Raw genomic sequence first — 56,698 nt, 5'->3', positions numbered from 1 at the left:
AGTGCCGGTGGACTATGCCAAGCCGGACGGCGGCAGCATCTCCATCGCCGCCATCCGACTCCAGAGCCAAGGCACGAAGAAAGGCTCACTGCTGGTCAACCCAGGCGGTCCCGGCGCCTCAGGCTATGACTTCGTCAGGGATGCGGCCAAGACGCATTTCACCAGCAAATTGCGGTCCGGCTTCGATCTTGTGGGCTTCGATCCCCGCGGCGTCAAGCGTTCGGCACCGGTGACGTGCCTCAGCGATGCCGAGCGCGATGCATCCCGCGAAAAGGTCTACAACTACGACACGGACCAAGGAATCGCCGCAGCACTGGCAGACACCAAAGCCATCAATGCCAAGTGCGTGGACCAGTCCGGTCCCGCCCTGGCCCACATTGACACCGTCAGCTCCGCCAAGGACATGGATATCCTCCGCGCGGTGCTGAACGACGCAAAGCTCAACTACTTGGGCTTCTCGTACGGAACGTTGCTCGGCTCCACCTACGCGTCCCTGTTCCCGGACAACGTCGGCAAGCTCGTGCTGGATGGTGCGGTGGATCCGGCCCTCAACAACGAGGACCTCACCGCCGGCCAAGCGGAAGCGTTCGAAAAGGCACTGCACACCTATGTGGCGGATTGCCAAGCGAAGGCCGGATGCCCGCTGCCAGGGGGCGTCGACAATGGCGTGCAGCAGATCCAGGGCCTCATTGCCGACGTGGAACAGAATCCCCAGCGGGCAAAGGACGGCCGGCTGGTGACGGGGGCGACGCTTGTCAGCGCCATTTTCACCCCGCTCTACGACAACGAATCGTGGCCCGTTCTGACCCAGGCGTTGGTGGCCGCATTCAAGGGCGATGTGTCCCTCATGCTTCGGATTGCCGACTTTGGCGCGGACCGGGAGCCGAACGGCACTTACAGTTCCAACACCACGTTCGCGTTCAACGCCATCAACTGCCTGGACTACCCCATGGTCACGGACACGGCGGGAATGCGTGCCGAGGAAGCCCGATTGAAGCAGCTCTCCCCCACCTTCGGCTACTACTTCGCCTACGGCGGCATCAATTGCAAGGACTGGCCGTACAAGCCAGTGCACACGCCGGCCCCCGTCAAGTACACCGGCAAGGCCCCGGTTGTAGTCGTCGGTACCACCGGCGACCCAGCCACACCTGTGGCATGGGCAGGTTCATTGCGGAAACAGCTCGGCAACGCTTCCCTCGTGACGTGGCAGGGCCAAGGCCACACCGCCTACGGCCGCTCCAACAGCTGCGTGTCCAACGCTGTCGACGACTACTTCGTGGACGGGAAGGTGCCGTCAGACGGGACCATGTGCTGACTGGCTTTTGGCTGGGCCGCGCTGGGCCCACCACAAGCGACCACAATTGGGGCTGGGCTGAGCTGGCAATCCCTGGCGCGGCGCGGACGCGTGGTGCTTGCGGCCCTCAAAGCTGGTCATTTGTTGAGGCGTAGCCCTGAACGGTGAGCCCGGATTGCCGCCTTCACCTCAGCGACCATTGCTTCCGGATGGTACACAACGTCCTCGTAGAAGTACCTCAACACGGTGAAGCCACCGGCAACGGAAGTGTTGTTCCGCCGTCGATCCCTCTTGATGGCACGGGGCTCAAAGTGTGTTTTGCCGTCCAGCTCAACGATCAAGAAGCGCTCGACGACGAAATCGACTTCCCCGACTCCAGGCAATTCCACGTGCTGCACGAAGACGATCCCAGCTTGCTTGAAGTGCATGGCCGCCAGGGGTTCGAGCAAAGAATCTGCTTTCGGGCACACGAAATCCAGGACGTCCCGCGCCCTGCCGTTCCGGTTGCCTGGTAGCCTTTTGCGCAGGAAATCCACAGTTGTATCGCCGCGAATAACCGCACATTGCACCATGACCAGCGATTCCTCGGCTGGCCGGCATCGCAAGGCATGCACCAGCACATCGGCAAGAGCTGCCACCGGTCGGCCCGGCATGGGTGGCAACGAAGCGCTCCGGTGCAGCACTACGCCGTCGCGAGGTAGCCCGTTACCGCAGACTAAATGGAGCTCATTGGCTGGGTGCAGTTGCCAAAGTCCATAGTGTGGGGCGGCCGAGATGCATGTGAGGACACCTCCGTGCTTGTATGCCGCACCAAATTCACGGGGCGCATCGGCCAGGGCCACCACGCCGCGGTAAGGGACCACCACGCGGTCCCGCCGTGCCGCGGTGCGGAGCTGCCAGGCCCCGACGCCGGCTTTGAGGAGGTCCCTGCGCAGGGCCACTCCCCCTCGTGCACGAAGAGCAGCCATGAGATCCATACTCCACAACGTCCACAGGCAGCGTTCCTACGGAGACGGCACCATGCCTATGTGGATAACCCGGGGAATTTTAACCCCGCCACGTCTTACCGCTTTTGCCCACCACCCTGAAACGTCGACGGCGGGCTGGCGGCTCGCGCGGTGCGGAGCACACGGGAAAGTTGGTCGATCGTTGAGACCTGGTCCTAGAGCCGGGCTGCGCGCGGTTCCAGCAGCGCGGGAAGGTTCTTGACTGAGGGCACGACGGCGGTGGCGCCGGCCGCGCGCAAGGCCGCCTCGGAGTGGAAGCCGGTGAGCACGCCCACCACGGCGGAAGCCCCGGAGCGAACGCCGGACAACATATCCGAGCTCGTGTCCCCCACAACGACGACCTCGCGTACATCATCCAGGTCAAGGGCCAACACTGCCGTGAGAATCATGTCCGGGTAAGGGCGACCGCGGCCGGCGTCGGCGGGGCACAGGCTCAGATCGGCCTTCCCCATCCAGCCCAAGGACTCAAGGACCATGTTCTGAGTGTGGCGTCCGAAGCCTGTAGCCAAGCAGACGTTCATGCCGGAGTCTCGCATCCAGTCAATGGTTTCCTCGGCTCCAGGAATCGGCCGGACGCCGCCGTCGGCAATCAGATCGTCGTAGGCGCGCTCAAAGGTCTTGTTGGCGCTCTCGGCCCGTTCCAAGTCTTCGAAAAGGTGGCTGAAGACGGTCAGCTTCGAAAAGCCCATGGTGTCCCGGGCGTAGCCGAGCATGCTTTCGAAGCGGGAGGAACCGGGCTCGACGCCGGTCTCTTGCAGCGCCCGGGACATGGCGCGTTCCGTGCGCCCATCGTCCGTGATGGTGGTGCCCACCATGTCCAGTACAGCAAGCCGGAGCGGCTGTGCACGATGTGCCCCGGCGTCGTCCGCGTTGATCCTGGTGCTGCTGTCCATGCTCATGGCGCCCCTTCGCTGGTCGATGGCCGGAATCGCGCGGCCACGTTATTCCGCCCAGCTTGCCCCTGGTCCGCGACGACGGCCTGAACCGGGCGCAACGTGTGGGTGAATTCCGCACCAACGCCGCCGCGGGAGCTACGTCCGCCGCTGTTTTGACCCGGGCGAGGTGACTCTATTACAGTTGTATCTTGCGTGATTCAGCCGTACTCCGGACGATCACGCGGTGCTTCCTTAGCTCAGTCGGTAGAGCGTTTCACTCGTAATGAAAAGGTCATCAGTTCGATTCTGATAGGAAGCTCGAAACAGAGTAGGCCCGCATCCCGGTATTCACAGGGGATGCGGGCCTACTTATTGTCCGGCGTGCTTGCCCTGAAACGCCTCAGATGTACCCGATACCACTCTCCCGGCATGTCTCGGCACGGGAGCGCATACGGTGTTTTGCCCAGGTTAGCCAAGGCATCAGGTGTCGGATCGGGCTGACGCTCTCGATTAGGCATCGCACGATTACGCGCCCCACGCGGACGCTTGATGACGGACGGCGACACATGGTGCCTGAGTTACAAATCTTCCAGCAACGAAGACGGCCATGGCTGCGATAGAAGCGCTGCCGGCAGCCGGATCGTCATGACGAGGACCACCCCTTAGGCGCTTGAGTACCTGTCGAGCGCTCCTCTTGGCGATCTTATGGGAATCTTGATCCTTTCTTTAGGCGATCTTGACCTTCGCCGCGTAAGGCAAATTTTCTCTTGAGGGATATCCCAAGCTACGATCAGCAGGTTGTCCGACTGAAAGGCGCCGTTGCTGTGGATCCACACCGATATTTCAGCGGCCTAATGGTCTTCGCTGGCCTCTCACTCGTACTGATGTTTTCCGTCCATCTGCTCCTATTGTGGTGGCGCAAGCGGTCGGGCTCGGCATCGTCGCGCCCCGAGAAGTAGCAGCGGCCATGCCCTATATCGATATCAACCCTCATCGACAGCGACCGAAATGGATCAGCCATGTCGGGCTGGGCGTCTTGGCGGTGCTCGCCGTCGTGGTCGTCGTTGTTGCTTTGGCCGGCACATAATCGAATGACCAAGACCAGCATCGAGGCCTGACAGCCTACGTCGACCGGAGCTCCGGGGAAGGCGAACCGGTGACAAGGAAGCCTGTAACGGCTCGCTGGGGACCGGTGCCGTCGTGAGCGAAGGGTCCCGAAGGGCGGCGCGCGACTTATCAACGCCCGGATGGAAACCGTCACCGAGAAACCGTCGTTCCGGAAAGCGGCCTCGGCGCGACGCGTGTCGCTTGCTGCCGATGGGTGCTACGAGTGGGAGAAGCTCCCGAGTGGCGGGAGCTTGACTCCATGCCCGAACCTCGCCGTGTGCCCCGGGTCGTGATTGAAAAGGTCAACTATGTGCGGAACAACGGACCCGAACTCAACCAGCCGGCCGCCTGAACCCGCTACCTTTGCTCGCTGCCTCAGGTGTCTCATTTTCCTGCTTGGCACTCACGCAGATCGCTTCAACGTTCGAGAGTCATCGCGAGTTCCGACACGCCGCCGGAATTTCATCTGCAGGACAACTTGGCCGATGGCTTGGACCCCTACGATGAAGCGTCATCACTCGTCTATTTAGGAGATCCATTTGTCCTACCAACAGCAACAGACCACCCAGTTTGGCAGCGCCGTCCCGCTTTGGGCCCCGTACTACGGTGCTCCTATCGGCGAAGCAGCACGCCGGTTCTTCAAGAAGTACGCGACCTTCACCGGCCGGGCCAGCCGTAGCGAATACTGGTGGTGGACCCTCATCTCCGGCGTCGTGAGCATTGTGCTGAACATCATCATGTCCGTGGCCGGCTCCGCGGGCGCGACCGTCAGTGACTCCGGGGCCATGGTTCCGGGGCCCGGCATGATTGTTGGCGTCATCCTCTTAGTCATCTGGGGTCTGGCAGTCATCGTCCCGTCCTTGGCCCTGGTCGTCCGGCGCCTGCACGACGCGAACTTCAGCGGCTGGCTGATCCTCATCGGACTCGTTCCGTTCCTCGGTGGCCTGGCGCTGCTGATCTTCATGTTCCTTCCGCCCAAGCCCGAAGGCCAGCGGTTCGACGTCCCGGCCTAGTCTTTACCAGAGGACGCATTGAGGGGCCGCCAACGTCATACCGGCGGCCCTTCCCTGTCTGTCGTGGAGAGCAGCGCCCCGGCCACTGTCAGCTTCGAGTTCTCCGAGGCCGGCATGGGCCGGTTCTCTTGTCGGAGGGCCAGGGTGTTTCAATCTGGTCAGGCAGCCCGAGGCCAGTCGCGATGATGCTATGAGCCCGTCTACTACGCCGGGCGCGACGTGGCCGGCTATCAGCCCAAGACCATCCTTGCCCTTCTCGACGGGGTATGGCACACCGGGGTCGACGGCGCCACCTCCACGCACATCATCAACCCGGTGGTCACAGGAAACGGACACGCCCTGCACGCCGAGGCCTACTGCCTGGACCTGTACCGGATCCGCGTCGTGGCGAGCAGGCCGGACCGCTCCATCTCCGATCACCTGTACGGGATCGCGCACACCGGGCCCCGCGGGGCTTGTGACAACTCCTATAACCTCGTCCCGGTGAAGGTCTACTGACCCGGGCGGCCGGGAGCGATCGGCGAACCGGGGTCTCCCGGAGGTCAGGTCCGGCCGAGGAGCTGCTGGTAGAGCGCACGGGTCGTCGGGCTGGGCGAGACGCCGAGCTGTTCGCGGAGAAGGTCGGACAGCTGCACGTATACGGCCAGCGCCTCGGCCAGGTTGTCCTGGGCGGCGAGAGCCTGCATCAGATAGCGATAGCCGCTTTCGCGCAGGGGGTCCAAGGCGATGAGTCGGCGGCCGGCGCGGACGGCGCCAGCCACTTCGGCGCCGCCGACGCCGAGTTCGGCGGCGGCGTAGCATTCCAGGGCTCGCAGCCGGATCTCGGCGAGCTGCTTACGGGTCTGGTCGATCCAGTCAGCATCCTCGCCGGGCAGGAATCCGCGTTCGGCGACGAACAGCGCCACCAGAACAGGCCCCCAGGCACGGGTCCAATCATGCTGAGCGACGGCGGACTCGGCCCGGTGAATTGCTTCCACTGCGGCTTCGAGGTCGATCCACGCGCCGGGAAGATGGAGCTGGACGGTGACGCGTCCATCCACCGCATCCGAACCGAAGACGTGGCGAAGCTTCGAAATCAACGGGTTGAGGCGCGCGTCGATCCCGGCGGGATCGGGAGAGCGCCAGAGCGCCTCGACCAGCTCGTCGCGAGGCACCAGACGGTGCCGGTTAATGACGAGGTACGTGAACAGCAGGCGTCCCTGACGACCGGGCAGTCCGTGGTCGAGCCTGAGCCCGTCCCGCTCCACCACCAGCGGTCCGCAGATCTGGATATGCAGCGCTGACTGCACGGTCATGACACCATGATCGCATGTGCCCTCATCACTCCGAGGGCTCGACCAGGTTTGGGAGGTCGTTATGGCGAAGCTCATCCGATGCGAATGTGGGTTCGTCGTCCGCGGCGACACCGACGAGGAAGTGATCGGAGCGATCCGCGGCCATATTGCCAGCGACCACCCGGCGCTCCTCCGCGCAGTCAGTCGCGAAGACTTACTGGGGTGGATCCAAGTGGAATAGCAGGCACACCCCGACGCCAAGGTATCGCCAACCTTGAGCCAACTCTGGCCCAAGGACGAGCGGGCAGACTATGGACATGCTCATCGAACCCATCTGGCTGGCACATCACCTGTACGATCCTGCGGTCCGCGTCGTCGAAGTGGACGTTTCCGCGGCCGCCTACAATCAATGGCACATCGACGGCGCCGTCCTGTGGAACGTCTACGCCGACCTCAAAGACGAGCGGTATCGCCCGGTCGGCAGACAAGCGATCGAACGACTATTGGCTCGCTCCGGCATCGGCCCGGCCTCGACGGTCGTGTGTTATGGCTACGCCCCGGCGCTCGGCTATTGGCTGCTCAAGCTGTACGGGCACGCCGACGTCCGCATCCTGAACTGCTCCCGAGACGCCTGGCGCGCCGAAGGACACCCCTGCGGCACCGCGCCGTCACGCTTGGAAGCGGCTCCGTACCAGCTCACCGAACGGGACCACGGGCTGTTCGCCGACATGCCGGCCGTGCGGCAGGCCATAGGGCGCGTAGGAACAACGATTCTGGATGTCCGCTCCGAGCCCGAGTACGCCGGTGATCGGTTCTGGCCGTCCGGCGGAATGGAACCGGGAGGGCGCGCGGGCCACATCCCGACGGCGGTCCACCGGCCGTTCGGCGATCTCTACGATCAGAATGGCGCATTCCGCCCGGGCAACGAGCTACGCCAGGCGATGCCCGTACCTGAGCTCGAGGGAGAGGACGAGCTGATCATGTACTGCACCGTAGGCGGCCGCGCGGCCACCGCATGGTACGTGCTCACCGAACTTCTCGGACGAGAGCGTGTCCGGATCTATGACGGATCCTGGGCCGAATGGGGACTTAGCCCAGACGCTCCGGTCGAGACACCGCGCACCCCAACCCTGGAGCGCTCCGTCAATGAAGGGTAGACCTTTATGAACGGCCGGCAGTGTGTCCCGGTTGACGTATGGGCCGCGGGACACCTGCTGGGTCGGCGCGAGCGCTAACCGTCCTTGAGCAGTATCGGCACCGCCGCCTCGGTCGCGAGCATGCCCAGCACTCCTGGGATGCACCAATCTTACCCGCGCTCTTGCTCCTGAATTGGTTGAATGTGGGGAGAGTGTCACGTTAGATGGGCCGTGTGAGCGAGTCCCGAATCCGGTGCCAAGTGAACCGCATCAGAACGGCCTCGCCTTGGCAGGAGGCCGAGCCATGACACGGGAATTCACGCTTTCCCTAGCTGATCCGCGCGCGACGCTGGAGAACGTCGGCGGCAAGGGTGCATCGCTCGCGCGACTTGCCGGCTGGGGCTTGCCGGTACCAGACGGCTTCCATCTCACCTGCGAAGCGTATAGAGACTTCGTGGCTGACAACGGACTCGAACCTGCCATCCTTGATGCGCTTGACGCCGCGGACCCTTCGCAGCCCTCATCGTTCGAGACGGCGTCAAGCGCCATATCCGGCCTGTTCGCCGGCGCTCCCATGTCGTCTGAGATCGCTCGCGCCATCGCGGGCGCCTACGCACGGTTGCCCGGAGGAGCTGCGGTCGCGGTGCGCTCATCTGCCACGGCGGAAGACCTGCCCGGAATGTCGTTCGCGGGTCAACAGGAGACCTATCTTAACGTGCGCGGCGAGGAGGAGCTGTTGGGGGCGGTGGTGCGCTGCTGGGCCTCCCTGTGGACGGCTCGTGCGATTGCCTACCGGCTGCGGATGGGGGTCGACCAGCGATCGGTGTCCATGGGGGTGGTGGTCCAGATCATGGTGCCCTCGGAGGTTTCGGGGGTGCTGTTCACGGCCGATCCCACCACGGGGGAGCAAGGAGAGATGGTCATCAACGCCAGTTACGGCCTCGGGGAGGCTGTGGTGTCGGGCCGGGTTACACCGGACACCCTCGTGGTGGACAAGACCAGCCTGATAGTCAAGAAGGCGACCCTCGGGATGAAGGACGTCTCGATCCGGGCCACCGGGGAACAGGGAACGGTCACTGAAGGCATTCCAGAAGGACGCCGCGGGCAGCCGGCCCTCTCAGAGCGAAGTGTGAAGGAGTTGGGGAAACTGGCTCTCCAGGTGGAGAGGGAGTCTGGCGGCGTGCCCCAGGACCTCGAGTGGGCGGTCGCCGACGGGCGCTACTGGATCCTCCAGGCCCGGCCGATGACGGGCCTGCCGCCCGCCCCGCTCAAGGACGTGCGGTGGGATCCCCCCATCCCGGGAACGAAATGGATCCGTCGCCAGGTGGCCGAGAACATGCCCGAGCCCCTGTCTCCGCTCTTCGAAGAGCTTTACCTCAGCGACGGGATGGAGCTCGCCATGCAGATGGACATGGAGATGCTGGGATACCCGGGTGTCGTCGCCAACACTGGCCTCCCCTCCTACGCGACGGTCAACGGGTACGCCTACATGTGCGCAAGCTTCACCATCAATGCGCGGGGCCTGCTGAAACTCCTGGCATCCCTTCTCGGCGGCAAGACAATGCGCGCGACCTTCGTCCAGGCGATACCGTACTGGCGAGACGAGGTGCTGCCGGGCCACCTGAAGACCGTGGAACGATGGAAGGAATTAGACCTGGCCTTTGCACGGGACGAGCAGCTCCTCGACGGGATCCGCGAGCTCGCCCTCTCCGAGGCCCGCTACTGGGGCAGCACCACCCTCGCCTTGGCTGCCGCGAAGGGCAGCGATATGCTCCTCGGCCGCTTCCTGGCCATCGCCATGCCAAGAAGCGGACTGAGTAGCTCACTTTTCCTGCGCGGGTTCCCCTCGAAAGCCCTCGAAGCCCAAGCCCGGCTCGAGGCCATTGCCGAGCACATCCGTGCCTCCGGGGATCTACGGCAGATCGCCCTTTCTATCCCCGTTCAGCGGCTGCTCGATGCCCTGAGCGCCGGGGGCGGCGACGTGGCCGAGCAACTCCAGGATTACCTCGGCCGCTACGGCCACCAGGTCTATAACCTGGACTTCGCGGATCCGACCCAGGACGAGGACCCGACACCAGTCCTGCTGAGCCTGAAGGCTGAGGTGCATCACCCGGGCGTGGAGGTAAGGGTACGGCAAGCGGAGATGGTCCGCGACCGTGAAAGCCTGGTGGAACAGACTGCCCGCCACCTCGATCCATTGCGCCGGCGCCTCTTCCTGAAGATTCTCCACTGGGCACAGGGCTTCGCCCCCTACAGGGAAGAGACCCTCTTCTACATCGGTTCGGCCTGGCCTGCTCTCCGCCGTCTGGCGCTGGAGCTGGGGCGGCGCTTGGCCGAGGCGGGTTCCCTCGATGCCCCAGGCGACGTGTTCTACCTTCAGACCCAAGAGTTGCTGACAGCCAGTGAGGGGCGAAGAGCAGGGCGGAACTGCCCGGATCTGGCCCGGATCGCCATGGAGCGCCGCGGGCTTCGAGAGGCCCGGAAGCGGCTGCATCCGCCCGCGGCCGTGCCCCCTGCCGCCAGATGGAAATTCGGACGCATCGATCTATCCGGCTTCGAGACCCAGAAGAGGAATGCCGACGAGGGGCCGACCCTGCAGGGCTTCCCCGTGAGCCCCGGACGGGTCACCGCCCCGGCAAGCGTGATCCTCTCACCCGCGGACTTTGACAAGATGATGCCCGGCACCATCCTCGTGTGCCCCACGACCATTCCCGCCTGGACGCCTCTCTTCGCCCAAGCGAAGGGTCTGGTCACGGACATCGGCGGAGTGGCAGCCCACGGCTCCATCGTCGCCAGGGAGTATGGCATCCCTGCGGTCATGGGCACTGGCAACGGGACACAGCGGATAGTCAGCGGGCAACAGGTGACTGTAGACGGAGACGCCGGCACAGTGACCTTGGCGGTCTAGATCAGCAGTGACACAAACGGCAAAGGGACACTACGGCAAAGGCCCCGCACCTGGCGGTGCGAGGCCTTTGCCGTCAAGAAAGTCGAGAAATCAGGCAAAGTCGGAAACTGCCGGATCCGGCCCGATGCGACCTTCGGCGCCTCGGTCCAGGCCGTTAATGGCCTCGACGTCGGCTTCGTCCAGAGTGACGCCAAGCGCTGCGAAGTTCTCCTGAATCCGGGACTCGGTCACGGACTTGGGGATCACCACGTTGCCGATCGCCAAGTGCCAGGCGATAACAACCTGCGCCGGGGTGGCGCCGTGCTTGGCGGCGAGTTGCGCGATGGTGGCGTTCTCGAGAAGCTCGCCGCCCTGGCCCAGAGGCGACCAAGCCTGGGTCAGGATGCCCTGGGAGGCATCGAATGCCCGGAGTTCGGCCTGGTTAAAGAACGGGTGGAGCTCGATCTGGTGGATCGCCGGAACTACGCCGGTTTCCTCGATCAGGCGCTGGAGACCCTCTTTGCTGAAGTTGGAGACGCCGATGGAATTGATGCGTCCGCGCTTCTGGAGCTCAATGAGCGCCTTCCAGGTATCCACGAACTTGTCCTGCTTGGGCTGCATCCAGTGGATCAGGTACAGGTCAAGGGTTGCCAGCCCGAGGCGATCCATCGATTCTTCGAAAGCGGCGAGGGTGGACTCGTAACCCTGGTCCGCGTTCCACAGCTTGGTGGTGATGAAGATTTCCTCGGGTTTGAGGCCGGAGGAAGCTATGGCACGTCCCACCCCTGCCTCGTTGCCGTAGATCTTGGCGGTATCGATGTGGCGGTAGCCGGCGTCGAAGGCCTGACGCACCACCTTTTCGGCTACATCGTCCTCAACCTGCCACACCCCGTAGCCGAGCTGGGGAATAGTATTGCCGTCGTTAAAAGTAAGGTTCGGTGACGAAGTCATGGCCTCCATCCTGCCAGCCGCGCACACCGGGTGACTACGGATTCCGGCCCCTCTAAGCTAGGCGCTTAATAGTTGCCATGTGGGAATAGACGCGTCTGCACCTAAATCGGCCGAACTCCTACGAGCCGACGTATCCCCTCAATAACCGTTCTGCTTCTTCTACATTCTCGTAAACGGCTTCGGCGCGCCGTCGCACCGAAATCGCTCCCACAGGGACGGGCCCGACGGCGAGACGCAGCATCGCGGCTGCCTCCGCCGTCGTCGCGAGGGAGTTCCCCGCTTTGGACAGCGCGCGGTGGACCCCGGCGAGCGGCCCGGGGATATCCAGCCCGTCACTGGGCGCCCGGAGCTGCGCCTCGACGCAGATGGCCCGCACCCTGGAGGACAAGTCGGCCAATTCGTTGGCAATGGCCACGAGTTCGACATAGAGCTGTTCGTCTTCGACGCCCTCAAGGACCTGGTGGTACCGGTCAAGGCCACGATGGAAGCGGTCGTGGGCGCGCCTCCACAATCCTTTGCCTAGCTCAGCATCATCCTTCCGTCCCTGCCGGACGCCCCCAAAGAATCCCAACGTGGCGCTCAGAGGTATTGGCCCGGACCGTGGTCCGGATCTTCAACGCGAGCTGGTTTGCCGGGTTCGGTTTCCTTGCCTGGAAGGTGGGCACGCTGCGGCTCACCATTCTCGCCAATAACCACGCCCGGGGCGATCATGGTCCCGGGCGGCAGCTGGCGAAGCTGCAGTTGGGCAACCGCGTGCTCCCGTGCTGCCTGCTGCGCTGCGATGGCGGTCTGGATTCCGTGGAACAACCCTTCGAGCCAACCGACCAGCTGGGCTTGGGCAATCCGGAGCTCGGCGTCGGACGGAGTGGAGTTTTCGGGGAATGGGAGGCTGAGGCGTTCCAGCTCCTCCACCAATTCCGGAGCGAGGCCCTCTTCCAGCTCTTTGATGGAGCGTTCGTGGATCTCGGCAAGGCGCCCGCGCGCAGCCTCGTCCAAGGGAGCACTCTTCACTTCTTCAAGCAATTGGCGGATCATGGTGCCGATCCGCATGACTTTGGCAGGCTCGTCGACGAGGTCCTGCAGCGTGCTGCCTTTCTTGGCATCAGACTTGGCCTCGGGCTTCGAGCCCGCTTCAGTTGTGCTCTCCGCCGTACCAGCGTCCAAGGTTGTGCCCTCCACCGGGATGTCGTCAAAGCTCTCGCCACTGGTTTGAGTGTCGTCCTGATCGCTCATGCGTTCATACTCTCACGGGCCGCAACTCAGCCCAGAGCCTTGACGAGTATTTCGCCTTCGTCCTTAGCGAAACCACATTTTTCCCAGAAGCCCGTGGCATAGTTCATGCGGCGGGTGCTCCCGGGCCACGGACCATTCCGGCTGTGCCGTTGCTGGCGCCGTTGGCCTGCTGGACCAGCCTCGCCTCACAGAGATCCAGCCAGCGGGCCTCAGCCTCGGCATGGAAGATCAGGGAGTCCAGGACGAGCAACCGCGCAGTGTCCGTCAACCGCTGGTTGGCGGCCAGGTCCTTGCGGGTCTGGGTAAGTTCCTGCAGTTCCTTCAGCGAAATCTCACGTTGGGCCTGGATGAGCGCGGTGACGTCGGTACCCGCAGTCGTGACGGCAAGCGCAAGTTTGATGGCCAGTTCGTTCCTTGGAGGGACTCCACGCTCCACCGCCGCGGTAAACCATCGGCTGATCTCTACCGTTCCGGCGTCGGTGATGCTGTAGAGCACGTGGCCGCGGCCGTCGTCGCCCTCTTTGCGGACCAAAGCGTCGCGCTCCAGCCGGTTCAGGGTGGTGTACACCTGGCCGATGTTCAGAGGCCAGACCGACCCCGTGCGTTCTTCGAATGCCGCCCGCAACTGGTACCCGTAACGTGGCTGCTCCTGGAGCAATGCCAGGATGCTGTACCGGATGGACATCGCTCTCCTTCGTGAAGTCGGGGCGTTCTAGAACACCAGCAGGACTTTGCCCATGTGCTCGCCGGAATCGAAGTACTCGTGGGCTTCACGGACCTGCGCCAAGGGAAACGACTTGGCCACGAAGGGCTTGATCCGGCCATCGGCGAGCATTGGCCAGACAGATTCACGGACAGCGTTCATGATCACGCCTTTTTCGGCGACCGGCCGTGGACGCAGCGCTGTGCCGATGATCGCTGCGCGTTTGCTCAGCAGCTGGCCGAGGTCGAGTTCGCCTTTAGTGCCACCCTGCAGCCCGATCACCACCAACCGGCCGTAGTCCGCAAGCGCTTCCACGTTCTGCCGCAGATATTTGGCGCCCACGACGTCGAGAATCACGTCCGCGCCTTTGCCTCCGTTTTGTGCCTTGAGACTTGCGGGAAAATCTTCCTCCGCATAGTTGATGGCGATATCTGCCCCGAGGAAGGCTTTGGCAGTGCTGACCTTTTCAGCCGTTCCGGCGGTCGCCGCGACTGTGGCACCGTAGGCTTTGGCGAGCTGGATGGCCATGGTGCCAATACCACCCGTGGCGCCGTGGATCAGCACCGTCTCGCCGGGTTGCAGCTGGGCAGTCATGATGAGGTTTGAGTACACGGTGGCGGCCACCTCGGGCAAGGCAGCAGCGGTCACGAGGTCCACGCCGTCGGGCAATCTCAGGACCTGTTCGGCCGGGACAGCAACCTGTTGTGCGTAACCACCGCCGGCAAGCAGGGCGACCACCTTGTCGCCGACGGAAAACGGTTTGCTCACCTTGGGGCCGAAAGCGGCAATCCGGCCCGAGACCTCAAGGCCGGGAACCTCGGATGCACCTGGGGGCGGCGGGTAGAAACCGCGGCGCTGCTGGACATCGGCCCTGTTGAGGCCGGCGGCGACGACGTCGATGAGAACCTCGCCGGGGCCGGGAACCGGAGCTGGGACGTCGCGGATTTCCAGAACCTCGGGTCCGCCCGGTTCGGAGATGTAGACGGCTTTCATGAAGTGCTCCCGATTCCTTGCTCAATGCAGTTAGCCTTTGGGACACCTTAACCGTGTTTATCGCAGCGGCAGGTTTTTGGCGCAGCCAACTCCCTATGAAACACTACTAGGCAGGGAAGGTTGTCCGAGCGGCCTAAGGAGCTGGTCTTGAAAACCAGTGTGCGGTAACCCCGCACCAAGGGTTCAAATCCCTTACCTTCCGCGTGGCGCATCGTTTGCGCAGCTGAGAGGCCGGTTCGTGCGAATCTTTGGATTCCACGAACCGGCCTCTCTCCTTAACCGCCGGGTCCTAAGGGCCGGGGTGGGGACCCGCCAAGAAAACGCGAATGGCCGGTTCCGCGAGCGGAACCGGCCATGATCGGCGTCGAGCGCTGGCAGCTTAGACGGCTACCTCAATGTATCCGTCCACCAGACGTGTGGCGTAGATTGCGAGCCGCAGTTCGGGGTTGGTGAAGCATTCGCCGGTTTCGAGGTCGTAGACCTCTTTATGAAGCGGCGAGGCGATGGTGGGTCGGCTGCCCCGGGAACCGACGATTCCCCGCGCCATGACGTTGGACAACGTTGACGGGTCCTGCTGGGACACCGCGAGGACTTCATCCTGCATGGTGCGGAATAGTGCTACTTGCTTGCCTCCGAGCAGGGCAGCTTCGCCCCAGGCCGGTTCCAGCTCGTCGATTGCGCAGACGCGGTGCCAGCCGGACGCGATCGGCGCGTTCGTCAGTTGTTCTTCCCGATCCAGAATGACGGTCATTTCAGCCCCTATCGTTTAGCCTGCCTGTCGGGCGGATCCAATTCCGCCGTCAGGCACGGGCCGTTTGCGGCCACTCCTTCACCGTAGGCCCGCCGTGTTTCGCCGGAATGCAATCGATGTGTCCTGCTCGTAAAGGAGACCTCACATCACCGCAATCCTCACCGTGATGCGGAAGTTAAGCCCCGGAAACACAAGGGAAACTGACGCGAAACTGCCCGTCTTTAGTCTGAAGTGACAAGTCGCGGATGACGGTTCCGCGGCACATGCGAAAGGCCGCCCGTGACCGGATATTCTTCCCCTTCAGATGACCTGCGCCGTGTTGTTGTTGCAGGCGGAGGCCCTGCGGCCCACCGTTTTGCCGATGCCATGCACACGCGCGGTCTTGAGGGCTGGCACGTCACGGTCCTCACCGAAGAAGCGCATCTTCCCTATGACCGGGTCACGCTGAGCAAGGCCCTCATCGAGGTGGATTACGACCTCACCCTGGGGGACATGTCCATGTGGGAGCACGACGCCCTGGACCTGCGCACGGGCGAGCGGGTGGTGAAGATCAACGCCGCAGCCAAGTCCGTGAAAACCGCGGCCGGCAACAGCTACGAATACGACGCCCTCGTGGTCGCGACGGGTTCGACTGCCGCCCGCCTGCCCATCCCGGGCGCCGAGCACACGCATGTCTACCGCACGCTCGACGACGTGTGGGCCATTAATGAGGCCATCACGCAGCTCACGGAGAAACTGGGCCGCAAGGTCAAGACCGTCACCATCGGCGGCGGTCTCCTCGGCCTCGAATCGGCCGCAGGCACGGAACGGTTGGGCGCCAACCCCATCGTCATCGACGGCGCATCATGGCTGATGGCCACGCAGCTCGACGAAGGCGCCGGTCAAGCACTGGGCCGCCTCATCAAAGACAAGGGCTTCGAAATCCACGGCGGCGTGTTCCCCTCCGAAGTCTTGTCCGACGACGACGGCCAGGTCACCGGTGTCCTCATGGCCGACGGCCGGATCATCGACGCCGACATCGTGATCGTCGCGATCGGAGTGAGGCCGCGCGATGAACTCTTCCGTGCCGCGGAAGGCGAGGAGCAGGTCTTCACGCTCGGCCAGCGCGGCGGTGTTGTCATTTCCGATAGTTGCGAGACCGAAGTCCCCGGTATCTTCGCCATTGGTGAAGTCGCGAACTTCGGCGGGATGTGCCTGGGGCTCGTGGCGCCGGCGAACACGATGGCCGAGATCGTCGCCGACCGCCTGCACGGCGGACACGCGACCTTCCCCGGTTTCGACACCGCCACCAAACTCAAACTCTCCGGCGTGGACGTCGCCAGCTTCGGCGACGCCTTCGCCACCACCAAACACGCCCTGGAAATCGTCTACGCCGACCCCGCCCGCGGCGTCTACCAGAAAATCGTCACCACCGACGACGCCAAAACCCTCCTCGGCGGGATCTTCGTCGGCGACGCCACCCCCTACATGAGCCTGCGCCCCCTGCTCGGCCGCGAACTCCCCGCCGAACCCGGCGCCTACCTCACCGCCGCAGGAAACACGGACGCCCCCGACACCGAACTGCCCGACGACGCGATCCTGTGCTCCTGCAACAACATCCCCGCCGGGACCATCCGCGAGGCCATCAACGCCTGCGGCGCCTGCGACGGCAACACCCCCGTCCAGGAACTGGGCGAACTCAAAACCTGCACCCGCGCCGGCACCCAATGCGGCTCCTGCGTGCCCATGCTCAAAAAACTCCTCGAAACCGAACTGAACAAATCCGGCATCGAAATCTCCAAAGCCCTCTGCGAACACTTCAACCTCTCCCGCCAAGAACTCTTCGACGCCATCCGCGTCCTGGAACTGGACTCCTTCGAAGACATCCTGGCCAAATACGGCACCGGCGCCGGCTGCGACATCTGCAAACCCACCATCGCCTCCATCCTCGCCTCCCAACACTCCGCGTACGTGCTCGACGCCGGCCGCGGCACCCTGCAAGACACCAACGACCGCGCCCTGGCCAACATGCAAAAAGACGGCACCTACTCCGTAGTCCCCCGCATCCCCGGCGGCGAAATCACCCCCCACGGCCTGGGCATCATCGCCGCCGTCGCCCAGAAATACCGCCTCTACACAAAAATCACCGGCGGCCAACGCATCGACATGTTCGGCGCCCGCCTCGAACAACTCCCCGACATCTGGAAAGAACTCGTCGACGCCGGCTTCGAATCCGGCCAGGCCTACGGCAAAAGCCTGCGCACCGTGAAATCCTGCGTCGGCTCCACCTGGTGCCGCTACGGCGTCCAAGACTCCGTCGCCATGGCCATCAACCTCGAACTGCGATACCGCGGACTACGCAGCCCCCACAAATTCAAAATGGGCGTCTCCGGCTGCGCCCGCGAATGCGCCGAAGCCCGCGGCAAAGACGTCGGCATCATCGCCACTTCGGAAGGCTGGAACCTCTACGTCGGCGGCAACGGCGGAGCAAACCCCGCCCACGCGCAACTCCTCGCCGGCGGCTTGAACGACGAAACCCTCATCAAATACATCGACCGCTACCTCATGTACTACATCCGCACCGCCGACCGCCTCCAACGCACCGCCCACTGGCAAGAAGAACTCGACGGCGGCCTCCAACACATACGCCAAGTCATCATCCACGACTCACTCGGCATCGCCAACGACCTCGAAACCGCCATGGCCCGGCACATCGACACGTACCAGGACGAATGGGCCCAAACCCTCAAAGACCCCGAACGCCTCCGCCGCTTCCGCTCCTTCGTCAACGCCCCCGACCAAAAAGACGAGGACATCGTCTTCGTCCCCGAACGCGGCCAAATCCGACCCGCCACCAACAAAGAAAAAAACGCCGTCCTGATCTCTTCCGCGAGCATCCCAGTCCGCGGAAGCGAGGACTAAGAACCCACCTTTGGCGGGCTACGGCGACGGCGAGTGGTCGCCGCTGGCTCCGGGAACGCCGCCCTGTAGCCCGCCGTCGGCGTTTTCCAAGAGGGCACTCAACCGCTCGACCTGCTCGGCCAGCCGGCGAATCTCCTGCCTCATGGGCTCCTCGGCGACTGTCGCGGCAGCCGCAGCTCCCGAGGAGACCTGTTCCACCAGCCACGAGGCAACCGAGGCGGTCACGACGCCCAAGACAGCGATTCCACAGACCATCAATCCCGCGGCAACGCAGCGACCCACCACGGTCACCGGGTAATGGTCCCCATAGCCCACGGTGGTGATCGTGACCATGGCCCACCAGATGGCATCGCCAAAGCTGGTGATGTTGGCGCCCGGGGCGTTCTCTTCAGCATCGAGCACGGCGAGCGCACCGCAGTACGTCAGGAGGGCCGCGGACCCGAGGACAAAAGTGAGAATGCGGCCCCGCATGGCGTTTCCGGCAGTGCGATGAAGCAGCTTCAGTAGTGTTACGAGCCGCAACAGCCTCAGCGGTCGCAGGACCGGGAGAGCCAGTATCAGCAACTCATGGAGATTTCGCACAAACCACCGAGCGCGACGCCGCGCCAAGAGGAGGCACATGGCGTAGTCGAGGGCAAACACCAGCCATGTGACCCAGATGATGGTCTCAACGACGGTGGACTGGGCCTCACTGAGATTGGCGATCACCTGGAACGAGTAGGCCGCCAGGAACAGCACTGCTGCCGCCACCATAGGCCACTCGGAAACCTGCCGCCATCGCTCTTGGGTCATTCGTCGATACTAGCCACCTGCCCTATTAGCCGCGTTCACCTGCCGGCACACGGCTGCCTCCCAGCAAACGTTCATCTCCCAGTAACCGCTATTGGCTAGGATCGAGCCCATGATTAATATGATCCAGGCCATCGTCATGGGCCTGCTGCAGGGAATCACCGAGCTCTTCCCGATTTCCAGCCTCGGCCACAGCGTCATCTTGCCCAAGCTCTTCGGTTGGGGCCTGGACCAGACGGCACCAGGATTCCTGAACTTCCTCATAGCCACACATCTAGCGACAGCAGTCGTACTGTTCTTCTTCTTCCTCCGGGACTGGATTGAAATCGCCAAGGGTCTCGGACGCTCCATCCGGGACAGGAAGATCGCGCCCTCAGACACCTACGCAAAGCTCGGCTGGTTGCTTGTCGTCGGCACCGTACCGGCCGGAATCATCGGCCTGGTTTTGGAAAAGCCCATTCGTAACCTCTTTGGATCCCCGCTGATCGCTGCCGCCTTCCTTGTGGTCAACGGCCTTGTCCTTTTTGGGGCCGAACGTCTGCGGACAAGGGACAGCCGCCGCGCCGCGGCGCAACCGGTGACCGCCACAGCTTCCGACGCCGAAATCGCCACCTTGTCGTGGAAGCGTGCCTTGGGAATCGGAACGGCCCAAGCGGCCGCCCTGATCCCGGGAATCTCCCGCTCCGGCTCGTCCATGGCCGGCGGCTTGCTTTCGGGGCTGAACAACGAGAACGCCGCGAGGTTCAGCTTCCTGCTCGCGACGCCGATCATCGGTGCGGCCGCCCTGCTCAAGCTTCCCGAACTCTTCGCCCCGGCCATGGCCGACGAGCGCGGCGTGTTCCTGGTGGGTGCGCTGTGCGCCGGTGTCGCCGCATGGTTCGCCACGAAGTTCCTCCTCCGTTTCTTTGAGACGCGCACCCTGACGCCATTCGCCATTTACTCGGTGGTCGGCGGCGCGATCTACTTCGTCTTGATGCTCGTGATGGGATAGCCCCCGCCGAAAGCATTGAAACTGTCAGGGGCCCCGCATAGGGTTTTGTCTGTCTCCACCACCCACTCATGAAACCGCAGCAACAGCATCGGTAACTACCCAGGAGCAAACATGCCCACGCCTGACATCACCCCCGGATCACCTTGCTGGATCGACCTGATGACCTCGGACCCGGAGAAAGCAAAGTCCTTCTACAACACCCTCTTCGGCTGGACCTATGAGACCGGGGACCAAGAAAAGTACGGCGGCTACATCACGGCCTCCAAGGACGGCAAGTTGGTAGCCGGGATCATGCAGAAGCAAGAAAACATGGCGCAGATGCCCGACGTCTGGTCCACGTACCTGCGCACTGACGACATTAAGGCCACCACTGCAGCAGCCGTCGCCAACGGCGGCCAGGTGTATATGGAACCCATGGAAGTGCCGGAGCAGGGAACCATGGCAATGTATGGAGATTCCTCCGGGGCGGCCATCGGTGCCTGGCAGTTCGGCGAGATGAAGGGTTACCAGGTGGCTGCCGAAACAGGTGCACCCGCCTGGCACGAGCTGTTCGCCAAGGAGTACGATTCGGCAGTTTCCTTCTACCAGAACGTCTTCGGCTGGGAAACCACCGTCATGGGTGACTCACCGGAGTTCCGTTACACCACGCTCGGGGCGGGGGACCAAGCCAAGGCAGGCATCATGGATGCCTCCGGTTTCCTGCCCGCCGAGGTGCCGTCCTACTGGGGCGTCTATTTCGCTGTGGACAAGGTCGATGCCTCCATCGAGAAGGCCGTCTCCCTGGGCGCCACCATCGTCCAGGCGGCTGAGGACACTCCCTACGGCCGGATGGCCACCCTGACCGACCCGACGGGTGCGATCTTCAAACTCATCGAAAACCAGCCCGCATAAGCCCACACCAGCCAGGCGCAGCCCGCCACCTACCAGAGAGCATGCTCCCCCCACGACGCGGGGAGTGGACATATTGGGATTATGTCCACTCCCCGCGTCAAATGGAGGGCATGCTCTCTATTGTTTGTGCCGTCACCACATGGCAACCCGGTATTCACCCACGCCTGATGTGATGCCGAGCGTGATATCCCCACCGGAGTAAAGCCCGGTTCACCGCCCGACAACACACGCGACGGGCGTCTTCCAGTGCGCCCACACGGCCAATTGAAAGTTTGAGCTAATGCAATTTAAAAATGGGAAACTCGTCGGTTTGGTGGTGTCAGCGGGATTGCTAGCAGCCCCGCTCGCGACCGTACCGGCGATGGCAGCCGATACACCCCCTGCAACAGGCGCGTCGGTGGTGATCAACGAGGCCTATCTGAGTGGCGGCAGCGCCGGAGCCGCCTTCCGGAACAAGTTCGTGGAGCTGTACAACAGCTCCGACTCCGCCGTAAGCCTGAGCGGATGGTCCCTCCAATACCGTGCGGCGAGCAACGTCAATCCGCCCACCTTCATCACTCCCCTCAGCGGCAGCATCCCGGCCAAGGGATACTTCCTCGTCAAGGGCGCCAGCAACAACGCGGCCTCGACGGCGGCAGAATTGCCAGCCGCCGACGTCGACGGCTCCGGCACGCTCAACCCCAGCGGGAGTGCCGGCACGATCGTCCTCGCGAAACAAGGCACCGCAGTGAACCCGCTCCCCACGGGTTCCGTAGTGGGCAACCCCGCCGTAGCCGATCTGCTCGGCTACGGCACCACGAACACCTTCGAGACCGCAACAGCCCTCGCACCGGCAAGCAACACCGATGTCAGGAGCCTCAACCGGAACAACGGAGCGGACACCAACAACAATGCCGCCGACCTAAGCCTTAGCGCCGCGATCACTCCGACAGCGGCAGGGGCCACAACCCCTCCGCCGACAGGCCCGGAGACCAAGACCATCGCGGAGATCCAAGGCACCGGAGCAGCCAGCCCGTTCACCGGTGCCACGGTGACCACCCGGGGCAAAGTCACGGCCGTCTACGCCACGGGCGGTTTCAACGGCTACTACGTTCAGACCCCCGGAACCGGCGGCGACAACGATCCGGCGGCCAGGACGGCGTCGGACGCGATTTTCGTCTACTCGCCGTCGACCGTGGAAAGCACCCGGATCGGCGACTACCTCGAGCTCACCGGCGTGGTGAGCGAGTTCGCCAACCAGACGCAGCTCAGCACAGACGCAGCCGGAGTCAAAAAGCTCAGCGACGCCGCGCCTGAGGTCAAGCCCAGCAACTTCACGCTGCCGGCTGACGAAGCCACCCGCGAGCGCTACGAAGGCATGCTCGTCGCCCCACAGGGTCCCTTTACGGTGACGGACAACTATTCGCTCAACCAGTACGGCGAAATCACTTTGGCGGGCGGGACCTCCCCTTTGGTCCAGCCCACAGCAGTGGCAAGCTACGGCTCGCCGGAATACAACGCCGTGGTGGCGGACAACGCCCTGCGGGGCATCAAGCTCGACGACGGCGCGTCCACGAACTTCCTCAAGGACGCCTCCACGAAGGCGGAGGCGCTCCCCTACCTGAGCCCGAGTGATCCCGTCCGGGTTGGATCGGCGGCGAGCTTCCGTACCAACGTGATCCTCGGCTACGGGAACAACGTCTGGAAATTCCAGCCGCTCTCCCAGCTGACCCCGGCCACCGCGGATTCCGTGCAGCCGGTCAGCTTCGCCGGAAGCCGGCCCCAGGCCCCGGCCAACGTGGGAGGCAACCTGAAGATCGCCTCCTTCAATGTGTTGAACTACTTCCCCACCACCGGTGACCAGCTCAGCGGCTGCACCTACTACACTGACCGCGACGGCAACCCGATCACGGTCAAGGACGGTTGCAACGCCCGCGGCGCGGCGAATGCCGAGAACCTCCAGCGCCAGCAGGCAAAGATCGTCGCCGCCATCACGAAGTCCGGCGCCGACGTCGTCTCCCTCGAAGAGATCGAGAACTCGGCACAGTTCGGCAAGAACCGCGACGACGCCCTCGCGAAGCTCGTGGATTCCCTCAACATTGAAACCCCGGGAATCTGGGACTACGTCCGCACGCCTGCCAACGCTCCTCCACTGAGCGACGAAGACATGATCCGTACGGCTTTCATTTTCAAGAAGGCCACAGCCGAACCACTGGGTGAGTCGATCATCCACAACGACACCGTTGCCTTCGCCAGCGCACGCAAGCCCCTCGCCCAGGTTTTCAAGCCGGTGGGAGCAAGCGATGACAAGAAGTTCATCGCGATCGTGAACCACTTCAAGTCCAAGGGCTCCGCAGTCACGCCGGACGACACCGACAAGGGCCAAGGCGCCTCCAACATTGCCCGCACCAAGCAGGCCCAGTCGCTCCTAACCTTCGCCGATGGGTTGAAGTCCTCCATGGGCACCGACAAAGTGTTCCTGATCGGCGATTTCAACGCCTATTCCAAAGAGGACCCGATCAACGTCCTGACGGGGGCCGGCTACGCGGATCTGGAAACCACCACGGGCAAGCACTCGTACTTGTTCGGCGGAATGGTCGGCTCCCTCGACCATATCCTGGCTTCTCCCGCCGCCCATGAGGTGGTCACGGGAACCGACATCTGGAACATCAACTCCGTGGAGTCGGTGGCATTCGAGTACAGCAGGTACAACAACAACGTGGTGGACTACTACGCCGCGGACCAGTTCCGGGCCAGTGACCACGACCCCGTCGTGGTTGGCTTGAACCTTCCCGCCACCCCGGCCAGCGTCGACCTGCAGTTCTTGGGGATCAACGACTTCCACGGACGCATCGACAGCAACACCGTCCTGTTTGCCAGCACCATCGAACAGCTCCGTGCGGGGGCCGCACCCGGTTCCACTGCGTTCATCTCCGCGGGAGACAACATCGGGGCATCCCTTTTCGCCTCCGCGGTGGCCAAGGACCAGCCAACTATCGATGTGCTGAACGCCCTTGAGCTCAAGGCCTCCGCCGTGGGCAACCACGAGTTCGACGGCGGATGGGCGGACTTGCGCGACCGCGTCATCGCTGGCGGAAACAACGCGAAGTTCCCCCTCCTGGGTGCCAACGTCTACCAGAAGGGCAGCACCACCCCGGTGTTGCCGGAGTACACCGTCCTGGACATGAACGGCGTCAAGGTGGCTGTCATCGGCACCGTGACACAGGAGACCCCGTCCTTGGTCAGCCCGGCCGGAATCGCGGACCTCGAGTTCGGTGACCCCGTGGACGCCGTCAACCGCGTTGCTGCCAAGATCAAGGCCGGCAAGCTGGCCGATGTGATCGTCGCGGAAATCCACGACGGCGCCGGAGCCGGTACGCCGGAAGGCGCCACCATCGATCAGGAAATCGCCGCGGGCGGCCCGTTCGCCAAGCTTGTCAAGGAAACCACCCCCGATGTGGCGGCCATCTTCACCGGCCACACGCACAAGGAATACGCCTGGGACGCCCCGATCCTCGACGCCAAGGGCCAGCCGACGGGCAAGACCCGCCCGATCGTCCAGACCGGTAACTACGGCGAAAACATCGGGCGTATCACCTTGACCTTGGACACCAAGACCATGGCCGTGACCGCCTACACAGCCGGGAACGTCAAGCGCTCAACAACGGACATGTCCGGAACCTACCCCCGTGTTGCACAGGTCAAGGCGATCGTCGACAAGGCGCTTGCCGACGCCGCCGCCGTCGGCAACCACCCCATTGGCGCAGTGACTGGGGATATCACGACGGCGTTCACGCCTGACCCCGCCGGCGGGACTCCCAAGCGTGATGACCGCGCGAGCGAATCCACCCTGGGCAACCTGGTGGCCGACTCCCTGGTGGATACGCTCAAGGCACCCGAACTTGGCGGGGCTGAGATCGGCGTCGTGAACCCCGGCGGTTTGCGCAACGAGCTCTACTACGCGCCCGACGGCACCATCACCTATGCGGAGGCCAACGCAGTACTTCCCTTCGTAAACAATCTGTGGACCACCTCCCTGACGGGTGCCAAGTTCAAGGCGCTTCTTGAGCAACAGTGGCAGACCAACGCCGATGGTTCTGTGCCGAGCCGGCCGTACCTGCAGCTCGGCGTATCCAAGAACGTGAACTACACGTACGACGCCGGCCGTGCGGCAGGCGACCGGGTCACCTCCGTTTGGGTGAATGGCGCGCTGATCGACCCCACGAAGCTGTACCGAATCGGTACCTTCAGCTTCTTGGCGGCAGGTGGCGACAACTTCCGGGTCTTCACGGAAGGCAGTAATACCAAGGACTCCGGGCTGGTGGATCGTGACGCGTGGATCAAGTACTTGCGAGAGCACCAGCCCGTATCGCCGGACTTCGCCCGCCGATCCGTAGCCGTCGCGAACACCACGGCGGCAGAAGTGAAGAACGGTGACGCGGTGACCCTGGCCGTGTCCAAGCTGAACCTGACCTCGCTCGGCAGCCCGCAAAACACCTCGCTCCGGGCTGTCTTCACGGATGCCAAGGGGCTCGCAACCCAGCTGGGAACGGTCGCCGTGACTTCCGGTGCAGCGACGGTGAACGTCAAGGTACCTGCAGGAGCGGCCGCCGGCACGGGCACTTTGGCGCTCACCGCCGTCGAGTCCGGGACCGTGGTGAAGACCGCCGTCAAGGTTGCCCTCCCGCTGCCTCCGAAGTGCACCGCGCCTGTCATGCCAAGCAAGTGGTACGACATCCTTGGCTGGCTCAAGTATGCCTTTGCCTGGCTTGAATACCAGGGATGCCTGAGGGGCTAATCTCAGCACCAACCCCGGATGAGCATGCTCTCCCCTGGCCTCGGCGGATGGACATATGAGGAATATGCCCACTCGTTGAGACGGGCGGGGAGCATGCTCATTTTTCTTGGTGGAACATGCTCATTTTTGGAGGGGAAGGCCGAGCATGTCCCTGGCGATTTCGTCCGCGTCGCGGAGTGTGCGCTGGCCGCTCTTGTACGCCGGGCCGTTGGAAGGCCGGGCCTCCGCGGCAATGGCCGTCCCCCATTGGGTCGAGGACAGCTGCAGGCCAAGGGCGTATAACCCGGGAGTCACGGAGCCGTTGGCGCCCACTAAGCGGTACGGATGCGCGTGAACATCCAATCCGGAGGTCTGCACCGGCATTCCCTCGGCGGTCATCATCATCTTGGGCCGCACCAAGCCGTCGGCAAGCAACTGCCGCAGGAACGGGGAATCGCTCACTCCCACCCTGTTCGCCGGGGACATGGCCTCGATCAACGTCCTGGCTTGCGCTGCGTCGTCGTGCACCCAGGCGGATACCGCTTGGAAGGCGCGCCTGGAACGGTCCACGTTGAATCGCGGATCCGGACCCACGAAACTCACGACGCCGGCACGCGCCAAGGCGGCCAACTGTTCTGCGCGCAGGGCGGGAGGCCCGCTAGCGAGCCCCTCGACGAAGGACTCGAACCAGCCCCGCAACTCGCCCACCCACGATTGGTCCGTGATGCCGCCGTCGGCCACTGCACTTTTCAGGACGGCGCGTCCCGTATGCAGGGCACCGATGGCCATCTTCACGGGATCGGACTCCCCCAGGGAGGAACGTCGGGCATCGTCGTCCAGATAGTCCACGACGGCGTCGTCGAGTGCCTTCCTCGACGCAAATGAACGCCCGGCCAACGGCGCCGCGAGACCCAGCAGGTCGAGGCGGCGTGACGCTGCAACATGGTGTGAAACCAGCTCGTTTACTTGGTTTTCCCATCGACCGGTGGCATGCGCATGAGGCCGCAGCAGCTCTTCGAGGGCAGTCAGGAAGTCCGTCGCATGAGACACTGCCACTGGTTCCGCCACGACCAACGTCGAGTAGTACGCCCACAGGGCATCCCGATGCAGGAGCGGCCAGAGATCGTGATCGAATCCGGGTTGAATGCCGGCGGCGGCGAAGCGTTCCAGTGCGCTCTCGGTCAAGTACCGCAAACGCACGGACTTCGGGTAATAGCCATCCAGCCCGGCTTTGGCCCGGTACGGAGTGCCGCGCCTGGATGCCGCAATGATCTTCGGTTCCCTGCCCGACGGCAAGTACTTGAGCTTTCCCGGGAGGCCATCGCCCGCAGCCACGAATCGTCCCCCGCGGCCTTCCGTCAGCTGGCCGAGCAGGTCGAAGAAGTTCAGTCCCATACCCCGCACCAGCACCGGTTCGGAATCTGGGACCAGTGCCCAGTCCACGTCGGCCGGAGCCGCCGGAGGCAGATACAGCAAACCAAGCTCCGCCGCGGCTTCGCTGAACGAGCGCTGCTCCGCGTTGAGTCGGGACTCAAGGTGGCCCAGCGCAAGGACGAGGGAATCGACGGCGAGCCGGCCGCCGTCGTCGAGTTCGACGTCGAACCCTCCGCCCGCGGGCCCCGCCGCCGCGTCCGGCAAGGGACGGGCCGCCACGGCGCTGCTCCGATGGAAAGCGATTTCGACGCCGGCCGGGACGCGCTCCAGCAGTTCTTCCAGCGTGGTACGCAAGTACCGCCCATAAAGGGCTCGGCTGGGAAAGTCGCGGGAAGCGAGCGCAGCAAGTTCGGCCCGTTCCTCGGCGCTCAGGCCTGAACCGTCGCCGGAGCGCTGCTCCGCGCGCCATTTCTCAAAGGAACCCCCGGCCAACGGCGGCGCGAGCCCGGGGTCTTCGGGGATCAACGTGGGGTAGAACGACTGCGTATTCATGAGGTATAGCCGGGATTGTTCGGGCTGCCAGACGTGTCCGGGACCGGCGGGATAGGGATCCACGACGTCGATGTGCAAGGAACGTCCGGCCGTTTCCGTCGCAGCCCAATTGGCGAGCAACCGCTCCAGCACACTGGTGCCGCGGGGACCTGCCCCGATCAGCCCCACCCGGATGTTCTGCGATTTACCCACGCCCAAGCCTAACTTCTTGTGACTTGCTTCCTGCTCAGACAGTCACCCTAGGATGAGGGATGACCACCACAGCAGCTGATCATTCGCCCGCGCCCGACAACGAAACTGCCCAGGGAACCGCAATCGCCCCCGAACCTGTCGATGAGAACATCTGGCTCGAAGACATTCACGGCGAGGAACAGCTGGCCTGGGTGCGGGAGCAAAATGCCCGCACCGAAGACTTGCTCGACGACGCCGGGTACGCCGCCTTGGAAGCCGGAATCCTGGAGGTTCTGGACTCCACGGACAGGATCGCCATGGTCAACAAACGCGGCGAGCACTATTACAACTTCTGGAAAGACCAACAAAACCCCAAGGGCCTCTGGCGCCGGACCACTTGGGAAAGCTACCTCAGCGACGATCCGGAATGGGACGTGCTCCTGGACATCGATGCCCTGGCCGCCGCGGAAGGCGAAGAATGGGTCTTCCACGGCGCCAACTTCCTGCGTCCAGCCGAAGGGGAACCGCATCGCTTCGCCATCATCGCCCTCTCCCCCGACGGCGGTGACGCCAACCGCCATCGTGAGTTCGACGTCGAGACCCGCAGTTTCGTGGACCCTGCCGCGGGCGGCTTCGACCTTCCGACGGCGAAGGGCAACGTGAGCTGGCTCGACGCCGATACCCTGCTGGTTGCCACTACCGCCGACGGTCTCCCAAGCACCAGCTCGTCCTATGCGCGCACGGGCGTCAAGCTTCGGCGCAAGCAAGCTTTGGTTGAAGCCGAGCGGATCTTCGAGATCCCTGAAGACCACATGATGGCCCTCGTCGCCCACGACTCCACCCCGGGATTCGAACGCACTTTCGCCGTGGACTGGATCGACTTCTTCAACCGGACCACCTCCGTGCTGCAGGACGACGCGTGGCTTCCCATTGACGTCCCCACCGACGTCAATCTCAGTTCCCACCGCGAATGGATCATGTTCCGTCCACGGCAGGACTGGAACGTGGGCGGAACCACCTACCCCGCCGGGTCTCTGCTGGCTGCCGACTTCGAGGGCTACTTGTCCGGGGCACGCGACTTCACGGTGCTTTTCACCCCGGATGAGCACACCTCCCTGCAGTCCTGGAGCTGGACGCGGGACTACCTCCTCCTGAACCTCCTGCACGATGTCTCTTCCGAGATCAGGGTGCTGGACCCCGCGCGCAAGGACTCTGCCGGGTGGGCCGTAACCCTGTTGGATGCGTGCCCGCCGTTGCACGATGTGAACGCCTACGCGGTGGACGACGAGGACGAAACGGAGGGCGACGACGCCGGCAACGACTACTGGCTCGTTGCGACCGGCTTCACCACTCCCACCACGCTCCTGCGGGGCACCGTGTCTGCCGGCACCCCCAGCTACAGCCTCGAAGCAGGGCACGACGGCGGGGTGTCCAGCAAGCACGCGGTGGTGAAGTCCTCGCCGTCGTTCTTCAACGAGGCGGACTATGAGGTCCAGCAACACTTTGCCACCTCGGCAGACGGCACCCGCGTACCCTACTTCCAGGTGGCTTCGAAGGACCTGGATCTCGACGGCGAGAACCCTACGCAGCTTTCGGGCTACGGCGGATTCGAGGTCTCGAGGACCCCTGCCTACAGCGGAGCCATCGGGCGTGCCTGGCTGGAACGCCGAAGCGAAAGCATCCATTCCGAAGACGGCTCCGCGGAATATTCCCGTGGCGGGGTCTACGTCGTAGCCAACATCCGCGGCGGCGGGGAGTACGGTCCTGCTTGGCACCGCGCGGCCCTGCAAGCGAATCGACACCGCGCGTTCGAAGACTTCGCCGCAGTGGCGCGAGACCTCATCGCGCGCGGCGTCACCAGCCCGCGCAGGCTTGGCTGCGTCGGGGGCTCCAACGGCGGACTGCTGGTCGGCAACATGCTGACCCAGTTCCCGGAGTTGTTCGGCGCTGTGTCCTGCGGTGTCCCGCTGCTGGACATGCGCCGCTACACGAAGCTTTCTGCGGGCTACTCCTGGATTGCGGAATACGGCGATCCCGATATCTCGCAACAGTGGGATTACATCCGCACATTCTCGCCTTACCACCTGCTGCGCGACGCTGTGGACTACCCGGAGACGTTCATCTGGACGGCCACTTCCGATGACCGGGTGGGCCCGGTCCAAGCCCGGAAGATGGCTGCCCGGATGCAGGCCATGGGCATCCCGAACGTGTGGTTCCACGAAGCGCTGGAAGGTGGTCATGCAGGGGCCTCGGACAACCGCCAGGCGGCCTCGCTCCAAGCCCGCAGCCAGCACTTCCTCTGGCGGGCACTCGCGGGCAAGCAGGGTGCCGGGGCCTAATCTTCACCCCGCCGGCCCGCCCCGCGGCTGCTAGACTCCCCCGTTTTGCGCTGCGTGCCCAGTTCTGCGTATCCTTGGTTGGCTAGCAATAGCAACTGGAGACGTGCCAGAGCGGCCGAATGGGCTTCACTGCTAATGAAGTGTGGGGCACAACTCCACCGGGGGTTCAAATCCCCCCGTCTCCGCCCGCGGATGCCCGGTAACTCAACGAAGTTGCCGGGCATCCCCCCTGAAACCGAGAAAATCCCCCCACGACCTGTTAAAGTCGAATCATGAATCCCCCAGAACCGGCGAGTTCTAGGGGGTTCTTTGCATTCCGGGGAGTCCCGCAAGTTCTCCCGGCCCATAGCAGGCAACCAACACAAAGGGGCAAGTCATGAGTTGGACGACCGAGAACTATCCAAGGGTGCGGGAGCACCTACCCGAGCGCCACCGCGCAGTGTTCGATCAGATGGCCAACGACGGCCGACGAATCCGGGAAGCGCTGAACGGTGAGCCGATCACGCCCACGCTGCGCCACTGGATACACGCCTGCGATACAGCCAAAGTGCCGCTCGTAGCCTGCCACACACTCCGACTCGACTACGTCACCGCCGCATTCGAGGCCCGCCATGGCAACAATTGAGGTACGGAAAAACAGCACTGGGCGCATCACCAGCTACCGCGTCGAGTGGTACGACAAAGGCGAAAGAAACAGGCAGACACTGCCCACCGAGACGGCGGCCGTCCAATGGAAGAACCTGCTCGAAGCCGTCAAGCATGACACTCAAGCGGCACAAGCGGCGCTACTCCGCCAAGCCTCCCAGTCCCCCTCATTTGAAGAGGTGGCCCTTGGGCATATCGAGCGGCTGATCAACGTCCGCGAGTACACGATCAAGCGATACCGCGGGTACATCAAGAACCACTTCAGCGGCCTGGGGCACTTGCCGGTGGATCAGATCACCGAGGACGACCTGATCCGTTGGATCAAGGGCATGGTCAAAAAGGGCTGCTCTCCCAAGACGGTTGCCAACGTTCACGGGTTCATCCACGCCTCGATGAACTCCGCAGTTCGTCGGCGCCTTCGCCAGGACAACCCCTGCAACGGCAGACTCCTGCCCAAGGACGACTCCACCGAGGACAAAGCCATGTTCCTCACCATGGGGCAGATGAACCTCATCATCGAGCGAGCTGACGAATGGCAGCGCCCGATGTGGATCCTCCTCATTGGGGCCGGGCTGCGGCTGGGCGAGGCAACAGCGCTCAACAGGACTGACTTCCAACTGGACGCTCCGACGCCGTCGGTGAGGATCACAAAGGCTTACCAGGAGATGGAAGACGGGTGGGCGATCGGAGCCCCCAAGACGAAGAAAGCACGCCGCACAGTGGCACTGGCGCCCTCCACCGTGGACGCTATCCGTGCCCGCGTCGAAGCAGCGGGGCCAAGTCGACCGGTCTTTACGATCTCGCCGGAGACCCTGGTCTTTCCCCAGCACCGCCAATGGCTGGATGCTTGGTATGACGCAGTGAAAGCGGCCGAGGCCCTCGAAAGCGCTCCGCTGAAGATTGATAAGCGCCCGCGCATCCATGACATTAGGCACTCCCACGCGTCCATGATGATCGCCGGGGGCATGAACCTGTACGAGCTCGCGAATAGGCTCGGGCATGAGTCGATCATCACCACCACGAAGACATATGGGCACCTTGTCCCGGATGCTCACTTCCGCGCCGCCGCAATGGTCGAGACCGCACTAACTGGCATCATCGAGCCGTAGCCCCTCAGCTTTAGGCCCAGGTCGTCATGATTCGGATGGTTTGACTTGACAACGCGCATGGTCGCCTAAGCTGAGCAAGTTCGCTCAAACTTTCAACAAATGGGAATACAAATGAAGAAAGCACTAATCGCCTTGCCCTTGGCCGCTCTCCTTCTGGCGGGCTGCAGCTCCACCACAGCTCCGCCAAAGGTAGACCCGGCCGGTGACGCCAAGGCAACAACGCAGACCACGGCAGCCGTAGCTGACCGCTCGGCCAAGTTCGGCGAAACCGTCAAATACGACAGCGGCGTCACAGTGACATTGACGTCAATCGGGTTCCAGAAAGTCGGCCAGTACGCTGCCGGCGCCGTCGAAGGACAGGCCGCAGTATTCGAGCTGTCCGTGACAAACGGCAGCCAGAAGGAGCTTTCCGCGGCCCTCATGTCTCTCGCCAAGGTAACTTACGGTGACAAGAACGAAAAGGCTGCATCAGTCATCGACAGTGCGAACAATCTCGGGATGGAAACGTTCAGCACGATCCTTCCAGGCGAAACGCAGTCCGTGAAGTTGGCTGCGGCAATTCCGGCTGCCTCGGCTGGGACTGTGCGCGTTGAGGTTACTGGCCCCAGCGCTTTCACTGACAAGGCCGCCGTATTCAAGGGCGCCGTTTCGTAGCCCTACCCTCAAGATCCAAAGAAGCCCCGTGCCACCTTTCCGTCGAGGTGGCGCGGGGCTTCGTCGTGCCCGGCGCTCTGCTAAGCGGCACGTGGCCACGATGGGTGACGGCGGAGCATAGTGAATTAGAGAAATGATTCGTAACATGCTATGTCTAGCACGCCAGACAAGACCTATCATGCAACCTAGCCAAATCGAGGAAGGTCAACGCCATCTCTCGGCAGTCGAAATCGCCATTTGAGCCGGTCAGCGCGGTGTGATTCCGGCGCCACCGCACTGGCTGGCGAAGAAGCGCCCATCGCGCCCTAAAATGTTCGGGTGGGGATAATCATCAAGAAGCTCGGATTTATCAGTCTTATCGTCGTCGCGCTGACCCTCTCAGGTTGCGGCAGTCAGCCAAGCACCCCGACTCCGACGCCAGAGACGTTCACGGCTACTGTGGCCGTCGACGTTACCCGGAACGCGATTACCCGGCGATTATTAACAGTGATCAGCGAGGAAAAAGCGGCCCTTGGCAAGAACTGCTACGGGGTGCCCGGGACCGCCTTCGGGGACATCGGTCCAGACAGCGAAGTGTTCATAGCCGACATCAAATCGCGCACCGTCTCTGGCAGCCTGAAGCGAAGCCACCTCGACGGCGACGACTGCAAGATGAGCTACGAGATTTCCGGAGTCCTTGGCGGTTCCGCCCCCTATGAAGTGCAGGTCGGTGGCCGCAAGTCCGGAACATTCAGCGAAGCCGAGTTGCGGTCAGGCCTTCACCTCACAATCGGAAAGTAGGGGGGGCTGTCCGATGGAGCAAACACCGGCCACGGCAAAGTTCGACTCCGTGCCCCGTCAACTCGGCAACCGGCCCTGGCCAACGAAAATGCCCACCCCATAGAATGTTCGGGTGGAAATTACCTGCACCATCGAGGCGCCGGACGGCAGCTTCAGCCATGTCACTGAGACGGCATCGACCTATGAGGAAGCGCTGGCCGCTGCCCAGACCAAGGTTCCAGAGGGCAGCCGCATGATTGCGATCCGCAAGGGCGACTGACCCGGGCTTGACAGCACCAATCATCACTGACGAGTGTCACCGGCGTCCAAAGGCCATAACAATGGCTACCACTGCCGCGGCGATTAGCACCGCCGCAACCCAGATCCACTGTTGTCCGTCCACGTTCGCCTCGATCTCAGGTCTTGGCTCAGTTTCGGGCCGTCCGGCCTCTTCTTTCTCGGCTGGACACTTGTCCGAAAGACTACTCCGGCCGCCTAGCCACTGTCATCAGTTGGCGGTAATCGACCTGCGCGACAACGGAACTGACTCCAGACGCCCCCGTTGTCTGCCCCCGGTGCAAGACTTTGCCTGTGGAAGAGAAGAAGTTCTGGCAACCGCCGCGGGCGGGCAAGGTCACGCCTGTTGTGCCGCCCGTGGACCCCGCAGACGTCGAAGGTGCGACGATGCCCAAGGAACCGCTGCCGGTGTTCGTGCAGCTCGACTATGACAACGGGGAAACCCACGAGGTGCCAGCGTTCGCGTACGGCTGGACGCGGGTGCACGTGCTGGTGTCAGTGTCGTGGCCGATGGAGTATTACGAGGGCCGCAAACAGGTTTGGGTGGAAGCATCCCGGGTGCGGCGCCGGCGGCTTGACCAGAGTGTGCCTTAAACGAAAAGCAGCCCCCGCCATCCGAAGATGACGGGGGCTGCTGTGTAGTCGTGGGCGCGGGTACACGGCCCGCTAGGTTGCCAGGCGCCCATCCCCACAGGCCCGAAACTGGCTCGGTCCGAGGTGAGCTCGGAAGGTCAAGATTACGAGATGACAGGCGATCCGGGCAAGGGGCACTTAACCGGTCCTTCGGGGCAATCCGACGGGGGACAAACTATGCGTCTAAACTCTGGTCCGTGAGTACTAATGATGAGGTTCGCATTTCGTTTCTCGATGCGCCGCCGCCGAACATGGCAAGAACGGGTTCCTTTGCATGCCAGTTCTGCGAATTTGAAAGCGGCTTTGGCTTTGCACTCCCCGAAAGAGAACTCGTTGGTGACATCAGCTTCAGCTGCCGGCGGTGCGGACGTCACAACGAGTTGAATGGTTCCTTTGAAAGCAAGCGAGATGACTCTGGCCTTCGGATGGTCTTCCACCGCCTTAGTCTCAGCGAACTTCACGAGTTGCGCGACAAACTACAAGTCCTTGCTGAATCGCCTGGCACAACTATGGATGAGGCGTCGGCAGCAGTAGCCCCTATTTCAAAGGGTCTAGCGGCGTGGCTGTCAAACCGTGAGAACCGCGACGAGATCCGCACTACGTTGACGCTACTTCTGGCGGGCGTGGGGGTTGTCATTGCGGCCATGACCTATGCGAAGTCAACGACACCAGCCCCGGCTGTAGTGGAAAAGGTTGTCGTCCAGCTTGAGAGCGGAGCCGCAACCAGTCCGGATCTGCCACGACGGGCGCCCTGCTGGTGCGGCTCCGGCTCCCGCTTCAAGAACTGTCACGGAAGGTCAGCCGTTACTGCTCCCTAATTGCCCTCTGGCTTGGTCTCCAGCGAGCGGCTATGATCTGACGCTCACGGATCGCGATGTAGCGTCTAAGGGTGTGGCGCCGAGTTATTGAGTCTGGCAGGGGTTCCTATTCGAGCGGATAGGATTGCAGTTAATTCACACATTTCTCAATTGGGGGAACCTTTTGAACCGGACCATTGTCATTTTCGCTGCGGCATCGGCGCTCGCGCTTACTGCATGCTCGGCGCCGTCCGCCAGCCCATCTGCAGGTAACACTTCGGCACTTGAGGCATCGCCCTCGGCATCCGCTTCATTGCCGGCGCCAGTTCCGGGATTTGACGCACCAGCCGTATTCGGCCACACGATAACGTTTCCGTCTGGCGTGGAAGTAACGGTCAGCCCGGTGAGCTTCGCTGCGCCGGACAAAAATGTTGGTGTGGTGGGCGACGGCAACCAGGCGGTATTCAGCTTGACCATTAGTAACAAGTCCGGCTCCCGCATTGACGCCTCGGGAATGTCATGGCCGAAGGTGGCTTATGGCGACAATCTGGAATCGGCCACGCTGATCTCAAACGCAAAGATCACGACCCTGCTGGATGGCGACAAAAAGACAGACCAGTTCTCACGCTTCATCCCGGCGACTGGAGGGGGCAAAGTGCGCGTTCAGATCCCGGCCCCCGACGGCGGCAAGTCGGCAATCTTCGAGGGCTCAGTGCTGGACAGCTAGTCGACCATCAAAAAGAGGGCCACCATTCATTGAATGGTGGCCCCTCTTTTGCATCACCAGAGCTTTTTGCGCAGGCCTAGCCCTTTGCCGAGACGCACCGAGAAGTCACCGCGGCTGCTGATCCTGAACGGCCCGGCTTTCTTTGGACACTGATACCCCGGTCTTCGCGACGGTCGCGCGAGTCTTTTTGCCGAGTTTGATTGACCTCATTGTGCCCACCAACGGTAAACTAACCCCTCGGTGATTCGTCCGGATCGCTATGGCGGTTACTGGGGGAGATATGTCTAACGAATTGCCGCGCCAGTCTTGGGCCGATTCCGCGAAAGCTCTATGCATAGTCGCCGTTGTTTTGGTGCATGCTGTTTCTTTCTATGGCGTACTGGAGTTGGAATCCAGCCTCCCCGTCGAAGCGGCCTACAAGACCTTGTTACTTTCTATTACTCCACTTCGCGTGCCTTTGTTCTTCCTGATCTCAGGGTATTTCGCTGCTCGCGCTGTGCGAAGGTCGTGGCGTACCATCTTGCGGCCGCGGGTCTACAACAACCTGTACGTCTATGCCTTGTGGCTTGGATTGCTGACGCTTCTGTTCAGCACGGTCTTGCCTTTTCCATATGAGGATCCGGCATATGATGCGGCTTGGTACCCGATGCAATTCCTGCGCCCGGTGAACCATACGTGGTACTTATTTGCGCTGGCTATTTACTTCGTAGCCACAAAGATCCTGGTGAAGACCCATACGGCGGTGTGGCTCACGACCGGCCTCGCACTGTCCGTCGTATCCGGAGTCATGTCAGATTGGGTGCCCGCCAACGTCAGCCGCAACCTGATCTTTTTCCTCATCGGAGCCTTGGCGCCAAGGATTGTAGATCTAGTGGTGCAGAGGACCAGCGCAAGGAACTTCATTGTCCTCACCCTTAGCTACGGCGTCTTGGCGGTGCCGGTCAGATTGCTCGGCATCGGTGAAGTCGCCATAGCCAACTTGCCACTGTCCTGCGTTGGCATCGCCGCCGCCATCCAAGGCGTCGTCCTCGCCTGCCGGTGGAAACCATTCGAACGGGTCACGTCCCAGCTGGGGCAGCGGACCCTGCCGATCTATGTGATGCATATTCCGACGCTGGTTTTGCTGCTCCTTGTCGCCAACATCAGTACCGACTCGATGGACCATGGAGTTGGCAATACGATTCTTCATGCCATCTTCCCGATCGTGGCAACTGCAATCTCGGTCGCTCTCGCAATTGTGGTTCATCGATTCTGCATGCGTATCACTGTCGGCAGGGCCCTCTTTCAACTTCCGAAGGTTTCCCGCCCAGCAGCTGCACGGGTCGTCAAACAACCAGCCCACCGGCTTTAGGAGCCTGAATCAAGCTGGCCATGCGTATCGGGCGTCGGGGATTTGACTAGACCCAGAGTGGCGTAACACAAAGCAGCCCCTCACCGTCAGAGACGGCGAGGGGCTGCTGGCGGTCTTATGGTGACCTATGTGCCAAGTACCGGGACCGTGCTCCGGGTGATGGACAGGTCATAGATACGCCCGGAGAAGAACGCGTTTGCGGATGCTGTGCTGGTGGCAGCGAACCGGAACATGAACGTCACAGGCTCCACGCCGGATACGGTGTGCAGGAAGTTCATGCGCGAGTTGGACGGCTCGTTCTGTGGCATCTTCAAACCGTTGGGGTCGATGATGTAGAGCGGGTTGCCGAAAATCGCGCCGAAATTCCCGGACGCCTTGACCGTGACAGTCCAAATATCGGTATCCGCTGCGGTCACGTAGTTGACGAGATGGATTTGATTGTTGTAGTCAAGGTATTTGCCGAACTTCGTGGACGTTGTGGACGCGGCGATGGCGGTTTTCAGTGAGGTGGCTTTATCTACCGTGAGGGTGTCGCGGTAGTAGAAATCATTGACTCCTTGCACCGCGCCGTTGGCAGGCGCCTTGATGATCAACGCAGGCCCCTCGGGCATTGGGTAGGTTTTGGCTACACCATTGACCGTCGCCGCACGGCTGGCACCTTTATAGATCTTTGAGAGATCGCGCATACGGTCGGACGAATACGAGGACGCGAGAACCTGCGGGAATGCCGGGACGTTGAATGCTTTTGCCGCAATTGCGTTCAGCGGGTCATAGCCGTTCTGCTTCGGGTGTGAAGCGTCGCCGGTATAGGTGAAGGGGCTCTCGGCTGTGGTGGTGATGTTGTAGTAGCGCTGGAGGAACAGTTTGAAGTCGCCTTGCCAGAGCGCAGACTGCCAGTCAATAACCGTTACGTGGGAGTATTGCCGTTGTTTGAGCAGCACATCGCGGCGGGCAATATAGCCTGCGCTGAGGTTCTGGCCTCCGCACGGTTCGATGATAAAAACGATCGGTTTGCCGTTTGCCTGTGTGGTGGTTACGGCGTAGTTGACGTTCGCTTCGAACGCCGTGTCACCTTCCACTCCGGTGTCGTTGAAGAGGTGTTCCACAATGAAAAGGTCAACGTCAGTGCGGGCGAAGTGTGCGGCGAGCCCGTTGGTGCCCACGATCGGGATGGACGCCACCTGGCCGGCCTGTGTCGTGTTGTTGGTGGTCATGTTCCACATGGAGGAACCACCCAAGGTGGCGTCGTAAACTTCGACGCCCGTACGGACGGTGGAACGGATTTCAAAACGTTCCAGATATGCGGCTCCGGATGCTGGAGCGCTGACCGTAACAATGTGCGCCCGGTCATCCCTTGCGGTGTTTGCCACCGGCGGGGTGGCTGCCACGCCTGCGGCTCCGGTGACCGTATAGCTTGTCACCCTGCCCAGCGTGGCCACGAGGGCGTTCTCCGATCCTGCCGTTATCCCTTGGTAGATCTTGACGTTTGATGCCCCGTCAGGCAGCGTCCAGGACAATGCTTGTGTTCCATTGGCTGCCAGCGTTGCTGTGACTTCGTTGGAAGCAATAGTCTCACCAGCCGGGTTGACATAGGTGACTACCCAGAAATAGGTGCCAGGGGCAAATGTTCCCCCCGAGCCCGCGGTTGCCCCAAGGGTCAACACGGGAGCAGGTAGTGTCAGCGTGAATTTGGCCCGCTGGTTGTAGACCTGTGAACCCGCTGAACCAACTGTGCCGACTTGGATACCGTCCACCATCACGGGGACGGGGGCCGAGTCAGTCTCACGAGACCATTCAAGGACTACCTCATCCCCGGAGCCCGTGAACGAGAATGGTGACGCCGTGTTGTCGCCACGGAGACGAGTGAATTGCGGGCCGCCGTATACCTGCTTCTTCCACCCGTTCCAGGTGTTCGCCCAACCACCACCGGCAAAGCCAAGGTTCTGAGAGAAGATCCCGGAGTGACCATAAACGGACTTCAACTGTTCGACCAAAACGCGCACAGTTGCGTTGTCGAAGCTGGAGATAGACGTCCCTGTAAGGAATACCCGGAAAGGCCCGGTCGCTGCCTTTTGGATGTTGGTTAGGGGCGGGTAGTGGTCCAGGTCGGCGTTTCCACCGATGGCGGCCGGCGCCTTGGGCTTGAATTTGCCCGAGGCCGCGTCCCATGTTGCTACTTGCCCGTCCGTCGCACCAGTCTTGTCGCCGAGAAGGTACGTGGCGTCTTGTGCCGCTTTCGTGAGGTACGTGGGGACGTGTTTTTCGCGGAGTCGGCCGGTGGCTGGGTCAAGGCTGGGTCCTGTGAATGTTGTCATCGGGGCTCCTTAGAGGGTGATGAGGTAGGCGTCAGGGTCGGATGGGGCAACGATCACGCTGCCGTCCGACTTGGTCGAGATGATGAATGAGTCAGTGTCTGTCGGATTTACTGCCACCCCGCCGCCAACGGACGTGGCTGCGGCAGCCTCGGCGGCGGCTTGTGCAGCTAGAGCTGCCGCCCGTGCGGTTGCCGCTGAAGCCGACGCCGCCGAAGCTGAGGACACCGCTGCTGTAAGCTGCGCGGTTGCCGCGTCCGCCGCAGTCGAAGCGGCTGTCGATGCCGCGCTTTCAGCGGAAGCCTGGGCGGTCTGTGCTGCAGCCTTCGCGGCCATGGCTTCATTCCGCAGGCCAAGATAAGAGTTGAAGTAGCCGACGAACCCTCCGGACTTCCACAACGTTTGCGGTGATGTGGCGATTCGTGGGGGCAGGAATCCGTGAGCATTCGAATGCAGGGGGTTAGGCAGAGGCAGCCCGGACGGGTCCTTGAGCGCCAGCAGCGTGGTGCCCGATGTATCCGCCGAGTCGTAGATGTAGACCGCACCGTTCGCCACGACGTTCGCTGGGTTGAGCGGATCGACAACAAGGTCCATGTCATATGGGTAATCAGTCATTCGGGCTGGCCCTTCCTAGTTAGTTGTCTTCGGGTGCGAAGATTGGCGCGTACTTACGAAGCCAGGCGTTCACACCCGGGATGGCGAGGATCCGGGTAGCGCCGGCCGTTATGACCGTGACAGCCGCGAGGGCGCCGTTCAGCCAGAGGAACACCCAGCCGGGCAATTGGACCTCGTAAGGCTTGAGCACCTCGATAGCCACGGCTAGCACGCCGTTCAGCAGCGGGAACAACGCCACGACGGCGGCCAACACCGTCCGCGCCACAGCAGAGCGTGGGTTGCGCTCCTGCGTGCTCAGAGAGCCGGTTGCAACATGATCGCCCATCACTTCGCCCCTTCCGTGGCAGCCGGAACATCAACTGAGAAGTTGAAGCTGGCCCCGGACAGGGCCTCCGCGACAGCCTTCTGAATGTCCTCGGCGGATGCGCCCTTCGCGGCCAGGGAGGAGGCGACGGACGCGGCCATGACGGCCATCTGCGCTCGAAGTTCCTTGATTATCCGGTCGCCGGTGAAGTTGTCAGACGCTTGGCTGAAGACCTTCATTTCATAGGTCGAGTCAGCGATCTTCTTGGCGATCTCCTGCAGCATCCGCTGGGTGCCGGCGGCCGTTCCCCATACCTGGTCGATAACCGAGTTGGTGAAACCTTGGATTTGTAGAACTTCGTTCTGGCTCAATTCGTCCTCCTGCGGTGCAGCGTTGGTGCTTGCGTAGTTGATGCCGCCGCTTGTGCGGGGGCGGATAATGCCGATACAACCGGCGAACGGAAGCGTCTGCTCGATCACCGGGCCCGTGCTCTCCTGGCTATACCCGGGCAGCCAAGGACGCCCTGCAGAAGAGTTCTGCGAAAGGAACTGGCCCCAGTTATTGCCGTTGTCCCGGATCAGGGTTGCGACGTGCGTTGACGGGTACCAGAGCTTGTTCTCGTCGCCCCACACGAACGTGTCACCGGCCATGCCTGGCGTACCCGGAGGGAGCAGCACGTAAGCGGCAGCGACTGCTGCCGACTGCGGGAACGCGTCAACCATGTTCCCGGCCCAGCCCGGCCAGCGTCCGGCGCCGAAGCAGTTGATGCGCGGCAGGCCAAAGAAGTGCTCATTGATGTACGTGGCAGAGTCCCAGCACTGATTGCCGGCCGCCCCATCCACGTCGATGTACGTGTCTGTGATCTGCGCGCCTATGCTGCGCATCAGGTCCTCGGTAATTGGTGCGACCATGTCAGCCCCTCTCTTCGTCTTGCACGGGTTCAACCTCAAGCACCGGCCAAGATCGGAGCTCATCAAGGTCCATGCCGTGCTCCGTACAGTCCCGGCGCAGCGCCGACGCATAATCGGCCAGGCGGTTGCGGTTGCGGGCCTCACGGTCTGCGCGGGACTGCATACGGTCAGCGCGCGCCCGTTCCTTCTCCGCGTCCTCCCACGCCTCGTTCCGCTGATCCTTCAAGGTGATATTTCTTGCCCGCTCCCGGCCCGCTGCGCCCGTGAAGAACTTCACCAGGCCCTTCGCCAGCTCAAGGGCAACCATGCCGCCACCAATGCTGACCATCGCCAGCACGAACTGTTGTGTTCCGTCCATTCGCAGGACCTCTACTTTTCGGGGTCGTACGCGAAGTGTTTGATCTTCACTAGTCGGACGGCGAACGTGAGAAGGGCGAACGCGATGAAACACACTGAGACGATCCGGGCACTCGGCTGCGTCAGTGGAAGCCCGAGGATGGCGGCCCCGTAGATCGCGATCGCGAACATACACGCGATTGTTGCCGGGCGCTCAAGCCACCAGATCCCGGGCAGAGTGGTCAGTGAACCCAGGACGCCGCCGAAGATCAGCAAGCCAGCCCAAACATAGACAAGGGCCGTTCCGAGTCCGTTCTCCATGGTCCGCGGCGGATCCAGAAACACGGCCGTTCCAGCAATGGCCATCATCAAATACGCGCCGCAGTAGCAAACCGACAGGAACCGGGGTTCCTGGACCTTGAGCCACAGCTTCACGATCCTGCCCCTCACGGCCGTCACCACCCGGTCACCCTGTAGTTGACACGGCAACTGCGATTCCTGATCAGCGCCCCGGACGCATCGACGGCTTCATAGACGACGCTGCTCTTATCTCCACCGCCAGCCGTCCCGTACTCTGTGCCGCCCGCCGGGGTAAACGTTGCCCCACGCCCGTTCGCGAAACTGTCGCCGCTTTCAAGGCTGACCGTCAGCATCCCGTTCGGGAATGGAATGGGCCATATAAGGCGAGCGGCACCGACATTGTTCGTTGCCTGAACGATGGTGCCTTCCTGATAGAGGAAGGACGTCCCCGCCGGAGGCGTGCCGGCCAATGCCGCGCCGACGCCGAAGAGCTGGACCTTGCCCACTTCGGACACCTTGACCCATCCAAGAGTGTCGTTCGCGCCGATCTGGTACGCCCAGACCACGCCATTGATGTTGATCTCAGTCCCGGCCTTGGTCATGAACATTCGGACCAGATCATCCTTGGCGAAAAGACCGCCGTTCCCGGCCCATACCCGGAGGTCAATGAACTGAACAGGGGCGGACACGCCGCCCTGCCACTTCACCAAGAAGAGCGGCTGGTCGTCCTCCACACCCGGCCCGATCTTGCGGGTAGGGGCGCCCGGGATCTGCGGGTCAACGCCCACCTGGATTGCAACGAGCGTCGATGGGCCGCCTGCTGCGGGCTGCCAGTTACGGCGCACAGTGATCAGGTCCCAGCGGACGCCAGTAGCCAGGGCGGCGCAGTTGACTACCTGATCGGTCGCCGCCGTATCCGTAACGCCGAACCCTGCCGCCCTACCAGCCTTCACCAGCACCGCATACGGGATCGAAGGGTGCGCGGTCACCTTGAAGTCGTCAACCCCATAGACAAGGTAATCCGGGTCGCTCCCGCGGTTCTGGGACCGATCAGTCTCAGTGACCGGGCCGTCGTAATAGACGCTTGTGAGTGCCATTTAGCGGGCCATCCTGTCTGTGTTGTCGCGCCTCAAAGCGCGGATGCTCTTCGCAAGCTGTAGGTCGGGGTTGTCTTTGCGTTCTCCGATGATCGGCGTGGCTCTGTCGCCGCTGTTGTCCCAGCTCAGTTGCACCTCGCGGAGGACGTCGGTGTACGCCTGCCCGCGGACCATTGCCGTTACCCGGTCGCCCACCCGCAAACCATCCCCGCCGTACCGGAAGTGCTTAGTCTCGGACAGCTCGAGCGACAAGCCGGCCAGTGGGGCGCCCTCCGCAAGAACCTCGGCGGCGCGGTCAGCGTAGACATCGCCGGATGATGAATCGCGGGCGTCTTGCAAGACCTCGATGATGTCGTTCCAAACCGTCTCGCGCGTGGGCTCGGAGAAGCCTTTGAACTCGCGCTCGACACCCTCACCCTGGCCGCCGACAACCACACGGGTCACGTTCGGCGCCGCCAGGGAGTATGTGCCGCCAATGACGGTCCCACTCTCGGCCGAGAGCTGGTGTGGGTAGTTGCGTGGCTCGTAACAGTCCAGCAGCAGCCCTGCGCCGTCCTGTCTGACTGTCACACCTATGCCGGCCTGATCTACGGCGGGAAACAACCGGTCGTAGGCCGGGTGGAAGCGGAAGGTGTACTTCCCGGAGGCGCCGCGCCCCAAGGACGGCGCGACGGCGAGCGGGAAGCCCAGTCTTGTGGCAGCCTCGGCCATGACCGTCTTCACAACAGTCTCGGCCGGGCCCGTGATGGTCCGGTACTCGACGTCCTGCCCCGTCAAGGGTGCCGTCGGCTTCGGCCACGCCAGCCAGTTATTCAGGATCCGAAAATCATCCTCGACCGAGAACGTCAGCTTGGACGCCATCATAAAATTGCCATCCGCCGCACGTACTGGCCCGGACATCTGAAACTCGCCATGCCGGTAGATCATGACCCGGGCGCCGGCCTCCATGAGGTCGGCGGCCCGCTTATGGTCTGCATCGATCTCGAACGTGGCCGTGGACTTCACGTTGTGCCGGATCGTCGGCATCACATTCAGCGGACGGCCGATCCAGCCCTTGAACGCCCACCCGACGTAAACTAGGATCTCGTAGATATCGGAAGTCACGTTGCCCTCCGATACTTGTTCTGCACCGTCACCGAGATCGCCCCGGCGCCGGTCATCGAGAAGCTGAGCGGGAGGTCCTGCCCTGCCGGGATCGAAACGAACGCCGACGTCGGGTCGAGTTCGGACGTCCGGTCAACCGGGTCCGTGATGACCTCGGCAGCCGCATCCCAATGCCCGTACCAGAGCACTTGGCCCTCAACAGGGTCCGTGTCGATCTGCACCCCATACCCGGCCGGGATCTCGAACGGAACGATGATGTTCTTCCCATCAACCCCGAAGGCCACCGCCGTGACCGGCCCGACGATCGTCCACACCGGGAACGATGGAACGTCGCCGTCGTTCGTGAACGTCGCACCGTCCAGCGAACCGCCAGCCGAAAGGTAATGGATGACATCATCCGCATACCCGAACTCGGTACGGTCGTGCTCGGTGATGTAGAAGTCCCGCAAATCGTCCTGGGCCCACGAGCGGGTGACTGCCTCGCCAAGCCAGTACGTCTGATCAGCCAGCAGGTTGATCGCATACCGGGCCCATCCGCGTTGCACCGGGTCATGAGTCCACTCATCCTCGGCGCTGGTCAGCCGGCACCGGAGGAAACGCTTCGTCCCATCCGGCAGCACGGCCGTCCAAGTGCCCTCCGAGTCGGGGTCCAGGCTGCGCCAGAAGGCACGGTCCCGGGCCATGAACTCGGCGCTTCCTGAATCGCTGTAGAGGTAGAGCGGCCAGAACACCGTCCGATCTTTTGTTGACGTCCCAAGATGCCGGGAACCGGCAACAGCCGGGGAGGCGCTTGACTGCCGCTCAAACTCTGGCAAACCAAGGCCCCGGACACCCGGCATCAGGAACAGCCCTGATGCCGGGTTCGTGAGCTCCCATTCGCTACCGTCCCAGCCAGTCCACGACAGCTTGACGCCCCGCCATGGACTGACCGGGGGCGGCGGCGGAAGGTAGGGTGCCGCATACGCAATTCCCATACGGGCCTCCTAAATGCCGAAAGCAGCGAAAGTATCCCGCCGCTTCGTCTCGATACGGTTGGCAACCTCATCCGGATCCCAACCGACGTTGCCCTTGAAGATCACGTCACCGCGGCTGGCAGCGTCACGCCGGAGCGCAAGCGCATGAATGTCAGCCCACTGCTGCGGGTTCAAGATCGCCTCAGGCTGTCCCGTCCGGTTGACGACCTGCGAGACGCCCGGAGGCAGGATGCCCCCAAGGTCATACAGGGCCGGGTCACCCACCGCTGATCCCTTGCCGCCGCCTGTGATGACGTCAGCGACCGTACTGAACAGCTTCTTGCCGACGCCGATAGCGAGGTCAGCGATGAAACCGGCAGCAGGGAACGCCGACTTGAACTGTGCGAGCAGCCCGTCGATGATCCCGGCGAGCGGGTTGAAGCCGCCGCCCGACGGAATCCCCGGCACGCCCAGATAGCCGTGCGGGTCGATATCGTTGGGCCAGCCGCCGGCGAACGTGCCGAAGTGCAAGTGCGGCCCGGACGTGATGCCGGTGTTGCCCGACAACGCGATCTGCTGCCCGGCCCGCACCATCTCACCAACCCTCACAGCCATCGAGGACAGGTGAGCGAACCACGTCTGGATGCCTGAACCGCCATCGACGTGGATCTCATTGCCGCCCCAAACACCCGGGGCCGCAATGCCAGGACCGGACCAGCTAACGCGGCCGTTCTCCGTCGCGAAGACCGGAGTGCCCACCGAGGCGGCATAGTCGACGCCCTTGTGCACCCGGTTGTAGCCCTGAGTCTCGACCATCTGCTTGAGCGGATTCACGAAGCCGCCGTTGGCATAACCGGCCAGCGAGTCCGCCAAGGCGTAGAGGTTCCGCACACCAGCTCTGCGGGTCTGTGCCTTGGTGAACACAAACTCGCCGCCGTGAACGATGCCCGCGGGCTCGTCCTTGCCGCCGTTGCCCGTGTAACCGCCGTTCATGAAGCCCGGCCCGGCTTTAAGCCAGTCCGGAACCGCCACGTCAGGCAGTCTGTCGACGTTCGGCAGGTGGTCAGCGAGCCAGTTGAAGCTACCAATCAGGCCCTCGTTGATGACCTTTTCGATGACGAAACGGACCGGCGTTTTTGCCACCTCAAGCAGCCCGTTCCAGAAGGTTTTGACCGCTTCAACGCCGGTTTTGAAGGCATCCGGGATCGTCTGCGTTATCGCCGTTGTCAGGAAATCGAAGACGGGTCTGATGACGTTCTCCCAAACCGACTTGATCGCCGAACCGATGCTGTCAAAAACCGGCTTCACAGCGTTGCTGTAAAGCCAGTTGAACGCGTTCGGAAGGATGACCGTGAACCAGTTCACCCACGCATCAAAAACGGGCTTGAGGATGTTCGACCAAACCCAACTAATCGCGGTACCGATGGCATCGAACACCGGCTTGATGACGTTGTTGTAGAGCCACGTGAAGGCCGCCGGGAGGATCGTTCCGAACCACAGGGACCAAGCGTCCACAACCGGCTTGATCACGTAGTCAGAAACCCACTGGATCGCAATACCAATGGCATCAAAGACAGGCTTGATGGCGTTGTCATAAAGCCAGTTCACCGCCGCCGGGAGGGTCACTTGGAACATGTATACCCAGGCGTCGACCGTGGGCTTTATGACGTTCAGCCAGACCCAGTTGATCGCTGCACCGATCCCGTCGAAAACCGGCTTGATGATCGACTCGTAGAACCACGTGAAGACCGCTGCCAGTGTGTCCCGGACGAAACCGACGGCGCCATTGAAGACCGCAACAGCCCCGCTCCACCAGCCAGCGATGGTCGAGCCGATCCCTTGGAAAACCGGGACCATGATGTTGTTCCACCACCACACGAACAGGGGTGCAAGGATGTTCTGAATGATCGAAACGACAACTTGGAAAATGCCCCGGAAGAGCAGATAAAAACCGCCCAGGACAACTGCGGCGCTGTCGAAAACCGGCTTCAGGATTTTAGTATAAAGCCAGCCGAAAGCCGCGCCGACAAGGCCGACCGCGAACGAAATCCCGTCGAAAATCGGTTTTATGACCGATTCATAAACCCACGTGATGGTCGCAGCGATCCCGTCGAAGGCTGGCTTTATCCAGTCCGTCCACAGGTACGTGAAGAAATCGCCTACGGCTTGAATGGCGGACTGCCATGCTGGCACGGCCGTGCCAGTGAACCAGTCGACAACAGCAGCAATGACGCTCTGCACCCACTGGAAGGACGTCGAAACGGCGTCGGAAATCCAGCGCATTGCAGCATCGACGCCGTCGCGGAACCAGCCCACGTTGTTGTAGGCCCAGACGAAGGCGCCGACGAGCGCGGCAATAATCCCGATGGCCCAGCCAACCGGACCCAGTGCGATGAACCACGCAGCCGCGATCTTGACGGCCTGAACAGTGGCTTGGGCAGCCATAACGATCCAGCTGCCGACGATTGAAGCTTTCGCGACGAGCATTGCGGCCACGGCCTTGACCGCGTCCCACTGATACATGAGCCAGATGGCGGCAGTAATAGCGCCGGAATTGATAGCGGCCGCCGCTAGGGACACCCAGCCGGCCACCATGACAGTCACAGCCCAGGAGTGAGTAAACGCGCCCTTGACGGCCGCGCCCCTCGCTATTCCCCAGGCGAGCTTCTGCTTGGCGGCGGACGCGAGCGCCTCCACGCCCAGCGAGATCCAGTGCGGAATCAGGGCAGTGATGATTAGACCAGCAATGATGCCGATTGGCACGCGCATGTCCCACAGGAACTTGGCCACGTCGGCCCCAGTCGAGATGACCTTGCCGAGCGCGTCAGGAATCTTTAGGACCATGTCGCGGACGGTCAGAAGGAAGTCAACGAAACGGGAATCCTCTTCCCAGCCGAACGCCTGCCGTAGCTTCCCCGTGTAGTCGCCCCCGACGATCAGGTCATAAAGACCCTTCGCGCCGTCGCGGACCTTCAGAAGGAAATCGACCAACTGAGAATCTTCCTCGACATGGAAAATCTCGCGAAATTTGGACGTGAAATTCCCGCCAACAACCAAATCCCAGACTGCCTGCGCGCCGGAAAGGGCCTTATCAAGGAAGGTCCCGATCGCCGCGCCCGCAATCTTCGCGCCCTCTTCGAGAGGCTTCAGCCAGTTGATTGCCCCGGCGAAGAACTGCTGAATTTTCGGGTACACGCCGGACAGCAGTGAGGCGCCGATGCGGCCAACTGAGGCGATGGTGTTCTTGAACGCGCCCCGCAGGGTTTCGCCTGACTTGAGCGCAGCCCCACCGAGACCCTTCTCCATGGCGTTCTGGAAGGTCTCGAAATTGATCTTGCCTTCGGAGGCCAGCTTCACAGTTTCCTCGGCGGACTTGCCGAGCTCCTTGCCAAGCAACTGGATAATCGGGATACCAGCGTCATTCAGCTGGGCGATAACGTCGCCCTGGATCTTGTTGGACGCGCTCACCTTGTTGAAGATGGCCCCCATTTCGCCCATTCCGACACCTGCGATGGTCGCCGCGTCGCCAGTCAGTCTGAGAGTTCTCTCGAGATCCTTGCCCGGCTTCACCCCAGCAGCGACGGCACCAGCAGCGACCGTCGCGGCATCACCAAGGCCAAAAGCTGTGCCCTTCACGGCAGCCATGGCGTCGTTCATGATGCCCTGCACGGTTTCAGCCGAGTGGCCTAGGCCGCTCAGCTTGGCCTTGGCCTCCTCGATTGCCTGGAGCCGTCCAAAGCCCTTCGCGAGGGCCGTACCGAAGGCCGCGCCGACAGTCAGCCCGCCGGCGATCCCAGCAGCCTTCATGGTCCCGGACATGAACCCGCCAACAGCGCCAGTCAGCTTGCTGCTGAGGCTCTTACCTGCGCTGTCACCAGCACTACTGGCGGCCGCGTCGAGCTCCTTACCAACCTTCTTCTGGAGGTCCTTGAAAACCGGAACCACAAGGATGTCGGCTACACCGATCGTGGGCATGGGGCCTCCAATATTCAGTTGGTCAGATGTCCTCCGGAGAGAATCCGAACTGCTGGACGAACATCTCGGCCCAGTTGCGTTCCGCAGCCTCGACGGCGCGGTCAATCTCGGTGTACGGGGCAGGGAACGGCGTCTCTTCGCCGGGCTTCCCGCCAGCCGCTGCGATGCTGACCTGCCGCAGGCCTTTGACGGCGTGCAGGATCTCGCGCAGCACAGTGATGTTCAGGTCATACTCGGAGATCTTGGGTGACCAAGGATCGGCGTCATCCTCACGGCGTGACAGTCTCTGCTCAGCCAAGATGGCGGCCATTTCGGGATCGTTAGCGATCGCCTCGTTGAGCCTGCAAGCAGTGGGGAGCATGTCGATTAGCTCAAGCAACGCAACCCACCGCTTAGCCCGGAACCACTCCGCAAGGTCCACGCCGTACTCCCGTAGAAGGTCGGCGCGGATCTGCGGACGGTAGCGGCGGATCAGCTCTTCGAGGCGGCGTCTTCCCCCGGGGTGCCGACAGTCTGCTGGTAGTAGTTCATGACGCGCTCAACGAGGGCGGCGTGAACGCGCAACGGCAGACGGGCCGCAACATACGCTTCGTAGTCGACCTTCGAAAGCCACTGCTCCAGCAGCGAGAAATCGGTTCGATCGGCGCCCTCGAACTGGTCGAAGAACTCCTTAGCCTCGACGGCGGGCATGTCGTACAGGTCGGGGAACGTGATGCGCTTCCCGCTCTTGAGCGCGAGCACGAACGGCTCCGGCTTCGCGACCTCAGCTTCGAGAGCAGCAAGGGTCAGACTGATGTTCGGCTTGTCGTTAGCCATGGTGGTACCTCCGGGTGTGAGGGTTGGTTACTTGGTGGACTTGGCGGCGTCGGCTTTGGGGGCCTCAGCCTTTTCTTCGGTGTAGCCGTCGCGGCGAAGCTCGGCGGCCTCGGTGGCTACTGCGGTTTCGACGGCGTGTTTGCCATTTTTCGAAATGAAACGGGGCATTTTTGACTCCTAAAACTGGCGGGTGTGTGGTGGAAACGGTGCGCGTCGCCACACCCGGAGAGCGACGCGCACCGTGCTTGAGGGGGTTAGGTTCCGGCGGTGAAGCCGAGGGCCGTCTTGGCCTTCAGGGCTCCAGTGCCGCCGATGTAGTGCTTCACCGGGACGCCGATCTCGGAATCCGTGAACACGTCGAAGGTGTACGCCTGCTGCACCGGGTCACCAGTGCCCCACTTCTGGGAATCCGTGGATGCGAGCTTCACGGAACCGTATCCGCGGCCAAGGATCCAGTTGTCAGCGGCCGGACCGTCGTTGCCCAGGATCAGAAGGCGGTACTCCTGACCGACCGGCAAGTCCGGCTCGTCAAAGACGATCTCTCCGCTCGTCGCCGACTGGGTAACCGCCGAAAGATCGGTCCCGTACGTCAGCTCGAGCATGTGCTTCCGACCGGTTTCCAGCGCGGTCATCTTCACCGAACGCGCGACGGTGTCAATGTCGGAGCGGACAGGGCCGGCATAGCCAAGCGCGGACACGTCAGACTTGCTGATATCGCGGCCGAACTCGAAACCATCCGGGGTGACCATGCCAACCGGGAGATAGCCCAGTGCCTTGAGGTCGATAAGGGCCCCGCCGACGCCAAACAGGCTCGCGGGCAGTTCAACGGACTTCGGTGCCAGGAATGCTACGGCCTTCTGGATCTTGCGGATCAGATTTCGGTCGTCGGCTTCCTGCTGAATCGTGGCAAAAGTTGGCATGACAAAAGACCCCTTTCAAGGGCTCAGAGTTGGTTAGATCCCCGAACGGGGCTAGATCGGCCGGGACGTTACAAGGAAAGTCGCTACGGCCTTATTGAGAGTGTCCGACTGGTAAGGAACGTCGGCGGACGTGATGTCCGCCTCGATACTGTCGATGAACCCTGACGGGGTGTCGATGTCCGTGCCGATGATCGAAGCACTGATAGAAACCAGCGTGCTCACAGCCTGCTGGCCCGGCGCATAAAGCTCAATCGTGGCCCGGTCGACCTGGTCCACGAACCCGCGGGTTCCACCGCCGGAGTAGACAAGCGCCAACGGGAAGGGGCCCTTGAGCGCCCCGTACGAATCGGCCGGAAGCTGGTAAACAACCCTCACCGGCTTGCCGAGGTGCTGGGCGCCGTCGATCAGGTCAAACAGCACCTCGCGGGTGTCCGGGAAGACCAGCGCATCAATCATCTGCCCCTCGCCTTCATCGACTCGGCCACGCGGAGAAGGATGGCGTCCCTTGTGTCGCGCCAGTCCCGCCGGAACTCACGCACCACGGCCCCGGCCCGGCGATTGTTCGCCCAGCCAGCCGTCACCGTCGCAGGGGCTGCCTCGTAAGTGCCCCGGCCCACAGCCTGAGCATTACCTGCCAGCCGCTGCGCCGCAGACAAAGTTGCCGCAGCGACCGCTGACGACGTCCCAAGATCCTTGAGCCCGGCATCATCAGCCATGTACGACTTCGAACCGGGTACTTTGTGCAACCCCATCAGGCCATCACCAACCCAACCTCGGAACCATACGGCCACTCGCCCGGGCGGCCCTCCACAGACCAAGTGCCGGCCATGCGCGCACCCTCAGGGACGCGCACACGGTCGGCAGGCAGGAACGTGAAGCCAGGATCCCGGTAAAGAACAGCCTTCGAATCAACGACGTCGGACCGGTCCAGCGGTTCGGCCGTCGCACGTGGGGCAATAATGCAATCCGTCACCGGGATCTCAAAGGACGGCAAAGGATTACCCTTCGCGTCACGGCCACCACCACGGAGCACCACAACATCAGTGCGCCACTGCTTCGGGAACCGTTTCACAAGGGACCGGCCCGGGGTGGAGTAGTCCGGGAATGCAAACGCCATACCCATCAGGCGCCTCCCGGGTGAATCGTCCACGCCTTACGCTGCGGACGGGACTTAGCAAGCAGCCGCTTGTCAGCAGCAGTCATGTAGACACTGCCATCAGGGTTCGCCATCTTGCCGCCCATAGTGAACGGCCCGGCACCGAACTGGAATGACTCCATCCCCGCCGGCGGGCTGTTCTCTTCCTTCGGCTCAATCGCCCGCTTGACCATGCGGCAGACAACGAGCCTCGGAATATCAGGATCAAGGCCGCCGTCCTCGGCAGGCACCATGAGGCGACCGTCAACATCCGGGTAATTACCGCGGACCTCGACGGACGCCTCATGAAGCTTCTGTTCAGCGTCCGCTTCGTCGGCTTCCGGCAGCGCCGACCAGTGAGCACGGAGGTCATCCAGCGTCGCGTAGTCGGCTGCCATGACTAGGCCTTCCGGGGACGGCCGCGGCGCGGAGCCGGTGCGGTGAAGTCAGGGGCGTCAGCGGTTGCAGCCGGGTCGACGTCGTCGCTTTCGTCGGTGTCGTCGTCACCTTCGCCTTCGCCGTCCTGATCGTTGTCACCGGCGCCTTCTGAGTCAGACCCGTTGCCTTCCTCATCGCCAGCCGGGGGAACATTCGGCGCGGTGAAGACAGGGACCTCGTCAACGGCCTCCGGTTCAAGGCAATGCTTGCCGACGAGACCTTCAGCCCACTCGGGCAGCTCGTCACCCGGAGCGAAATGCACGGGCCCAGACTCGCCATGAACAAAAACATGTGCGGCGAAAGTCGCCATCTTGACTCCTAAAGATTGGGGCCGAACGGCACCCGGGCACAGGCCCAGGCGCCGCCCAGCGGTCAACTAGAGAACCTTGGCCACGAAGCTCAGGTTCGCGTTCGCCAGAACGGGAAGGGCGATGGCATCCGAGACAACCTCGGCGATCATCGGAGGCTTCTCGTTCTTGTACACGCCGACGACGACGCCGGGCTGTTCGGACGGCTCGATGGAGTAGTTGGAATCCATCGAGGTCAGCGTCTGACCCCAGAAGGTTGCGCCCATCTCGGACTGGCCCGACTGCGGATCAACCGGGGCCGGCAGGAACAGGAGCTTGTCATCCGCGATCACACGGCCACCAGAAGTGGAACGGTCGTAGATGAACAGCTCCGGCAGGCCAGCAGCGGTCAGGAGGCCGCGCACGTCAGATTCCAAGCCGGGACGGGTAGCGCCGTTCGCCAGCAGCGTGGCGAACTCCTTGCCAGCGGCCAGAGCACGGAACACGCGGCGGGACATCAGCATGCAGCCCGGGACCGTGCCGTTGTTCGTCACGGAGTACACGTCCGACCATGCGTTCAGGTCGCTCAGGCGCGACACCGTCGGATCGGACCAGAGCGACGCTGCCGTGACGCTATGGGTGCCGGAGCGTCCAAAGTCGTCATCGGAGATGAAGTTGGCCTGGTTGATGGTCGCCTTGCCCGTGGCCAGAACGGTGCCGCGTAGACGCTCGATACGGTCGGCGACGGCGCGGGCCGCGTTCGAGATCTCCTTGAAGATCGAGTCGCGGATCACCTCATCCGGCGAGTTGCGCAGCAGTAGCTGGTCGTACTCCGAGACCGGGCGTCCTTGGCCGAGGGCGGGCAGGTCGATGGTGACGCGCTGACCGGATGTGGAGCCGGCCATTTCCGGCTCCGCGTCAAAGGCGCGGAACGCTGCTTCCTGTACGAAGCCGGCCTGTCCCTTACGGAATCGAACCGAGAGGTCGGAGACCTCGGTGTTCGGAATCCAGCGGGCCAGAGAGGCCTTGTTTACTTCGAGGTCAGACAGGGCGGCGCGAGCGTAGCCTGTGGCCTCGGCGGGGGTGATGAGATCAGTCCAAAGCATAATCAGTCACTCCTTTCTTAGATGTAGACAATGGTCGTGGCGGACAGCTTCGCGGCTGCCGCAGGCTTCACGAAGGTTCCCGGAACCTTCGCGGCAACGACACGGCCGTGGTCCAGTAGCGGGGCGGCAACGTTGGTCTGGCCCTCCACCTGCAGGTCGAACAGGATGTGTCCGGCGAGGATGCCGGCTCCCGTCACGGTGGCCTCCGTGGCGTCGTAGGGGACAAGAACGCCGCCCACCTTTGCCACGGGCTGGCCGGAACGGAGGTAACCGTCCGGGAAGTGGGTTGCCTTGGTGAAGGCGGCGACGCTGACCGTCTCGGTGCGGGCATTGCCGATGGCATGTCCGGAACCAAGCCAGGCAAGGTTTCCGCTGCCGTAAGTTTCAGTGCGAAGACGAGGCATGATGGATCCTTTCTAGGACTTCTTGTTGTGTTTGGCCGCGTAAGCGTCGCGGCCGGCGGCAAGAGAGCCGCCAGTAGGGTTTTGATCGCCGGAGCGGTTGCCGGATTCGTGCACCGGGCCACCCTTAGGGGCCTTGCCCTCGGCGCGGGCATAGAGTTCGGAGAGCTTCTTGGCAGAAGCGAGGTAGCTGGCCTCGTCAGTCCCGGTCACAAATTCTTGGTATTCCTTCGGAACGGGATGCTCTGCCAATGCGGCGAGACGTGCGTTAGTGGCCTTGAGCTTCGCGTTCTCGGCCGCCTGGTCGTCTCGTTCCTTCTTTGCGCGGTCGATCTCGGACAGTTTGGCGTCCTCCGCGGCCTGAATTTTCGCCTCAGCATCAGCGGCCCGCTTCTCGGCAGCAGCTCGAGCATCGCGCTCAGCCTGCAAGGCCTTGATGCCACCCTCGCCAAGCTTCTCGCCGGCCGTCTTCGCGGCATCTGCGGCCGCAGCGTCAGCCGCAGCCTTTGCCGCGGCGTCGGCGGCTGCTTGCGCAGCAGCTTCCGAGGTGATCTCCATGACGGCGTTGCCGTAGCGCGCCCGGTTGAACGCGAACAGCTTTTCGAGCCCGCCGGGAGCAGTTATGTCGATACCGTGGGGAAAATTCTTGCTCAATTCGAACTCCTTCTGTGGATGCCGCATCGCACGGCGAATAACCCTGCCCGCATCGCACGGAAGGGAGAGTGTAAACCGCCGGAGCGGTTAGTGGATGTGGACTCCGTCGTTGACGATGTCCGGGTGAAGCCTGCGGAAAGCAGCGCTGATGTCCTTGAGGTCACCGGAGGCAGACTCGGCGCGGGCTGCCTCGTACATGGCGAGGTAGTCATCCGGCAGGTAGCCCGGAGGGTAGTCCTCGGCACTCGCTATGCGGGTCGGTATGCAGTCGCAAAGTCCGTGATACCTATGACCGGGACCGCCGGCGGCCTTCTCCGATCCGTAGACCGCGTCCCGCGAGGCCAGCACGAGGCACCACGCGCACGTCTTAGCGCCGGACGGAACGCGGGCCCATCGGGCACCTTCACGCTTCGCATTGGACGCTATGGCGTCACGACCCGGCTGCTTCACGTACTTGTCGGCTGCCGTAAGCAGCCCGCCAAGCATCGCGGCAGGATCAGGAGTCCACAGCTGCCCGGCTAGGTAGCGAACTTTCGCCTCCACTGCCGATGCTGGAATGCCAGCGGCGCCAGCAGCAGCCCGGAACACTCCAGCAGCGCCCGAAGCTGCCCGCAACTCGTCGTAGTAGTCCAAGGCCAGGGACTCGGCCACCGAACCATACTCAGACACCAGCAGCGGCACGAACTCCAGCAGAGCATCGCGCACAGCTTCCGGCTTTGCCAGATTCAGCGTGCCAAAGAAGCTGGCCAGCTCATCCAGGACCAGCTTCGAAAGCCCGGCATTAGCCGCCCGGAACTGCTCAATAACCGGATCCGCCACGACTAACCGCCAGAACTGAACACGGGAGCCGGTGACGCCTTCGAAGCGGCCACCAGAGCATCAAGACGAGTCGAAGCCGCCGCGCGCTTCGCATAGGCAAGGTTCCGCTCAATCTGCGACTTAGTCAGCCCGTATTCCTCCATAGCAACCTCAGGGTCACCATTCGGGAATGCCTGCGTGTACTTCAGGGCCGCGTCAGACCGGGCCGACCGAGTCGGCGTGCCGGCATCCGCAAAGTGAGCCTGCAAGCCGCGCAACTCGGCCGCCATGGCCGCCGTGATCCCGCCGTACTTGACGGCCAGGATCGTCCGGGCCAGCGACTCGTGAGCAATCTTGTAGCTGATATCCCGCTCATGCTCAACCATCGCAACCATGTCCGACTCAGAAGCCAGAATCGCGTCAGCAGAAGACGGATTGTCATGGATGATGCCGAGATAACTGACCGGGATGGACAGCTCACTGGACACCATCAGCCCAATGGTCTTCAGCATCTCGGAATGCGGTTGCATAGATGCCTGCTGCAACTGCTTGATGTCCGGGCGAACAAGCTTCTGCTCGTCCTCATCAAACGTGTCAGGCAGTGCCCAGATACCACCGATCAGAGCCTCGAGAGGCGAAATGCGCCTACCATCGGGGCCGGTGAAATGCGCCTCGTCAGCGCCCAGCAATGCCCGCTGCGGGGCAGAGAAAAACTCGGCAGTAACTTCCTGCCGCAGCATCGTCCGCACGCCGCGATCGATGTAGCCCATGAGGGGGCGCGTCACCCTGGACCGACCAAATGGGCGGGACAGGGACCAGCCCCAGATGTACGGCACGCACGGAACGAAGTCCGGCACGCCGTCAATCTCCTTGGTGACGATCCAACCGTTCACCGTGGACTCGACCCGCAACGTCTTACCCGGCCGGTACAGCAGCGCCACAGTCGCGGAAACCATCTCCAACGCCAGCATTACCCGGTTCGTCCGGGCATCAACCTCGGCCGTAGCCTCAAGTGCCGTGCGGGCCGCGACGATCACGTCAGGCTCACCCAGTGCGGTGTCGCCCGGGGTCACGAAAACGAACGCCACCGAATGCTGAAGCGACGACTCAATCGCCATCCGTTCCACGGCGCCAAGGTAGTTGTCCTCGAAAGTCGCGTTGACCTCATCCAGCAGGGTAGACGGGCGAGGGAGCGTGAACCCGTCAGGGCGGATCCGTGACGCCGGAACCTTGATCCCCTTATAGGCCCACCCAATCGGCGTCTGAAAGTCGACCA

At 62.7% G+C, this 56,698-nt stretch carries 57 protein-coding genes and 3 tRNA genes (2 of these 60 only partly in view); 25 read left to right on the top strand and 35 right to left on the bottom strand.

The genetic code is table 11. The features are described 5' to 3' along the window. A protein-coding gene (locus A3M3_RS0108465; RefSeq protein WP_028265971.1) for an alpha/beta hydrolase crosses the window boundary here: on the top strand, positions 1–1,315 show its 3' portion. 287 nt of this gene lie to the left of the window's left edge; only the last 1,315 of its 1,602 coding nucleotides appear in the window; its start codon lies beyond the left edge, outside the window; its stop codon occupies positions 1,313–1,315. A 116-nt stretch (positions 1,316–1,431) separates the two neighbouring features. On the opposite strand, the gene A3M3_RS0108460 is transcribed toward A3M3_RS0108465, so the two are convergent. Further along, positions 1,432–2,262, bottom strand: coding sequence for an endonuclease domain-containing protein (locus A3M3_RS0108460; protein ID WP_231497210.1), 831 nt, complete (start codon positions 2,260–2,262; stop codon positions 1,432–1,434). Positions 2,263–2,456: 194 nt separating this feature from the next. Then, positions 2,457–3,200, bottom strand: coding sequence for an HAD family hydrolase (locus A3M3_RS0108455; RefSeq protein ID WP_028265969.1), 744 nt, complete (start codon positions 3,198–3,200; stop codon positions 2,457–2,459). Positions 3,201–3,422: 222 nt separating this feature from the next. Between A3M3_RS0108455 and A3M3_RS0108450 the strand changes: the two genes are divergently transcribed. From A3M3_RS0108450 to A3M3_RS0108430, 5 genes are all read left to right on the top strand, one after another. Further along, positions 3,423–3,495: transfer RNA gene (locus tag A3M3_RS0108450), tRNA-Thr, on the top strand. Between the two features lie 591 nt (positions 3,496–4,086). After that, entirely contained in the window at positions 4,087–4,263 is a 177-nt protein-coding gene (locus tag A3M3_RS28820) for a hypothetical protein (protein ID WP_155854338.1), read from the top strand. A gap of 243 nt (positions 4,264–4,506) precedes the next feature. Beyond that, a complete protein-coding gene (locus A3M3_RS29245) occupies positions 4,507–4,635 on the top strand; it encodes a hypothetical protein (RefSeq protein ID WP_269317251.1) in 129 nt (42 codons plus the stop codon). 187 nt (positions 4,636–4,822) lie between these two features. Beyond that, entirely contained in the window at positions 4,823–5,296 is a 474-nt protein-coding gene (locus A3M3_RS0108435; protein ID WP_028265968.1) for a DUF805 domain-containing protein, read from the top strand. Between the two features lie 219 nt (positions 5,297–5,515). Further along, positions 5,516–5,794, top strand: a complete 279-nt coding sequence (locus tag A3M3_RS0108430) for a hypothetical protein (RefSeq protein WP_028265967.1) — start codon at positions 5,516–5,518, stop codon at positions 5,792–5,794. Between the two features lie 44 nt (positions 5,795–5,838). On the opposite strand, the gene A3M3_RS0108425 is transcribed toward A3M3_RS0108430, so the two are convergent. Continuing rightward, positions 5,839–6,666 (bottom strand): AfsR/SARP family transcriptional regulator, encoded by an 828-nt coding sequence (locus tag A3M3_RS0108425; RefSeq protein WP_197023159.1) that lies wholly within the window; start codon positions 6,664–6,666, stop codon positions 5,839–5,841. On the opposite strand from A3M3_RS0108425, the gene A3M3_RS24325 reads away from it, so the two are divergent. The 3 genes from A3M3_RS24325 (at position 6,653) to A3M3_RS0108410 (ending at position 10,614) form a co-directional block, all read left to right on the top strand. After that, entirely contained in the window at positions 6,653–6,811 is a 159-nt protein-coding gene (locus tag A3M3_RS24325; protein ID WP_155854336.1) for a DUF1059 domain-containing protein, read from the top strand. The two genes, A3M3_RS0108425 and A3M3_RS24325, sit on opposite strands and share 14 nt — an antisense overlap. Positions 6,812–6,887: 76 nt before the next feature. Further along, positions 6,888–7,727, top strand: a complete 840-nt coding sequence (locus A3M3_RS24320; RefSeq protein WP_197023157.1) for a sulfurtransferase — start codon at positions 6,888–6,890, stop codon at positions 7,725–7,727. Between the two features lie 283 nt (positions 7,728–8,010). Next, a complete protein-coding gene (locus A3M3_RS0108410) occupies positions 8,011–10,614 on the top strand; it encodes a PEP/pyruvate-binding domain-containing protein (protein WP_028265965.1) in 2,604 nt (867 codons plus the stop codon). A 90-nt stretch (positions 10,615–10,704) separates the two neighbouring features. Here A3M3_RS0108410 and A3M3_RS0108405 read toward each other — a convergent pair whose 3' ends face one another. From A3M3_RS0108405 to A3M3_RS0108385, 5 genes are all read right to left on the bottom strand, one after another. Further along, on the bottom strand, positions 10,705–11,544 hold the full coding sequence (locus A3M3_RS0108405) for an aldo/keto reductase (RefSeq protein WP_028265964.1): 840 nt from the start codon (positions 11,542–11,544) through the stop codon (positions 10,705–10,707). 118 nt (positions 11,545–11,662) lie between these two features. Beyond that, a complete protein-coding gene (locus A3M3_RS0108400; RefSeq protein WP_028265963.1) occupies positions 11,663–12,115 on the bottom strand; it encodes a hypothetical protein in 453 nt (150 codons plus the stop codon). Between the two features lie 8 nt (positions 12,116–12,123). After that, positions 12,124–12,777 carry a bacterial proteasome activator family protein gene (locus A3M3_RS0108395; protein ID WP_028265962.1) on the bottom strand — a complete coding sequence of 218 codons (654 nt, stop codon included), beginning with the start codon at positions 12,775–12,777 and terminating at the stop codon, positions 12,124–12,126. A gap of 103 nt (positions 12,778–12,880) precedes the next feature. Beyond that, positions 12,881–13,462 (bottom strand): PadR family transcriptional regulator, encoded by a 582-nt coding sequence (locus tag A3M3_RS24315; RefSeq protein ID WP_051423041.1) that lies wholly within the window; start codon positions 13,460–13,462, stop codon positions 12,881–12,883. Between the two features lie 27 nt (positions 13,463–13,489). Next, positions 13,490–14,473 carry an NAD(P)H-quinone oxidoreductase gene (locus tag A3M3_RS0108385; RefSeq protein ID WP_028265961.1) on the bottom strand — a complete coding sequence of 328 codons (984 nt, stop codon included), beginning with the start codon at positions 14,471–14,473 and terminating at the stop codon, positions 13,490–13,492. 114 nt (positions 14,474–14,587) lie between these two features. Here A3M3_RS0108385 and A3M3_RS0108380 point away from each other — a divergent pair. Then, a tRNA-Ser gene (locus A3M3_RS0108380) sits at positions 14,588–14,675 on the top strand. A gap of 177 nt (positions 14,676–14,852) precedes the next feature. Here the strand turns inward: A3M3_RS0108380 and nirD are convergent. Continuing rightward, positions 14,853–15,224, bottom strand: coding sequence for a nitrite reductase small subunit NirD (nirD, locus tag A3M3_RS0108375; protein WP_028265960.1), 372 nt, complete (start codon positions 15,222–15,224; stop codon positions 14,853–14,855). Between the two features lie 279 nt (positions 15,225–15,503). On the opposite strand from nirD, the gene nirB reads away from it, so the two are divergent. Further along, positions 15,504–18,125: a nitrite reductase large subunit NirB gene (gene nirB, locus A3M3_RS0108370; RefSeq protein ID WP_028265959.1), complete on the top strand. Its 2,622-nt coding sequence runs from the start codon at positions 15,504–15,506 to the stop codon at positions 18,123–18,125. A gap of 18 nt (positions 18,126–18,143) precedes the next feature. Here nirB and A3M3_RS24310 read toward each other — a convergent pair whose 3' ends face one another. After that, positions 18,144–18,917, bottom strand: coding sequence for a potassium channel family protein (locus A3M3_RS24310; RefSeq protein WP_051423040.1), 774 nt, complete (start codon positions 18,915–18,917; stop codon positions 18,144–18,146). 109 nt (positions 18,918–19,026) lie between these two features. Between A3M3_RS24310 and A3M3_RS0108360 the strand changes: the two genes are divergently transcribed. The 3 genes from A3M3_RS0108360 (at position 19,027) to A3M3_RS0108350 (ending at position 25,573) form a co-directional block, all read left to right on the top strand. Beyond that, entirely contained in the window at positions 19,027–19,905 is an 879-nt protein-coding gene (locus A3M3_RS0108360; protein ID WP_028265958.1) for an undecaprenyl-diphosphate phosphatase, read from the top strand. 111 nt (positions 19,906–20,016) lie between these two features. Further along, positions 20,017–20,796, top strand: coding sequence for a VOC family protein (locus tag A3M3_RS0108355; RefSeq protein ID WP_028265957.1), 780 nt, complete (start codon positions 20,017–20,019; stop codon positions 20,794–20,796). 280 nt (positions 20,797–21,076) lie between these two features. Beyond that, entirely contained in the window at positions 21,077–25,573 is a 4,497-nt protein-coding gene (locus A3M3_RS0108350; protein WP_028265956.1) for an ExeM/NucH family extracellular endonuclease, read from the top strand. Between the two features lie 120 nt (positions 25,574–25,693). Here the strand turns inward: A3M3_RS0108350 and A3M3_RS0108345 are convergent, their stop codons facing one another. Next, positions 25,694–27,670, bottom strand: a complete 1,977-nt coding sequence (locus A3M3_RS0108345; RefSeq protein ID WP_028265955.1) for an FAD/NAD(P)-binding protein — start codon at positions 27,668–27,670, stop codon at positions 25,694–25,696. 59 nt (positions 27,671–27,729) lie between these two features. On the opposite strand from A3M3_RS0108345, the gene A3M3_RS0108340 reads away from it, so the two are divergent. From A3M3_RS0108340 to A3M3_RS0108290, 11 genes are all read left to right on the top strand, one after another. Continuing rightward, positions 27,730–29,988 (top strand): prolyl oligopeptidase family serine peptidase, encoded by a 2,259-nt coding sequence (locus A3M3_RS0108340; protein ID WP_028265954.1) that lies wholly within the window; start codon positions 27,730–27,732, stop codon positions 29,986–29,988. 97 nt (positions 29,989–30,085) lie between these two features. Further along, a tRNA-Ser gene (locus tag A3M3_RS0108335) sits at positions 30,086–30,173 on the top strand. A gap of 191 nt (positions 30,174–30,364) precedes the next feature. Then, positions 30,365–30,613: a hypothetical protein gene (locus A3M3_RS0108330; protein ID WP_035741508.1), complete on the top strand. Its 249-nt coding sequence runs from the start codon at positions 30,365–30,367 to the stop codon at positions 30,611–30,613. Continuing rightward, complete coding sequence (locus tag A3M3_RS0108325) at positions 30,600–31,742, top strand: tyrosine-type recombinase/integrase (protein WP_028265952.1); 1,143 nt, start codon at positions 30,600–30,602, stop codon at positions 31,740–31,742. The genes A3M3_RS0108330 and A3M3_RS0108325 overlap by 14 nt, the downstream gene beginning before the upstream one ends. A 111-nt stretch (positions 31,743–31,853) precedes the next feature. Then, complete coding sequence (locus A3M3_RS0108320) at positions 31,854–32,396, top strand: hypothetical protein (RefSeq protein ID WP_028265951.1); 543 nt, start codon at positions 31,854–31,856, stop codon at positions 32,394–32,396. A gap of 318 nt (positions 32,397–32,714) precedes the next feature. Continuing rightward, entirely contained in the window at positions 32,715–33,176 is a 462-nt protein-coding gene (locus A3M3_RS27990; protein ID WP_155854335.1) for a hypothetical protein, read from the top strand. 112 nt (positions 33,177–33,288) lie between these two features. Continuing rightward, on the top strand, positions 33,289–33,435 hold the full coding sequence (locus tag A3M3_RS28475) for a hypothetical protein (protein WP_197023155.1): 147 nt from the start codon (positions 33,289–33,291) through the stop codon (positions 33,433–33,435). Between the two features lie 311 nt (positions 33,436–33,746). Then, positions 33,747–34,046, top strand: coding sequence for a hypothetical protein (locus A3M3_RS0108305; RefSeq protein WP_028265949.1), 300 nt, complete (start codon positions 33,747–33,749; stop codon positions 34,044–34,046). A 236-nt stretch (positions 34,047–34,282) separates the two neighbouring features. Further along, positions 34,283–34,903, top strand: a complete 621-nt coding sequence (locus tag A3M3_RS27380; protein WP_155854334.1) for an SEC-C metal-binding domain-containing protein — start codon at positions 34,283–34,285, stop codon at positions 34,901–34,903. A 382-nt stretch (positions 34,904–35,285) separates the two neighbouring features. After that, positions 35,286–35,609: a hypothetical protein gene (locus tag A3M3_RS0108295; RefSeq protein ID WP_028265948.1), complete on the top strand. Its 324-nt coding sequence runs from the start codon at positions 35,286–35,288 to the stop codon at positions 35,607–35,609. 280 nt (positions 35,610–35,889) lie between these two features. Next, the gene (locus A3M3_RS0108290; RefSeq protein WP_197023153.1) at positions 35,890–36,960 is read left to right on the top strand and encodes an acyltransferase family protein; all 1,071 of its coding nucleotides are present in this window, start codon (positions 35,890–35,892) and stop codon (positions 36,958–36,960) included. Positions 36,961–37,085: 125 nt separating this feature from the next. Here A3M3_RS0108290 and A3M3_RS0108285 read toward each other — a convergent pair whose 3' ends face one another. From A3M3_RS0108285 to A3M3_RS0108170, 24 genes are all read right to left on the bottom strand, one after another. Beyond that, on the bottom strand, positions 37,086–39,275 hold the full coding sequence (locus tag A3M3_RS0108285) for a hypothetical protein (protein ID WP_028265946.1): 2,190 nt from the start codon (positions 39,273–39,275) through the stop codon (positions 37,086–37,088). Positions 39,276–39,284: 9 nt separating this feature from the next. Continuing rightward, entirely contained in the window at positions 39,285–39,887 is a 603-nt protein-coding gene (locus tag A3M3_RS26910) for a hypothetical protein (RefSeq protein WP_051423038.1), read from the bottom strand. Positions 39,888–39,906: 19 nt separating this feature from the next. Further along, a complete protein-coding gene (locus A3M3_RS0108275) occupies positions 39,907–40,212 on the bottom strand; it encodes a hypothetical protein (protein WP_028265945.1) in 306 nt (101 codons plus the stop codon). Continuing rightward, complete coding sequence (locus A3M3_RS0108270; protein WP_028265944.1) at positions 40,212–41,102, bottom strand: hypothetical protein; 891 nt, start codon at positions 41,100–41,102, stop codon at positions 40,212–40,214. The genes A3M3_RS0108275 and A3M3_RS0108270 overlap by 1 nt, the downstream gene beginning before the upstream one ends. 1 nt (position 41,103) lies before the next feature. Then, positions 41,104–41,460 (bottom strand): hypothetical protein, encoded by a 357-nt coding sequence (locus tag A3M3_RS0108265; RefSeq protein ID WP_028265943.1) that lies wholly within the window; start codon positions 41,458–41,460, stop codon positions 41,104–41,106. Between the two features lie 11 nt (positions 41,461–41,471). Next, positions 41,472–41,897 carry a hypothetical protein gene (locus A3M3_RS0108260; protein WP_155854333.1) on the bottom strand — a complete coding sequence of 142 codons (426 nt, stop codon included), beginning with the start codon at positions 41,895–41,897 and terminating at the stop codon, positions 41,472–41,474. Continuing rightward, positions 41,894–42,835: a hypothetical protein gene (locus A3M3_RS0108255; protein WP_028265941.1), complete on the bottom strand. Its 942-nt coding sequence runs from the start codon at positions 42,833–42,835 to the stop codon at positions 41,894–41,896. Before A3M3_RS0108255 ends, A3M3_RS0108260 begins: the two co-directional genes overlap by 4 nt. Continuing rightward, positions 42,836–43,939 (bottom strand): Gp37-like protein, encoded by a 1,104-nt coding sequence (locus A3M3_RS0108250; protein ID WP_028265940.1) that lies wholly within the window; start codon positions 43,937–43,939, stop codon positions 42,836–42,838. It lies immediately after the preceding gene. Further along, positions 43,936–44,913 carry a hypothetical protein gene (locus A3M3_RS26905; RefSeq protein WP_028265939.1) on the bottom strand — a complete coding sequence of 326 codons (978 nt, stop codon included), beginning with the start codon at positions 44,911–44,913 and terminating at the stop codon, positions 43,936–43,938. The genes A3M3_RS0108250 and A3M3_RS26905 overlap by 4 nt, the downstream gene beginning before the upstream one ends. Before the next feature lie 9 nt (positions 44,914–44,922). After that, on the bottom strand, positions 44,923–48,867 hold the full coding sequence (locus tag A3M3_RS29495; protein WP_028265938.1) for a peptidoglycan DD-metalloendopeptidase family protein: 3,945 nt from the start codon (positions 48,865–48,867) through the stop codon (positions 44,923–44,925). A gap of 22 nt (positions 48,868–48,889) precedes the next feature. Further along, positions 48,890–49,288, bottom strand: coding sequence for a hypothetical protein (locus tag A3M3_RS0108235; protein ID WP_028265937.1), 399 nt, complete (start codon positions 49,286–49,288; stop codon positions 48,890–48,892). 50 nt (positions 49,289–49,338) lie between these two features. Continuing rightward, a complete protein-coding gene (locus tag A3M3_RS0108230) occupies positions 49,339–49,683 on the bottom strand; it encodes a hypothetical protein (protein WP_028265936.1) in 345 nt (114 codons plus the stop codon). Between the two features lie 27 nt (positions 49,684–49,710). Continuing rightward, positions 49,711–49,851, bottom strand: a complete 141-nt coding sequence (locus A3M3_RS27985) for a hypothetical protein (protein ID WP_155854332.1) — start codon at positions 49,849–49,851, stop codon at positions 49,711–49,713. A gap of 86 nt (positions 49,852–49,937) precedes the next feature. After that, on the bottom strand, positions 49,938–50,603 hold the full coding sequence (locus tag A3M3_RS0108220; protein ID WP_028265935.1) for a hypothetical protein: 666 nt from the start codon (positions 50,601–50,603) through the stop codon (positions 49,938–49,940). A gap of 51 nt (positions 50,604–50,654) precedes the next feature. Beyond that, positions 50,655–51,059, bottom strand: coding sequence for a hypothetical protein (locus A3M3_RS0108215; RefSeq protein ID WP_028265934.1), 405 nt, complete (start codon positions 51,057–51,059; stop codon positions 50,655–50,657). Beyond that, positions 51,056–51,319, bottom strand: coding sequence for a hypothetical protein (locus tag A3M3_RS0108210; protein WP_155854331.1), 264 nt, complete (start codon positions 51,317–51,319; stop codon positions 51,056–51,058). The genes A3M3_RS0108215 and A3M3_RS0108210 overlap by 4 nt, the downstream gene beginning before the upstream one ends. Positions 51,320–51,354: 35 nt before the next feature. Continuing rightward, positions 51,355–51,720, bottom strand: a complete 366-nt coding sequence (locus A3M3_RS0108205) for a hypothetical protein (protein ID WP_155854330.1) — start codon at positions 51,718–51,720, stop codon at positions 51,355–51,357. Positions 51,721–51,725: 5 nt separating this feature from the next. Beyond that, positions 51,726–52,136, bottom strand: coding sequence for a hypothetical protein (locus A3M3_RS0108200; protein ID WP_028265931.1), 411 nt, complete (start codon positions 52,134–52,136; stop codon positions 51,726–51,728). Positions 52,137–52,138: 2 nt separating this feature from the next. Further along, complete coding sequence (locus tag A3M3_RS0108195) at positions 52,139–52,486, bottom strand: hypothetical protein (protein ID WP_028265930.1); 348 nt, start codon at positions 52,484–52,486, stop codon at positions 52,139–52,141. 66 nt (positions 52,487–52,552) lie between these two features. Further along, positions 52,553–53,569, bottom strand: a complete 1,017-nt coding sequence (locus tag A3M3_RS0108190; protein ID WP_051423036.1) for a major capsid protein — start codon at positions 53,567–53,569, stop codon at positions 52,553–52,555. 17 nt (positions 53,570–53,586) lie between these two features. After that, positions 53,587–53,973 (bottom strand): hypothetical protein, encoded by a 387-nt coding sequence (locus A3M3_RS26900; protein WP_051423035.1) that lies wholly within the window; start codon positions 53,971–53,973, stop codon positions 53,587–53,589. Between the two features lie 12 nt (positions 53,974–53,985). Beyond that, positions 53,986–54,624, bottom strand: a complete 639-nt coding sequence (locus tag A3M3_RS26895; RefSeq protein WP_028265928.1) for a hypothetical protein — start codon at positions 54,622–54,624, stop codon at positions 53,986–53,988. An 87-nt stretch (positions 54,625–54,711) separates the two neighbouring features. Continuing rightward, on the bottom strand, positions 54,712–55,443 hold the full coding sequence (locus A3M3_RS0108175; RefSeq protein ID WP_028265927.1) for a VG15 protein: 732 nt from the start codon (positions 55,441–55,443) through the stop codon (positions 54,712–54,714). Positions 55,444–55,445: 2 nt separating this feature from the next. Beyond that, positions 55,446–56,698, bottom strand: the 3' portion of a protein-coding gene (locus A3M3_RS0108170; protein WP_155854328.1) for a phage portal protein. The gene runs 166 nt beyond the window's last position; only the last 1,253 of its 1,419 coding nucleotides appear in the window; its start codon lies off the right edge, out of view; it ends in the stop codon at positions 55,446–55,448.

The organism is Arthrobacter sp. MA-N2 (genome assembly GCF_000517125.1).
In the GTDB taxonomy this organism is placed as follows: Bacteria; Actinomycetota; Actinomycetes; order Actinomycetales; family Micrococcaceae; genus Arthrobacter; species Arthrobacter methylotrophus.
This window is presented reverse-complemented; position numbering and strand designations above follow the sequence as displayed.

What these genes read in the sequence shown, in the direction of transcription:
- A3M3_RS0108195 (WP_028265930.1), bottom strand. Translation starts at nt 52,486, where the DNA reads ATGGCGACTTTCGCCGCACATGTTTTTGTTCATGGCGAGTCTGGGCCC.
- A3M3_RS0108320 (WP_028265951.1), top strand. Translation starts at nt 31,854, where the DNA reads ATGAAGAAAGCACTAATCGCCTTGCCCTTGGCCGCTCTCCTTCTGGCG.
- A3M3_RS0108205 (WP_155854330.1), bottom strand. Translation starts at nt 51,720, where the DNA reads ATGGCGTTTGCATTCCCGGACTACTCCACCCCGGGCCGGTCCCTTGTG.
- nirD (WP_028265960.1), bottom strand. Translation starts at nt 15,224, where the DNA reads ATGACCGTCATTCTGGATCGGGAAGAACAACTGACGAACGCGCCGATC.
- A3M3_RS0108405 (WP_028265964.1), bottom strand. Translation starts at nt 11,544, where the DNA reads ATGACTTCGTCACCGAACCTTACTTTTAACGACGGCAATACTATTCCC.
- A3M3_RS0108200 (WP_028265931.1), bottom strand. Translation starts at nt 52,136, where the DNA reads ATGGCAGCCGACTACGCGACGCTGGATGACCTCCGTGCTCACTGGTCG.
- A3M3_RS24320 (WP_197023157.1), top strand. Translation starts at nt 6,888, where the DNA reads ATGCTCATCGAACCCATCTGGCTGGCACATCACCTGTACGATCCTGCG.
- A3M3_RS0108210 (WP_155854331.1), bottom strand. Translation starts at nt 51,319, where the DNA reads ATGGCTGATGATGCCGGGCTCAAGGATCTTGGGACGTCGTCAGCGGTC.
- A3M3_RS0108220 (WP_028265935.1), bottom strand. Translation starts at nt 50,603, where the DNA reads ATGCCAACTTTTGCCACGATTCAGCAGGAAGCCGACGACCGAAATCTG.
- A3M3_RS0108410 (WP_028265965.1), top strand. Translation starts at nt 8,011, where the DNA reads ATGACACGGGAATTCACGCTTTCCCTAGCTGATCCGCGCGCGACGCTG.
- A3M3_RS24325 (WP_155854336.1), top strand. Translation starts at nt 6,653, where the DNA reads ATGGCGAAGCTCATCCGATGCGAATGTGGGTTCGTCGTCCGCGGCGAC.
- A3M3_RS0108215 (WP_028265934.1), bottom strand. Translation starts at nt 51,059, where the DNA reads ATGATTGATGCGCTGGTCTTCCCGGACACCCGCGAGGTGCTGTTTGAC.
- A3M3_RS24315 (WP_051423041.1), bottom strand. Translation starts at nt 13,462, where the DNA reads ATGTCCATCCGGTACAGCATCCTGGCATTGCTCCAGGAGCAGCCACGT.
- A3M3_RS0108190 (WP_051423036.1), bottom strand. Translation starts at nt 53,569, where the DNA reads ATGCTTTGGACTGATCTCATCACCCCCGCCGAGGCCACAGGCTACGCT.
- A3M3_RS0108270 (WP_028265944.1), bottom strand. Translation starts at nt 41,102, where the DNA reads ATGGTCGCACCAATTACCGAGGACCTGATGCGCAGCATAGGCGCGCAG.
- A3M3_RS0108285 (WP_028265946.1), bottom strand. Translation starts at nt 39,275, where the DNA reads ATGACAACATTCACAGGACCCAGCCTTGACCCAGCCACCGGCCGACTC.
- A3M3_RS0108325 (WP_028265952.1), top strand. Translation starts at nt 30,600, where the DNA reads ATGGCAACAATTGAGGTACGGAAAAACAGCACTGGGCGCATCACCAGC.
- A3M3_RS0108330 (WP_035741508.1), top strand. Translation starts at nt 30,365, where the DNA reads ATGAGTTGGACGACCGAGAACTATCCAAGGGTGCGGGAGCACCTACCC.
- A3M3_RS0108385 (WP_028265961.1), bottom strand. Translation starts at nt 14,473, where the DNA reads ATGAAAGCCGTCTACATCTCCGAACCGGGCGGACCCGAGGTTCTGGAA.
- A3M3_RS0108350 (WP_028265956.1), top strand. Translation starts at nt 21,077, where the DNA reads ATGCAATTTAAAAATGGGAAACTCGTCGGTTTGGTGGTGTCAGCGGGA.
- A3M3_RS0108265 (WP_028265943.1), bottom strand. Translation starts at nt 41,460, where the DNA reads ATGGACGGAACACAACAGTTCGTGCTGGCGATGGTCAGCATTGGTGGC.
- A3M3_RS0108395 (WP_028265962.1), bottom strand. Translation starts at nt 12,777, where the DNA reads ATGAGCGATCAGGACGACACTCAAACCAGTGGCGAGAGCTTTGACGAC.
- A3M3_RS0108455 (WP_028265969.1), bottom strand. Translation starts at nt 3,200, where the DNA reads ATGAGCATGGACAGCAGCACCAGGATCAACGCGGACGACGCCGGGGCA.
- A3M3_RS24310 (WP_051423040.1), bottom strand. Translation starts at nt 18,917, where the DNA reads ATGACCCAAGAGCGATGGCGGCAGGTTTCCGAGTGGCCTATGGTGGCG.
- A3M3_RS29495 (WP_028265938.1), bottom strand. Translation starts at nt 48,867, where the DNA reads ATGCCCACGATCGGTGTAGCCGACATCCTTGTGGTTCCGGTTTTCAAG.
- A3M3_RS0108460 (WP_231497210.1), bottom strand. Translation starts at nt 2,262, where the DNA reads ATGGCTGCTCTTCGTGCACGAGGGGGAGTGGCCCTGCGCAGGGACCTC.
- A3M3_RS0108425 (WP_197023159.1), bottom strand. Translation starts at nt 6,666, where the DNA reads ATGAGCTTCGCCATAACGACCTCCCAAACCTGGTCGAGCCCTCGGAGT.
- A3M3_RS0108230 (WP_028265936.1), bottom strand. Translation starts at nt 49,683, where the DNA reads ATGGCTAACGACAAGCCGAACATCAGTCTGACCCTTGCTGCTCTCGAA.
- A3M3_RS26905 (WP_028265939.1), bottom strand. Translation starts at nt 44,913, where the DNA reads ATGGGAATTGCGTATGCGGCACCCTACCTTCCGCCGCCGCCCCCGGTC.
- A3M3_RS0108290 (WP_197023153.1), top strand. Translation starts at nt 35,890, where the DNA reads ATGTCTAACGAATTGCCGCGCCAGTCTTGGGCCGATTCCGCGAAAGCT.
- A3M3_RS0108340 (WP_028265954.1), top strand. Translation starts at nt 27,730, where the DNA reads ATGACCACCACAGCAGCTGATCATTCGCCCGCGCCCGACAACGAAACT.
- A3M3_RS26900 (WP_051423035.1), bottom strand. Translation starts at nt 53,973, where the DNA reads ATGCCTCGTCTTCGCACTGAAACTTACGGCAGCGGAAACCTTGCCTGG.
- A3M3_RS0108355 (WP_028265957.1), top strand. Translation starts at nt 20,017, where the DNA reads ATGCCCACGCCTGACATCACCCCCGGATCACCTTGCTGGATCGACCTG.
- A3M3_RS0108275 (WP_028265945.1), bottom strand. Translation starts at nt 40,212, where the DNA reads ATGGGCGATCATGTTGCAACCGGCTCTCTGAGCACGCAGGAGCGCAAC.
- A3M3_RS0108255 (WP_028265941.1), bottom strand. Translation starts at nt 42,835, where the DNA reads ATGGCACTCACAAGCGTCTATTACGACGGCCCGGTCACTGAGACTGAT.
- A3M3_RS27985 (WP_155854332.1), bottom strand. Translation starts at nt 49,851, where the DNA reads ATGCCCCGTTTCATTTCGAAAAATGGCAAACACGCCGTCGAAACCGCA.
- A3M3_RS0108360 (WP_028265958.1), top strand. Translation starts at nt 19,027, where the DNA reads ATGATTAATATGATCCAGGCCATCGTCATGGGCCTGCTGCAGGGAATC.
- A3M3_RS26910 (WP_051423038.1), bottom strand. Translation starts at nt 39,887, where the DNA reads ATGACTGATTACCCATATGACATGGACCTTGTTGTCGATCCGCTCAAC.